This is a genomic window from Streptomyces sp. NPDC007983 (assembly GCF_042958345.1).
GTDB lineage: Bacteria > Actinomycetota > Actinomycetes > Streptomycetales > Streptomycetaceae > Streptomyces.
The window spans coordinates 1-56,605 of sequence record NZ_JBIBJI010000003.1 but is presented as its reverse complement, the minus strand read 5'-3'; the positions used below and the strand labels follow the sequence as shown (position 1 = coordinate 56,605).

Below are 56,605 nucleotides of genomic sequence, written 5' to 3'. Positions count from 1 at the left end.
TGACGTCGGCGTCCGTCGCGCGCCGGGCCGACTGCCCGCTCTCGCCGAACAGGGTGCGTACGGCGTCGACCGAGGTGAGCGCGTCGGTGCCGCGTGCGGGCTCCTCGCTGTTGACCAGACGCACGGCGAGATCTGAGTAATAAGCCAGTTCCACTTGTGGTCCTTACGGGGGCGGTCTATGGTCGGTTTCGGTCAGGTCAGGTAATGGGCGCTCTACGCGCCAGGGTATTACGGACTACGACATGGAGGAACGCGATGACGGACACCCTCGCCGCGGCGGACTGGCAGGCCTGGCAACGGAGCTGGGACCGGCAGCAGGAGTGGTACCTCCCCGATCGTGAGGAGCGGTTCCGGGCGATGCTCGACGCGGTCGAGGCGCTGGTCGGACCCGAGCCGAGAATCCTCGACCTCGCATGCGGCACGGGCAGTATCTCGGATAGGGCGCTGCGCCGCTTCCCCGGCGCCACCAGCACCGGCGTCGATCTGGACCCCGCGCTGCTGGCCATCGCGCGCGGGCACTTCGCGGGGGACGGCCGGGTCACCTTCGTCAGCGTGGACCTGCGCGACCCCGGCTGGACGGGGCGGCTGCCGCATCCCACGTACGACGCCGTGCTCACCGCCACCGCCCTGCACTGGCTGCGCTCCGATGAACTCCGCGCGCTGTACGGCCAGGTGGCGGGGGTCGTACGGGACGGCGGGGTGTTCCTGAACGCCGACCACATGCCGGACCCGGACACGCCCCGGCTCAACGACGCGGACCGCGCGTACCGCAAGGAGCGGCAGGCCCGGGCCAAGGCCGAGGGCGCCCAGGACTGGGTGGACTGGTGGGGCGCCGCCGCGGCGGACCCGGTGCTGGCGGGGCCCGTCGCCGAGCGGTTCACGATCTTCGGCGATCCGGCGGACGGCGACCACGCGGACGGTGAGGTGCAGCCCGCCGGCTGGCACGCGGACGCGCTGCGCGAGGCGGGGTTCGCCGAGGCGCGGCCCGTGTGGTGCTCGGTCTCGGACGCGATGGTGCTCGGGCTCAAGTAGGTGCTCGGGCTCATGTGACGGCGCTCGCGCAACAGCGCGAGGGCGGTACGGAGCCGCATGCTCCGTACCGCCCTCGCCTCGTTTCCCTACAGCACCTTCGACAGGAACGACTTCGTCCGCTCGTGCTGCGGATTCGTCAGCACCTCACGCGGGAGTCCGGCCTCGACGACCACCCCGTCGTCCATGAAGACGACCGAGTCCCCGACCTCCCGGGCGAAGCCCATCTCGTGCGTGACGACGATCATCGTCATGCCGTCCTCGGCGAGTCCGCGCATCACATCGAGGACGTCGCCGACCAGCTCCGGGTCGAGCGCCGAGGTCGGCTCGTCGAAGAGCATCAGCTTCGGCTCCATGGCCAGCGCCCGCGCGATCGCGACCCGCTGCTGCTGGCCGCCGGAGAGCTGCGAGGGGTAGTTGCCCGCCTTGTCGGCGAGGCCCACCCGGTCCAGCAGCTTCCGCGCGCGCTCCCGGGCGACCGCCTTGGTCTCCCCCTTGACCTGCACCGGCGCCTCGATCACGTTCTCCAGCGCGGTCATGTGCGGGAAGAGGTTGAAGCGCTGGAAGACCATGCCGATGTCGCGGCGCTTGGCGGCGACCTCGCGGTCCTTGAGCTCGTAGAGCTTGTCGCCCTTCTGCCGGTAGCCGACCAGGTCGCCGTCCACGTACAGCCGCCCGGAGTTGATCTTCTCCAGGTGGTTGATGCAGCGCAGGAAGGTGGACTTCCCGGAGCCGGACGGGCCGATCAGACAGAACACCTCGCGGGGGGCGACCTCCAGGTCGATGCCCTTGAGGACCTGGACGGCGCCGAAGGACTTGTGGACGCCCTCGGCCTTCACCATGGCGTTCATGCGCTCGCACCTCCCTGGCGGTTGGAGCCGGACAGCAGGTTGATCCGGATGCGCTGCAGTGGCGTCGCGGGCAGGCTCCGGGTGGTGCCGCGCGCGTAGTAGCGCTCCAGGTAGTACTGGCCCACGCTCAGCACCGAGGTGAGGATCAGGTACCAGGCGGCGGCGAGGAACAGCATCTCCGCGGTGGCGCCGGAGTTCTGGCCGACCTCCGAGGTGGCCTGCAGCAGGTCCCAGTACTGGACGGCGATCACCAGCGAGGTGGTCTTGAGCATGTTGATGAACTCGTTGCCGGTCGGCGGCACGATCACCCGCATGGCCTGCGGCAGGACGACCCGGCGCAGGGTCTTGGCGTGGCTCATGCCCAGCGCCTGCGCGGCCTCGGTCTGGCCCTCGTCGACGGACTGGATGCCCGCCCGGCAGATCTCCGCCATGTACGCGGCCTCGTTCAGCCCGAGGCCCAGCAGGGCGGCCAGGAACGGGGTCATGAAGTCCGACCACTCGTCCTTGTAGATCGGCATGATGTTGATGTAGTGGAAGACCAGCCCCAGGTTGAACCACACCAGCAGCTGTACATAGACCGGGGTGCCGCGGAAGAACCAGATGTAGCCCCAGGCGATGGAGGACGTCACCGGGTTCTTCGAGAGCCGCATCACGGCCAGGACGATGCCGAGGGCCACCCCGAGCACCATCGACAGGATGGTGATCCAGATGGTGTTGCGGACGCCCTTGAGGACTTCGCCGTCGAAGAAGTAATCCGGGATGGCGGCCCAGTTCACATCGCCTTCGGCGAAGGCGTAGACGAGCGTCACCAGCAGCGCGATGGCGACGACCGCGGAGACCCAGCGGCCGTAGTGCCGCACCGGGATGGCCTTGATGTCCTCCGGCGCGGGAGACGGGGTGCCGACGGGCCCCGCCTTGTCGATCTTCGTTGTCACGGATGAGTGCCTTTCAGCGCGAGCACGCGAGCGGGAGGTCGGCCGGGGTCACTTGCCGCCGTTGATGATCGCCTTGGCGACCGCGCCGTCCTTGACGCCCCACTTCGCGACGATCTTGTCGTATTCGCCGTTCGCGATGAGGAGGGCGAGCCCCTGCTGGAGGGCGTCGCGCAGCTCGGTGTTGTCCTTGGAGACGGCGATGCCGTACGGGGCGGCTTCCACCTGGTCGCCGACCAGCTGGAAGTCCTTGCCGCCGCCGGAGGTCTTCACCGCGTACGCGGCGACGGGGAAGTCGCTGGCCCCCGCCGCGGCGCCCCCGCCGCGCAGCCGGGTCTGGGCCTCGGTGTCATTGCCGTACGCCTCGACCGCGACCTTCTTCTTGCCGCTCTTCTCGCACTTCTTCGACTCCGCCTTGGCCAGGTCGTGCGAGACGGTGCCGCGCTGCACGACGATCTTCTTGCCGCAGAGGTCGTCCCAGGACTTGATGCCCTGGTCGTCGCCCTTCTTGGTGTAGATCGAGACACCGGCGGTCAGATAGTCGACGAAGTCGACGCCCTCACCGGCCTTCTTGCCGGTGTCGGGGTCGACGCCCTGCTGACGGCCCTTGTTGTCCGTCATGGCCGACATGGCGATGTCGTAGCGCTGCGAGCGCAGACCGGACAGCAGGGTGTCGAACGTGGCGTTGTTGAACTCGAACCTGACGCCGAGCACCTTGCCGAGCGCGTCCGCCAGGTCCGGGTCGAGCCCCATGACCTTGCCGTTCTTCTTGAACTCGACCGGCGGGTAGTTGATGTCGGAGCCGACCTTGACCACACCCGCGTCCTGGATCTTCTTCGGCAGCTTGCTGAAGAGCGGTCCCTCGGCGGCGTTGCCGGAGCCTCCCGTCTTCGCCTTGTCGGTCTGGTCGCCACAGCCCGTCAGCAGCAGGGCGCCCACGGCCACGACGGCGCCGACAGCGACCGTCCGGGACTTCGGGGTGACCCGGCGACGCGTGAAGCTGGCGGTCATGCTGGTTCCTCCGGCGGGGTGAAGGGATGTCCGAGGCTCGGGAACACGCGTGTGGGTGTCGCGATCTCGTGTGATTGGGGCATCTTGCCATCCGGACGGGCACGCTCGGGCGGCGATCCATGTCAAAATCGGATAACGGGCGATCCCCGTGGTGCACAGGAAACGGACACCGGGCTGTACAGCCCAGGTGCGGGGAGCGGTACGAAATTGTGATCATGCGGCGAATGACGCGTGACAGCAGCATGCATATTCGAGGCTGCTTCGACCGCTTCCGACGGTTATGAGAAGTTTCCGAACACCACCACTACGGAAGCCGTTCGTTCTGGGTGCACGCTTCCGGTAGAACAGACGGCTACACCCCTCATCCGGGGCTCAGGGCGCGAGTGCGACGCGTCCGGCGTCCGTATCTGATTCCGCGTGGCAGGCATCTGCCGCGCGGCACCGGACGCGGTGCCCGCCCGCTCCCAACCTGGGGCGGTTACCCTCGACAGAAAAACGACAAAGGGGTCAAAAAGTGGCAGCGGAGATGGTGAATCCTCGCAGCGACAACGCAAACGACAGCGGCGAAGGAGCCGACGGAGTGACCGACGGAGAGCCCTTCGATCCCGCTTTCGCGCTGCACCGGGGCGGCAAGATGGCCGTCCAGGCGACCGTGCCCGTGCGCGACCGGGACGATCTGTCCCTCGCCTACACGCCGGGCGTCGCGAAGGTCTGCAGCGCGATCGCCGAGCAGCCCGAACTCGTCCATGACTACACCTGGAAGTCCCAGGTCGTGGCCGTGGTGACGGACGGCAGCGCGGTCCTCGGGCTCGGCGACATCGGCCCGGAGGCGTCCCTGCCGGTGATGGAGGGCAAGGCGATCCTCTTCAAGCAGTTCGGCGGCGTGGACGCGGTGCCCATCGCGCTCGACTGCCGGGATGTGGACGAGATCGTCGAGACCGTCGTCCGGCTCGCGCCCTCGTTCGGCGGCGTCAATCTGGAGGACATCTCCGCGCCCCGCTGCTTCGAGATCGAGCGCAAGCTCCAGGAGCGCGTCGACATCCCGATCTTCCACGACGACCAGCACGGCACGGCGGTCGTCACCCTGGCCGCGCTGCGCAACGCGGCCAAGCTGACCGACCGCGCGCTCGGCCAGCTGCGCGCCGTCATCTCCGGCGCGGGCGCCGCCGGTGTGGCCATCGCCCGGATCCTCACCGAGGCGGGCATCGGAGACGTCGCGGTCTGTGACCGCAAGGGCGTCGTCTCCCCGGACCGTGACGACCTCACCGAGGTCAAGCGCGAGCTGGCCGGCTTCACCAACAAGGCGGGACTCACCGGTTCGCTGGAGACCGCGCTGGACGGCGCCGACGTCTTCATCGGCGTCAGCGGCGGCACGGTGCCGGAGGAGGCGGTGGCGAAGATGGCGCCCGGCGCCTTCATCTTCGCCATGGCCAACCCCAACCCGGAGATCCACCCCGAGGTCGCGCACCAGCACGCGGCCGTGGTCGCCACCGGGCGCAGCGACTTCCCGAACCAGATCAACAACGTGCTCGCCTTCCCCGGCATCTTCGCCGGTGCCCTCCAGGTCCGGGCCTCCCGGATCACCGAGGGCATGAAGCTCGCCGCCGCCGAGGCCCTGGCCTCCGTCGTGGCCGACGAGCTGAGCGCGGACAAGGTCATCCCGTCGCCGTTCGACGAGCGGGTCGCCCCGGCCGTGACCGCGGCCGTGGCCGCCGCCGCCCGCGCGGAGGGCGTGGCGCGCCGCTGAGTCCTCGCTGACCGGCGTAACGGGGCCGGGCCGTCCAGGGGGGCGGCCCGGCCCCGCTTTTTCGCGGGCGGGGCGGTGTGACTCACATCGCGGCGTGGTTCCGTCGTCTCCCGCCGCGCCTTATGGTCGGGATCATGTTCGCTGCCTACGCCGCACGTATCGACCGCGACCAGCCGCTCAGCGGCCTCGAACTGGGCGAGCGCCCCGAGCCGGAGGCGCGGCCCGGCTGGACGACCGTCAGCGTCAAGGCCGCCTCGCTCAACCACCACGACCTGTGGTCGCTGCGCGGGGTCGGACTCGGCGAGGAGGCGCTGCCGATGATCCTCGGCTGTGACGCCGCCGGGGTCGACCAGGACGGCAACGAGGTCGTCCTCCACTCGGTCATCGGCCAGAGCGGCCACGGCGTCGGACCGCATGAGCCCCGCACCATCCTCACCGAGCGCTATCAGGGCACCTTCGCGGAGAAGGTCACCGTCCCCACCTGGAACCTGCTGCCCAAGCCCAAGGAGCTGTCCTTCGAGGAGGCCGCGTGCCTCCCGACGGCCTGGCTGACCGCCTACCGCATGCTGTTCACCAACGCGGGCGTACGGCCCGGCGACAGCGTGCTGGTGCAGGGCGCGGGCGGCGGCGTGGCCACCGCCGCGATCGTGCTGGGTGCCGCCGCCGGGTTGCGGATGGTCGCCACGAGCCGGGACGAGGCCAAGCGCAAGCGCGCGGTCGAACTCGGCGCCGAGGGGGCGTACGAGCCGGGGGAGCGGCTGCCGCGGCGGGTGGACGCCGTGATCGAGACGGTCGGCGCCGCGACCTGGTCGCATTCGGTGAAGTCCCTCAAGCCCGGTGGAACGCTCGTCATCTCAGGCGCCACCAGCGGCCCCAACCCGCAGGCCACCGAGCTGAACAGGATCTTCTTCCTGGAGCTGAAGGTCGTCGGGTCGACGATGGGCGGCAAGGACGAGCTGGAGGACCTGCTGAGCTTCTGCGCGGCGCGGGGGGTGCGGCCGGTGATCGACTCGGTGCTGCCGCTGGACCGGGCGCGGGAGGGGTTCGAGAAGATGGCGGGCGGCGATCTGTTCGGCAAGGTCGTGCTGACGGTCTGACGGTCTGACGGTCGTGGTGATCATGGCGGTCTGACCGGCGGTCATATCTGGCACAGATTGCACTCCTGTTCGATCTGTCACGGTCGAGAGTGACGACTTGCCATCACTCTCGGTAAAGGGTCTGGTGCTCTCCGGAGTGGGCGCGGATAATCGTGCCGGGGGGATGCAACATGACTGCTTCAGTACCGCCGTTGCCGAAAATCGAGTTGCTGATCGACGCGCTGGAACAGCTGGTCACTCTGCCGCCGGGCCATCGCGGCCCGGCCCCGCAGATCCTGCTCACCCAGCTGACCGAGGGGCCCGAGGCCGGGCGGGTCGCCGACGGCCTGTGCGCGCGCTTCAGCGCGGGCGGCCGCGCCCGCGTTCCGTTCGCCCAGGTGGCGGGCGAGGCCGAGGCCCCGCGCCAGGAGCATGTGGGGGTCGCCTTCCAGAAGATCGAGGAGGAGCTGCTGCGCAACCGGCCCGGCGGCTTCGGCAGACTGAGACTGCCCCAGTTCCGGCTGATGCGCGGCATCGTCGAGACCGACCTCGCCGGATGCCTGCCCGGCACCCAGGCCACGGAGCTGCGCAACCGGAGCTACGAGGCGCGCTGCGCCGACTCGGTCATCCTGCGCGCCCTGCAGGCCGTGAGCGGCGGGGAGGTGCCGCCGCCGACCATCCCGGGCACCGCCTGGTACTGGCTGCGCAGGCCGCTGTTCGGCCTGTTTCCGCGCTGGTGGTACGGGCGGCGCCATGGCCGCCGGATGACCCGCAAGGGCAGCTGGTACCGCAGCTGGGCCGAACTGCCCGAGGGCGGGCCCGGCTTCTTCGCCGACGCCTGTCGGCTGACCGTGGGCGCGCCCGGCGCCGCGCGGCGCGAGCCGATCGTCGATGTGCTGCTGCGGGCGCTGCTCGCCGACCTCGAGCGGGCCTTCCGCCACCCCCGGCTCTCGCCCTGGGGGCGGCGCCGCCGCCATCGCGTCGTGCTCGTCTTCCCGCAGCCGCCGGCCATCGGCGACGACACCGGCCGCCTGCTGGAGCAGTTCCCCCAGGCGGTCGAGGAGACGGGATGCACCGGAGTGATGCTGCTGGCCGCGGTGAGCCCGGGCCGGGAGCGCACGGAGAGCTTCGCCGAGGCCGCCATCACGCTGAAGTCCTGGATCGGGACCACCGGCGCGGGCGGGGCCCGGGTGGTCCGGGTGGGCGTGGAGCCGCATGCGGACGACGAGGACGCGGCCCGCTGGCTCGGCCGCTATCCGGAGATCGCCGTCGGCAGCAGCCGTTCCGACGCGGCGCCGCGGGTGGAGGCCGCCGTCGCGGCGGTGGCGGGCGTCACCGTGCTCGGGCTGCTCGGCGGGTACGGCGTGGCCGTGGTGACGGCGAGCAGCGACACCGCCTGCCTCGGCGGCAGCGGCGCGTCGGCGGCCCCGGCCGCGTCCGGGGCCGGTGGTGACGGCGGCGGGCGGAGCCGCCCACCGGACCGGAGTCCGCGGGCCGTCTATGGCGATGCGGTGGACGCCATCACCCGGGAGAACGGGCGAGCCGACAAAGCGGCCCGGTCGGGTGACACGGTGCGGACGGTCGGCTATCTGGGGGTGCCGGTGACCGCCGACGACTGGGGCGAGGTCATGTACAGCGGCGCCATCCCCGAAGTGCGCGGCATCGCGCTGGCCCAGGAGGAGATCAACGAACAGGCCGATCAGCAGAAGAGCAGCAAGGTCTGGCTGAAGGTCCGGCTGATGGACGCGGGAGAGGGCTTCTCCCGGGCCCCCGAGGCGGCCAAGGCACTCGCGAAGGAGATCAAGGCCGCCGAGCGCGCCGGGCAGGGCGAGCAGTTCCTGGGCGTCGTCGGCCTCGGCCAGAGCCGCCCGGGCACGCTGCGCGCCCGGAACATCCTCGCCGGGGCCGGGCTGCCCATGATCGGCACAGCGGCGACCGCCGAGGAGATGCAGCGCTCGCCGATGTACCGGCAGGTCGCCCCCGACAACCGCCGGGAGGCGCGCGTCGCGGCGGACTTCGCGCGGCACGCCAATATCGTGCAGACCGCGCCCGGGACCTGCGCCCCCGCCAAGAGGGCGGTGGTGATCGGGGATCCGACCGACATCTACAGCGCGAATCTGAGCGACCGGTTCGCCGAGGAATTCCAGGACGTCCACCGCATCTGGTATCCGATCCAGCGGCCCTCCGCCGCGCCGCCCGCGGAGCGCAAGGGCCAAGGGGACGAATGGGTCTCCCACACCTCCCAGATGGCCGACAGCATCTGCCGGAGGCTCAAGGAGGAACCCCGCACGGTGGTGTACTGGGCGGCCCGCGCCCATGAATTCGAGAACTTCCTCGACGACTTCGACGGCCGTACCGGCTGCAACGGTCAATCGACCGTGCTCGGCGGCAACGACCTCGACAACGCGGTGGTCGAGCAGCAGCGCCCCAGCGAGAAGCACCCCAGGCTGCGGCTGTACTACGCGGCGCAGGGCCTGGCGAAGGACAGCTCGCCCAATGTGAAGGGCGACGACTTCCGCCGGAGGTACGCCGCCGCCTATGGGAGCGACCTGTGGAGCAATGACGCCCGGGTGCCGCTCGCCTCGGACGCGCTCGGTGTGCTGTCCGAGGGGATCAACGCGGCGTACCAGAGCGCGGGCACGGCGCCCTTCGGGCGGGGCGGGGTGCAGTCGGCGCTGGAGCAAGGGGTGGGCGGAGCGGAGGGGCTGCGAGGGGCCACCGGTTCGCTGATCTTCGGCAAGGGAGACAAGACGCCCGTCAACAAGCGGCTGCTCATCCTGCACGACACCAGGGGCACCTCGCCGGAGATCGCGCTGGAGTGCGGCATACGGGACAGCGGCGACGAGGCGAAGACCTGGGGGCCGAGCGGCGCGTTCGACTGCCCGCGCGACCAGGACGAAGACGGTGAAGGGGGCGGAGGGGGAGAGGACTGATCAGCGGGCCGCCGGTTCCTCGGCGAAGGCCCAGCCCGACCAGCGGGTGACCTCGATGGCGATCACCGGTCCGCGCGGCGGCCGGCCGGCGTACTGGGGGTACTTCTCCACCAGCCGTCGCACCGGGTCCGCCCGTTCGGCCGCCGCCTCGGCCGGAACGATCCGCGCCCGGCCGTCGGCCCGCACCCACCACAGCTGCCGCCAGTCCTCGTCGTAGTGGTCGACCAGGAGGGAGACCGCCGGGTTGGTCTGGATGTTGCGCAGCCGCTTCAGGTCCTGGTGCCGCTTGGGCTTGTGGTCCACGGCGGTGACCACGGTGTCCAAGCGGTCCGCGTCGTCCGTGCCGTCCGGGGCGGTGAGCGCGAAGGTGGCGGGCACGAGGTGCGGCCGGCCGCCCTCGTCGGTGGTGGCCAGCCGCAGCACCCGGGCGCGAGCGAAGCGCCGCCGCGCCTCGGGGGTCTCCAGTCGCATACCGGCGAGGCTACTGCGGCGCCTCGTCCCGCCGCCGGACGCGCGCCCGGGGCCTACTCCTTGCCCGGGCCGCGCAGCCGACCGGTGATCCGGGCCGCCGTCTCCGCCAGCCGGCGGCGGGCGTCGGTCAGTTGGGCATCGGTCACCCCGTGGTCCCGGGCGGCGTCGCGGATGTCGTCGCGGAAGCGGTCGAGCAGCCGGTCCAGATCGCGGGCGGGGTTGTCCGACGGGGTGAACTCCGCGGCCCAGGCAGGCTCGGCCGGTGCGCCGCCGACGTCACCGTCACCGCCGCCACCGTCGCCGCCGCCGTGCTGAGCGGCGCCGGGCGCCGGTTCCGGTGCGTCCGCGTGCGGGGCGGTGGTCTTCGTCCCCTCGCCCGGACCCGTCCACCCCGGCGGGAACACGCCCTGCCGGGAGATCCGGCTCATGCTGCGCGACACCTCGCCGAGCCCGTCCCGTACCGCCCGCTGCCAGTCGCCCGCCCGGATGTGCTCCTGCGTCTGCTCCTGGACGCGCCGGGCGACCCGCTGGACCTCTTCGAGCGCGAACTCCTGGGCGTCCTTGGCCTGCTTACGGGCGCGCTGGGCGTCCTGCCGGGCGCGGCGGCTCTCCTCCTTCGCGCGGCGGGCCTGCTCCTTCCACTCCTCCTTGGCGCGCCGCATCTCCTCCTTCGCCTGCCGCCAGCTCTCGCCGCCGTCCCAGGGGCCGTCCCAGGGACCGTGTGTGCCCGCGCCGCCTTCGGAGGTGCGGGCCTGCTGGGCGGCCTCCCGCATCTCCCGCCGCAGGTCGTCGGCGGAGCCGCGGACGTCCTCGCGGATCTCGGCGGCGAGTTCGGCCATCGATTCGCGGATCTCCAGCTCCAGGTCGGCCAGTTCGCCACTGCGGTCGGCGAGTTCGGCGCGTCCGGCGTCGGTGATGGAGTAGACCTTGCGGCCGCCTTCGGTGGTGTGGGTGACCAGGCCTTCGGCCTCCAGCTTGGCCAGGCGCGGGTAGACGGTGCCCGCGGAGGGCGCGTACAGCCCCTGGAAGCGCTCCTCCAGCAGCCGGATGACCTCGTAGCCGTGGCGCGGGGCCTCGTCGAGCAGCCTGAGCAGGTACAGGCGGAGTCGGCCGTGGGCGAATACGGGGGGCATCAGAGGACCTTTCCCTGCGGGCCGCCGGTGGTGCTGGAGCTGTCGGTGGTGGCCGGGCTTCCCGCCGTGCTGTCGGTGCCACCGCCGGGCGGCCCGTCGCGGAAGCCGTCGCCGTCCCCGTCCCCCTCGATGGGCGGGCGCCGCAACAGCGCTATCGCGCCGGAGACGGTGGTGGCCTTGAGGCTGCCCCGGCCCGCGCCCAGGTTCCCGGTGATCCGCTTGGCGCCCCACTGGCCGGTGACCCGCAGATCCTCGAAGGCGTTGGAGACGGGCCCGCTCGCGGTGTTGGCCTCGATCCTGGCGTCGGCGGGGTGCGGCAGCCGGATGGCGATCTCACCGGAGACGGTGGTGAGGCTGATGTCCGCGCGCTCCGCGCTCGGGGCGAGGTCGAGCACCATGTTGCCGCTGACGGAGTCGGCCTTGACGACCGGGCCCGAGCCCTCGATGACGGTGAGGTCGCCGGAGACGGAGTTGAAGCGCAGATCGCCGGTGACGGCCTGGGCCTCGACCCGGCCGGAGACGGTGTCCGCGCGCACCGGGCCGGTCAGCCCGACGAGGGTGGCGTCGCCCGATACGCCGCGCACATCCGTCCGGCCGCCCAGCCCGGAGGCGACGGCGGAGGCGTTGACGACCCCGATCGAGGCGGCGGCGGAGGTGGGCACGGCGAGGGTGACGTGGGCGGTGCGGTGGTAGCCCTTGCGGTCGAGCCATGTGAGCAGGCCCTTCCACGGGAGGTCGTCATACGCGACGCTCAGGGTTCCGTCCCGCAGGGTCACCTTCAGCGGTGGGCCCTCGATGTCGGAGAGTTCCAGCCGGGCGGGGCCGCCGTCGGTCCCGACCACGTTGACCGTGCCGTCCACGATGCGTACGTGGAGCGCGGAGACGGGCTCGTCGAAGGTGAGCTTCTGTGGTTCGCCGAACGACCACTCTGACCGGGCTGACATCCCTGGCCTCCCTGGCTGGATGCGGTCACGCAACATATCGCGTCTGACTACACACGATATATCGCGGATCGCTGGAGTCAAGCCCGTCCCGGGCCGGGGCGAGGCGCCTCGGCCCGGATGCCTTTACCGCGCGGAGGTATCCGGATTTCCGCTAGAGCATCGCTAGAGCGCTGGTGGAGCGTCATGGAGTACGAATGTTCGAGACTGTTACCTTCGTGCCCCCAGAATCGGGAAGAAAGAGGGCAGTGAAGGTAATGGCGTCACAACCCTTCAAATACTCGGTATCAAACGATTCTCAGGATCTGCGCTCTGTCGCCCAGTTACTCTTGCGGGCAGCCCACCATCACCCCGATTCCGGGGTACGTTACGTGACGGCCGAGGCGGGGCGCGCCGCAACACGCCAGACGTATCCGGAACTTCTGCGGTCCTCGCGTCAACTCCTCACCCCGCTCCGCGAGTACGGGCTGCGGCCGGGCGACAAGGTGGCCCTGCTGCTGGAGGATCAGCGGGAATTCCTGACGGTCTTCTGGGCCTGTCTGCTGGGCGGGTTCGTACCCTGCCCGATGGTGCCGATCCCCGGCGACCCGGCCCGCTGGGCCGCCCAGCTTTCCCACGTCGGCCGGCTTCTGGACCGTCCGCTGCTGGTCACCACCGAGGCGATGGGCGCCGAGCTGCCCGATGTGCCCGGGCTCGCCGTGGCCACGGTGGAGCGCCTGCGGGACGCGGACAGCGCGCCCGCGGCGGGCGGCGGGGCGCCGGCCGAGGCGCATATCGCCGCACCGGAGGATCTTGCCCTGCTGGTGCTGACCTCCGGTTCCACCGGGAATTCCAAAGCGGTCATGCTCACCCATGGAAACATTCTCGCGTCCATGTCCGGAAAGGCCGGAAAGCAGCAACTCACGGACGCCGATACCACCTTCAACTGGATTTCCTACGACCATGTCGCCGCGCTTCTGGAAGCGCATATGCTGCCGTTGTACGTCGGCGCCGAACAACTGCATGCGGAGGCGTCGGTCGTCCTCGAGGAGCCGCTGAATTTTCTCCGTATCATCTCCCGCCACAAGGTCACGATGACCTTCACTCCGAATTTCCTCCTCGGCCCGCTGAACGCATCGGTCCGGGAGCTGTCCGAGGAGATATCGGCGGGCGGTGAAGGGCTCGACCTCGGCTCGCTGCGGCATATCGTGAGCGGCGGCGAGGCCAATGTCGTCGCCACCGGCGAGGCGTTCCTCGCCCACTACGCCCCGTACGGACTGCGGGCCTCCGCCCTCTGGCCCGCCTTCGGGATGACCGAGACCTGCGCGGGGTCCATCTACAACCGTGCCTTTCCCGTCACCGACGTGGGCCAGGAGTTCGCCAACCTCGGCACCCCCGTCGAGGGGCTGAGCATCCGGGTCGCCGACGACGACCACCGGCCGCTGCCCCCGGGCGAGGTCGGGGAACTCCAGCTCAGCGGGCCGATGATCACCGGCGGCTACTACAACGACGAGGCCGCCACCAAGGAGGCCTTCACCCCCGACGGCTGGTTCCGCAGCGGCGACCTCGGCCGCATCGACGACGGCCGGCTGACCCTCGTCGGACGCAGCAAGGACAGCATCATCGTCAACGGCGTCAACTACTTCAGCCATGAGATGGAGGCCGCGCTGGAGCAGCTCGACGGGGTGGCGGGCGGCTACGTCGCGGCGTTCCCCACCCGCCGCCCGGGCAGCGACACCGAGCAGCTGGTGATCGCCCTCCACCCCGAACTCGCGGACGACGACGAGCCCGGACTCCACCGTCTGATCACCGCCGTGCGCTCCACCGTGGTGATCCACTGGGGCTTCCGGCCGTCGCTCATCCTGCCGTTGCCCCGGGAGGCGTTCCCCAAGACCAGCCTGGGCAAGACGCTGCGCCGGCGGATGCGGAGGCGGCTGGAGTCCGGCGGCTTCGACGAGGTCATCGAGCGGGTGGCGGAACTGACCACCCGGCGGCTGGGCGGCCACACCCCGCCGGAGGGCGAGACGGAACGGATCCTCGCCGGGATCTACGCCGAGATGTTCGACACCGCCCCGGAGCGGATCAGCGCGACGGCGAGCTTCTTCGACCTCGGCGGCACCTCACTGGACATCCTGCGGCTGCGGCACCAGGTCACCCGGCGGCTCGGGGTGGCGGATCTGCCGATCATCACCGTGCTCACCTCGCCCTCGGTGCGGCAGCTCGCCGCCCGGCTGACCGGGGGCGGCGCGCCCGCGCCCGAGGCGTACGACCCGATCGTGCCGCTGCAGACGGGCGGCGCGAAGACCCCGCTGTTCTGTGTGCACCCGGGCGTCGGTGAGGTCCTGGTCTTCGTCAACCTCGCCAAGTACTTCGTCGGCGACCGGCCGTTCTACGCGCTGCGCGCCCGCGGGTTCAACGAGGGGGAGAAGCCCTTCGAAAGCTTCCAGGAGATGGTGGACTGCTACGTGCGGGCGATCCGCGCCCGGCAGCCGCACGGCCCGTACGCGGTCGCCGGGTATTCGTACGGCGGCGCCGTGGCCTTCGAGATCGCCAAGGCGCTGGAGGCGGAGGGCGAGCGCGTCGACTTCACCGGCAGCTTCAACCTGCCGCCGCACATCAAGTACCGCATGGACGAACTCGACTTCATCGAGACCGCCGTCAATCTGGCCTTCTTCCTCGACCTGATCAACAAGAAGCAGTCCCTCGACCTCCCGGACGAGCTGCGCGCCCTGCCCCAGCGGGAACAGCTCGCACACCTGCTGGGGATCGCCCCACAGCGCCGGCTGGCCGAACTCGACCTGGACATGGACAAGTTCACCGCCTGGGCGGAGCTGGCCCACGGGCTCACCGGCCTGGGCCGCACCTACCAGCCCAGCGGCACCACCCGCTCCATGACGGTCTTCTACGCCATCCCGCTGCGCGGCACCAAGGAGGACTGGCTGAACAACGAACTCCGCAGATGGGACGAGCACACCACGGAGCCGAACCGGTATGTCGACGTCCCCGGTGAGCACTACACCCTCATGGGTCCCCAGCATGTTGCGGCCTTCCAGGCCATCCTCCGCAAGGAGCTGGACCGCGCGCTGGGCGACGGATGACCCGGACCACGGAAGAGGAGAAGAGCACGGTGGAAGGCAAGAAGATCCTGATCACCGGCGCCACCGGGCAGGTCGCCCGGCCGGTGGCGGAGGCCCTGGCGGCGGACAACGAGGTGTGGTGCCTGGGCCGGTTCGGCACCCCCGGCGTCGAGGAGGAGCTGCGCGCGCGGGGCATCACCACCTTCCGCTGGGACATGAACGACCTCGGGGAGTCGGGCTACGAGGGGCTGCCGGACGACTTCACCCATGTCTTCCACTCTGCGGTGCGGCGCGGCGAGGACGGCGACTTCAACGCCACGGCCGAGGTCAACTCCATCGCCTGCGGACGGCTGATGACCCACTGCCGTACCGCCGAGTCGTTCCTGTTCGTCTCGACCGGCGCGCTCTACAAGCGGCAGACCCTCGACCATCCGTACGCCGAGAACGACCCCGTCGACGGCGTGGCCGACTGGCTGCCCTGCTACCCCGTGGGCAAGATCGCCGCCGAGGGCGCGGTGCGGGCCTTCGCCGGGGTGCTGAACCTGCCGACCACCATCGCCCGGCTCAACATCGCGTACGGCCCCGGCGGCTACGGCGGGGTGCCGATGCTGTACTTCAATCGGATGCTCGCGGGCGAGCCCATCCCGGTGCCTGTCGAGGGCCAGAACTGGTGCTCGCTGCTTCACACCGACGACCTGGTCGCCCAGGTGCCCGCGCTGTGGGCGGCCGCGGCGTCCCCCGCCACCCTGGTCAACTGGGGCGGCGACGAACCGGTCGGGATGACCGATCTGGTGCGGTACCTGGAGGAGCTGAGCGGGATAGAGGCGCGGCTCGTACCGAGTGAGGTGACGCGGGAGACGTACCAGTTCGCCCCCACGCGCCGCCGGGAGATCACCGGCCCCTGCCGGGTGCCGTGGCGCGAGGGCGTACGCCGCACGCTGCAGGCCCTCCACCCCGAGCACATCAAGCCGATTTACGCCGCCTGAGGAGAGACGAAGACCGTGGCATCACGCAACATCGAGGCCATCCGCGCCGCCTACGCGGGGTTCCGGGACCGCGACGTCGAGGGGATCCTGTCGGCCATGCACCCGGACGTCGAGTGGGTCCACCCGGCCGGGATGGCGAAGTACGGCCTCGGCGGCACCAAGCTGGGCCACGCGGGGATCAAGGAGTTCCTGGCGCATGTGCCGAGCGTGCTGGGCGGGATGAGGCTCGCGCCGCAGGAGTTCATCGAGCAGGGCGACCGGGTCGTGGTGTTCGGCACCCGGGAGGTGACGTCGCGCGGCGGCAGAACCACCACCCTGGACTTCGTCCACTCGTGGACGATGCGGGACGGCCGGGCGACGAGGATGGAGGACATCTTCGACACCGTGGCCTTCCACGACCTGATCGAAGCCGACGTGAGCGACGCTGACGTGAGCGAAGGCCGACCTGATCGAAAGCTGACGTGACCGAAAGCTGACACCGGCCATCGGCGCAGACCCCCAGGCCGCCCGTCCCCGTTGCCGCGAGGACGGGCGACCCGCCTGTGGGGGCCAGGGGTCGGGACCGGTCAGACGGTGGTGACGACCTCGTCGTACTCCAGCCGCGGCAGACGTCCCATCCAGGAGTCCGGCCCCGGCTTGCCGATGTTGACGACGCAGACCGCCTGGTGGCGGCCGTCGCCGAAGAACTCCTTGGAGACGGCGACGGGGTCGAAGCCGGTCATGGGCCCGGCCGCGAGCCCGGCGGCGCGCACGCCCAGGATGAAGTAGCCCACCTGCAGCGCCGTGTTGAACTTCGCCGACGCCTCCCGGAAGCCCGGCTCCGCGAAGATGGCCTGCGGGTTCTCGATGAACGGGACGAGCTTCGGCAGCTCCTCGTGGAAGTCCAGGTCCGCGGCGAGGATCGCCACCAGCGGCGCCTTCGCGGTCTTCTCCTGGTTCATTCCCATCATGTGCGGCACGAGCCGGCCGCGGGCCTCCTCCGAGCGCACGATGACGATGCGCAGCGGCTGCTGGTTCATCGAGGTGGGCGCGTACTTCACCAGCTCGTAGATGGCGCGGACCTGTTCCTCGGTCACCGGCTCGTCGGTGAAGGTGTTGGCCGTACGGGCCTCCAGGAACAGCTGGTTCTGCGCCTCCGGCGCGAGGGTGAGGTGCCGCAGGGCATCGCTGTTCTCCGGTGTGCTCATCGAGCTCTCTCCTCATGACTCGTGCACGGTGCGTGGACGCGTACGCGATGGTGAATTAAATGGACTGGACGGCCTAGTCCACCATGGTGAGGGAAGGCTAGACTCACAGGTCCATCAAGGCAAGACCGGCTCGGAGCGAGGAGGTTGGACCGTTGCGGACGGACAACGGTCCGCGGCGCGGCGCCGCGGGACGGCCGGCGGGGCCGCAGCCCGCCAAGCGCCAGGCGATACTGGAGGCGGCCGTCGCCGTCTTCCTGCGCGAGGGCTACACCCGGGCCGGCGTCGACGTCATCGCGGACCGGGCGCGGGTCTCCAAGCAGACCGTCTACAACCACTTCGGCGACAAGGAACGGCTGTTCCTCGCCGCCGTCGACGGTGAACGGGAGCGGGTCGCCGCAGGCTTCGCGCCCGACTCGCTGCGCACCCCCTCCGCGGAGGACGACGAGGCGGACGTCCACGCGGCCCTCACCGCCTTCGGTCACCGCGTCCTCGACGTACTCCTCGACGAACGCGCCTCCGCGCTGCGCCGCCTGGTCATCGCCGAAGTCGCCCGCCACCCCGCGCTGCGCCCCGCCTGCGCCGAGGGCGAGCCCCAGCAACTGGTGAAGTACCTGGCCGAGATGCTCGGCCGCCGCACCGACCGGGGCGAGCTGGACGTCCCCGATCCCGCCTCCGCCGCCCAGCAGTTCGTGGCCCTCGTCGTCCAGCAGGGCCTGTACCAGTCGATGTACGGCACCCGCCCCATCGCCGCCGTCGACGCCACGGCCATCTGCGAGAAGGCCGCCGACCTGATTGTCCGCGCGTACCGCACATGACGTGCGAGGAGGTGGCACCCATGCGTGCGAACGTTCTCGGACCGCTGACCCTGCGCCACGGCGCTCTGTCCGGAGTCCCCAGCGCGATGAAACCGCGCAAAGTCCTGTCCCTGCTGCTCCTCAACGACGGCCGCATGGTGCCGGTGCAGTCGCTGATGGCCGAGCTGTGGGGGGATCAGCCGCCGCGTACCGGGCTCACCACCCTGCAGACGTACATCCTGCACCTGCGCAAACTGCTCGCCCAGGTGCTCGGCACGTCCTCCGCCACGGTCACCAGCGACGTCCTGCAGACCAGGCCCGGCGGCTACGCGTTAGTGGTGCGCCCCGGCCAGCTCGACGTCCACGACTACCGCACCCTCGTCGCCCGGGCCGAATGCGCCCTGGAGGTCGGCGACGAACGGTCCGCCGACACCGCCTTCCGGCAGGCCCTCACCCTCTGGCAGGGCCCCGCCCTGGTCGACGTCTCCCCGCACGGCCGCCCGCTGCAGGCCGAGGTCGCCCGGCTGGAACAGTCCCGGCTCACCGTCATCGAGCGCGGCATCGAGACCCGGCTGCGGCTCGGCGGCCATCTGGAAGTGCTGAGCGACCTCGCCTCGCTCGTCGTCGAACACCGCTTCCACGAGGGGCTGCACAGCCAGTACATGCTGGCCCTCCACCGCTCCGGCCAGCGCACCCGCGCCCTCGGCGTCTACCACCGGCTGCGCATGACCATGACCGAGGAACTGGGTCTGGAGCCGTCCGCCAAGCTCCAGCGCCTCCAGCAGGCCGTCCTGGTCTCCGACCCCCGCCTCGACCACGAAGCGGGCGCCCCGGGCCGCGGCCCGGTGGTCGCGTAACGGCTACGCCTTCCGGCTACGCCTCGGGCTCCCAGGGCAGCCGGGTCAGGGCCAGCTCCGCGAGCCGTTCCAGATCGGCGCGGGAGGCGCCGTACGCGGCCTGCACCGCGATCCCCTCGGTGAGGGCGAGGACGTAGCGCGCCGCGTCCCGCGGCTCGACGTTGCCGGGCAGATCGCCGGACCGGCGGGCGTCGGCGAAGCGCTCGGTCAGCATGACCTCCCCCGCCTGACGGCGGGTGCGCACCTCCGCCTTCGCCTCGCTCCCCGCGTCCCCGGTGGCCAGCGCGCCGTGGACCATCAGGCACCCGGCCGGGGTGTCGGCGCCGGTCGTGGCCTCGACCGCGCCCGTCAGCCACCGGCGCACGACCTCCCGCACGGTGCCGGCCTCCAGGGCCTTCGGGCCGTACGCGAAGACCGTGCGGGCGTAGTGGTCGACGACCTGCCCGAACAGGCCCGCCTTCGAGCCGAAGGCGCCGTAGATGCTGCCCGGCTTGAGGCCGGTGGCGGCGGACAGATCCGCCATCGTGGCGCCCTCGTACCCCTTGGCCCAGAAGACGCCGAGCGCCGCCGACAGGGCTTCCTCGGCGTCGAACTCGCGGGGTCGTCCCTTCGCCATGCCGGGGCCTCCTGGTTTTTTAGCGTGCGTTCAAGATAACAGTTGCCGCGGTGGCGGCGGGCGTGACATCTTGAACGGGCATTCAAGAAAACGAGCAGGAGGACATGATGTCGCTACAGGGCAAGGTCGCGCTCGTCACGGGCGGTTCGCGGGGAATCGGCGAGGGCATCGCGCGCCGTCTCGCCCGGGAGGGCGCCGCGGTCGCGGTCAGCTACAACGCCTCCGCGGACCGCGCGGAGGCCCTGGTGAAGGAGATCGTCGCGGACGGAGGGCAGGCGCTGGCCGTGCGGGCCGACGCCGCGGACCGCACGTCCCTCCGTACGGCCGTCACGGAGGTCGCCGACCGGCTCGGGCGCCTCGACATCCTGGTCAACAACGCGGGAGTCGCCGCCATGCGGCCGATCGAGGACCTGACCGACGCGGACTACGACCACGTCGCCGCCGTGAACCTGCGCGCCGTCTTCACCGCCACCCAGGAGGCCCTGCGCCATATCGGCGACGGCGGCCGCATCATCACGATCGGCAGCATCAACGCCGACCGCGTCCCCTTCGCCGGCGGCAGCCTCTACGCGCTGACCAAGGCGGGCGTGGCGGGCTTCACCCGCGCTCTGGCCCGCGAGGTCGGCGGCCGCGGAATCACCGTCAACACCGTCCAGCCCGGCCCCGTCGACACCGACATGAACCCGGCCGACGGCCCGTGGGCGGCGTCCGCCCTCCCCCACCTCGCGGTGGGCCGCTACGGTACGGCCGACGAGGTGGCCGGGCTCGTCGCCCATCTGGCGGGCCCCGACGCCGCGTACATCACCGGCGCCACCCTCGACGTCGACGGGGGCTACGCGGCCTGAGGCCGCCCGCACTCCTCGTCAGATGTCGTCGTCCTCGTCCTCGAGCCGGGCCAGCCAGGTCGCCAGCCGCTCCACCGGAACCTCGAAGTCCGGGTTCAGGTCGACGAACGTCCGCAGCTGCTCGGCGAGCCACTCGAACGTGACCTCCTCCTCGCCGCGTCGCTGCGCCAGCTCCTCGATGCCGCGGTCGGTGAAGTACAAGGGTCGCTCCGGGGTGGGTGTGGTGGATCTACCGGCCCAGGATATGCGTCCCGCGGCGACCGCTCAGCCGTAGCTGCCCAGTGCGTCGATCAGGCCCCGCGCCTGGGGCGCCGCGCGCCGGAGGAGGAGCGCGGCGGTGGTGTGCAACTCGTTCCAGGCGTGGGGTCGGCCCACGTCCGAGGCGTCGGCCGTGCAACCGAGCGCGGTGTGCGCGGCCGCGTCGGCGTGCCCGGCCGCGGCGAGCGCGTGTGCGAGGCACGCGCCGTACCAGGACCGATCGCGCCGGTACTGGGTGGGAAGTGCGCCGACTCCAGTGCGCAGCAGATCAACGGCGGTGTCCCAGCGGCGCAGATGCATCTCGGCCATGCCGCGCTGGAGGGTGAACCAGTTCTCACCGTAGAAGTACATCCACGGCGGCTCGTCCTCCGGTCGCTCGGCGGCGCGGGCGATGAGTTGTTGTGCCTCGTCAAGGAGGCGATGGGCCGCGTCGGCCTCGCCGCGCAGCGCGTATCCGCGAGCCTCCATCTGGGCGGCCATGCCCTGGACACCCAGTGAGGTCTTGGGGGATGCCCGGCGGGCGGCGTGCGCCAGCCGGGCGCAGCGGTCGCTGTCACCCGCCGACCAGGCCAGGTGTGCCTTCATGCTGAGCGTCGTGGCCGCCATGTCGGCATCGGCCGCTTCCATGGCCCATTCGTGAGAACGGTCGTACCAGGCCAGAGCAGCCGATGAGTTCCCCTGGTCCTGCGCCATCCAGGCGAGGAATTGCGCGTGCTCGGAGGCGAGCCGTACGACACGGGTGGCCAAACCGCTCGAGGCCGCGGGATGGAGGCCGACCACCGTACTCAACTGCTGGCGCATGATCCCGACGAGTGGGCGAGAGCCGATGTCGTCCTCGGCCTTGCGGTGCTCGGCGAGGAGCCGGTCGAGCCAGTCGAGGGTCGCGCTGTCGGCGCGGATGGTGCCACGCACGGTCTTCGTCAACCGGTCGAGCAGATCGGGATCCGGGGCGGGGGAAGGCAGTTCGAGCGAGGCGATGGGAGTCGCTTCGTCAGCCTCCGCTCGCGGCTGGTCGCTTTCCCATGGGCGGGGGCTGAGGCCCACCAGGTGTCCTGGGATGCGTAATGCGTCGGCGATCTGGGTGATTTTTTCGTACGTCGTGATCGAACCCTCGCCCCGGGCCAACTTGCCCACGCGTTCGGGCTTGATGTCGCAGGCATCCGCGATCTTCGAGAAGCTGATCCCGCCCCATTGCCGGACCAGTGTGAAGACGGCCCCGAAATCATGGCGCTCCAGAGCCCTCCGTACGTCGGATCGGTCGAGGACGTGGGGAGGAAGCGCGGCGGGTGAGAGGTAGCTGGACATGTGATTCCCAAGTTTCGGTGACGACAGGGGGATATCAACAGTCTCAAGCCGGATTGTACCCATCATGGGGATACTCCTGATGGGGAATCGGGGCCTTCCCTGCAGCGGCACGCTGGTCACACGGGGCAATCGAAGGGTAACCAACTCCATGGGCAATCACGGGAAGCCGTCGGCGCCGAACCCGCAACCTCAGCCGCCGTCGCCACGGGACAGCGATGGCCAGCATCCGGATGTGTCGAAGCCTGGAGGTGGGACGCACCGGAAATGAGCCCCGATGAGTTGCGGGCACAGGCCGCCGAGGCGCTCGACGGCCTGGAGGGGTTCGCCGAGCCGTGGATGCGGGAGGCTTTCCTCAAGGTGCCGCGTCATGCATTCGTCCCCGACATGGTGTGGATCTGGCGGGACGATGCCTATCGCCCGCTGTGTGCCGCCAATGACCGCGGAGCATGGGCCGCGTTGGTGCACGATCCGCTGGCGTCCGTCGTCACCCAGGTCGACGACGGGGCGGCCGAAACCGAAGGTGTGCTGCCCACCAGTTCCATCAGCGCGCCCGACGCCGTGTTCACCATGCTCGCCGCCGCCGACGTGCGCCCCGGCATGCGGGCGTTGGAGATCGGCACCGGCACGGGATACAACGCCGCCCTGCTGTGCGAGCGCGCCGGTGCAGCAAATGTGACGTCCGTGGAGGTCGACGCAGGGCTCGCGGAGGCGGCCACCCGGCGGCTCGCCGAGGCCGGGTACCACCCCCGCGTGGTGGTCGCGGACGGCGAGGGCGGCTGGCCGCCCGACGCCCCGTACGACCGGGTGCTGTGCACGGCTTCCCTCCATCGCGTCCCCTTCGCCTGGGTGGAGCAGACTCGCCCCGGCGGGCTCATCGTCACCCCGTGGAAGACGACGCTGCAGCCGCATGGGATGGTGCGCCTGTGCGTCTCGGATGACGGCGCTTCGGCTAGCGGCCACTTCGGGCAGCCCATGTCGTTCATGGATCTGCGTGGCCAGCGCCGGCCGGACAATCCGCTCTGCGAGGTGTACACCCCCGTCTCCTGGGAGGAGAGCCGCGACAGCCGGACCGACCTCGACCTGTCCTTCCTGGACATCGACTTCCACGCCCGTTTCGCCCTCGGGCTTCTGCTGCCCGGCGTCCACTGGGACGGCGACGGATGGCTCGCCACCGCCGACTCCTGGGCGTATGTGCGGGAGGGCGGTGTGTACCAATGGGGGCCCCGTGACCTGTTCAACGAACTGGAGCGGGCGTATCGGTGGTGGCTGGAGGCCGGTTCGCCGGAGCTGTACGACTTCGGCCTCACCGTCACCGCCGGCGGCCAGGCCGCCTGGCTCGGCGATCCCGGCGCGGTCATTCCACCGTCCGGCTGAGGAGCCAGGACACCACCGCCCGCACGGCGCCGGTGAGGGCGGCGGCGGTCAGGGTGAGGAGGGTGGTGGGGCGGCGGTTCGGCATCGTTGACCTGCTTTCGTGAGACCGGCGAGGGCGCCGGGCGGTACGTTCACGATGTGTGGGGTCCGGGGTGTTGCGGCAGGCCGCACGCGTTGCAGAGGGCCGCAACGGGGGAGGGACCCATGACGGACGAGGCGGTCGGCGGGGAGCTGGTGCCGGAGCCGCGGCGGATCGGGGATCTGAAGGCGATCCCCGAGCAGGTGAAGCCGGAGTGCCGGGAGCTGGCCCGGAGCCTGCGGGAGCTGTTCGGCGCGCTGGGGGTGTCGCTGCGGGTCTTCGCCGTACGGGTGCACTACGACGCGGGGACCGTCTCGCGCTATCTCAACGGGACCGTCGTGCCGCCCGCCGAGTTCGTGGACCAGCTGCTCACGCATGCGGCCAAGGCCACCGGGCGGGCCTCCTCGGTCGAGGTGATGGCCCATGTGCACGCCCTGCAACGGCGGGCGTTGCAGGTCACCAACAAGGTGGGCTGGGAGCTGCAGCGGCTGCGTGACCAGCTCGCCGACGCCGACCGGCAGCGGCAGCAGGCCGAGGTGCGGGCGGAGGCGCTGTCGGAGGCGTTGCTGGTACGGCAACAGCGCATCGCCGAGATGGAGGTCGACCAGCGGCAGGCGGCGCTCTCGGCCTCGCTGGAGCGCGATGAGCGGGAGGCGGAGGTCGACCGGCTGCGCGGGGAGCACGAGGGGTTACGGACCGAACGGGACCGGCTGCGCGAGGAAGTCGCCCGGTTGCGGGCCGAATTGGCGCAGGCGCGGCGCCAGGCGCTGGAGGCCGAGCGCCGGTGCGAGGCACTGGAGCATCAGCTGCAGACCGAGGAGGAGGCGGCCGCCGAGCAGGCGGGGGAACCGGCGGAGCTGCGGCTCGCGTACGACTGGGCGCGGCAGCTCGAACGCGAGCTGGCGCGGCTGCGGGCCCGGGAGAAGAGCGCCGCCGCCGACGTGGCGGACGACTCGCCTCCGGCGGCTCCCCGCTCCTTCGCCGTCGTCCACGCGGACGAGGACCGGCTCTGGGCGGACTGGATCGCGCACGTGCTGCGGTCGAACGGACAGCGGGTGGCGGCGTCGCTCTGGGGCCCCGCGTTCCTCGGAGCCCTGGAGCAGCGCTCCGCGGATGAGGTCACCCACATCCTGCTGTTCAGCGAGCACTTCTTCGCCGCCGGAGCCCGCTCGGGCAGCGGCTGGGAGAAGACCGTCGCCGCCCTGCTCCGCGCTGTCCCCCTCCCCATGGCCGTGGTCACGGGGGACTGTGCGCTGTCCTCCGGTGTGGACCAGATAGCCACCCTCGACCTGCGGCGGCTGGGCGCGGACGCGGCCGAGCGGGCCCTGCTGCGCTGGCTGGCCGTGGTGCCCCTGCCCGCCGGGCCCGGGGCCGCCGCCTACAGCCCGCGCTTCCCCGGCAGCGCGCCCGCCGTCTGGGACGGGGTGCCGCGCCGCAATCCGCGCTTCACCGGGCGCGACGCGCTGCTCGTCGCGGTGCACGACCGTCTGCAGGCCGCCCCCGCCGACACGGCGGTGGTCGCGCTCGTCGGGCTGCCGGGCATCGGCAAGACGCAGCTCGCCGCCGAGTACGCCCACCGTTACGCGGGCCGGTACGACGTGGTCTGGTGGGCCTCCGGGGAGGACCGGCCCACCCTGGAAGGGAGGCTCGCCAGGTTCGCCCCCGTCCTCGTCGGCGCCGACGGCGCCAGGGGCGGCGACCCGGTCCGGGCCGCGCTGGACGCCCTGCGCCGGGGCGTTCCGTACGAACGCTGGCTGCTGGTCCTGGACGGCGCCGAGGACCCCGAGGCCATCGCCGGCCTGCTGCCCGCCGGGCGCGGCCATGTGCTGATCACCTCGCGCAACCGGGCCTGGGCCGACCACTACGCCGAACTGCTGGACGTCCCGCCGCTGAGCCGGGAGGAGAGCGTCGCGTTCGTCCGCCGCCGGGCGCCCCGCATCGGGGCCGAGGACGCGGACCGGCTCGCGGCGGCCGTCGAGGACCTGCCGCTGCCGCTGGACCAGACGGCGGGCTGGCTGGACGGCTCGACGACACCGGTCGCGGAGTACGTGCGCATGGTGAGCGACGGCGAGCCGAGCCCGGGGCGGCCCGCGGCGGACTACCCGATGCCGTATCACGCGGCCTTCAAGGCCCTGATCACCCAGCTGCGGGAGACCACCAAGGCCGCCGCCGAACTGCTCAGCCTGTGCGCCCTCTTCGACCCCGGACCGGTCCCGCTCACCCTGCTGCGCGCCGTCCCGGCCGACCAGCTCTCCCCGGCGGTGGCGGCGCTGCTGGACAACCCGAGCCAGCTGGATCTGGCCATGGGCAAGCTGGTGCAGCGGTCGGCGGTACGGGTGGCGGACGACGCCGTGTGGATGAGCCGCTTCGTACGGGACGCGGTGCGGCGGCGGGCGCCGCAGGAGCGGCAGGCCAAGCAGGCCCGGTTGGTGCGTACGGCACTCGCCCTGGCGGACCCGGGCCGCCCCGAGGACCCCGCCACCTGGCCGCGGTACGCCGAACTCCTCCCGCACCTGGAGTCCTCGGGCGCCCTGGAGTCCTCGGACGCCACGTCACGCCGGCTCGTGCTCGGCTTCCTGCGGTATCTGACGCTCAGCGGCGACTACGCGAGGGGCATGCGCGTCGCCGAACGGGCGGCGGGCGACGATCACGACCTGACGGCGCGCCGGGCCACACTGTCACGGGTGACCGGGGACTTCGCTCGCGCCGAGGCCCTGGACCGGTCGGTGCTGGTGGACCTCGTCGAGTCGGACGCTCCGGGCGTGCTCGTCGCGATGGCCAGGCTCGCTGATGACCTGCGGGGCCTGGCCCGCTACGACGACGCTTACCAACTGGACTGCCAGCAACGCGACCTGTGCGCTGTGCGCTTCCCGGACAAGGGCCCGGAGACGCGCAACGCCCAGCGGAGCCTGTCCCACTCGCTGCGGATGCTCGGCCGCTACGCCGAGGCGGCGGAGATGTCCGGCAGGACCCTGGCGAGCGCCCGGGAGGCGCTGGGCCCGTTGGCGCTGTCGACCTTGTCGTCCGAGACCGACTACGCCTACGACCTGCGGCTGTCCGGGCGCTACGAGGACGCTCTGAGCCTGCAGGCGGCCAGCGCCGAGCGGCATCGCGAGGTCCTGGGCGACGACCACCCATGGACGCTGGTGGCCGCGTACCACCATGGGCTGTGCGCATGCTGGAGCGGTGACCCGGCGACCGGTCTGGGCATGATCTACGACGTGTGCCAGGGCGTGGAGCGCGTGATCGGCGCGGACACCCCGCCGTCCCTGATGATCGCCTCGGGGGGCCTTGCCCGCGCCCTGCGGTCCGATATCCCGGACCAGGCGGTGGAGATCAGCGAGCGCCTGGTGGCGCGTTACGAGGCGTGGCTGGGGGACCGGCACCCCTACACCATCGGGGCCCGGGCGAACCACGCGCTCGTCCTGGTGGGGGCGGACGAGAGAGCACGGGAACTGGAGAAGGCCCTGACGGACATGACCGCCGCGCTCGGCCCTCGCCACCCCTGGACGCTGGGCATCGCGCTCAACGCGACGGCGGTACAGGACCGCCGGGACGCCTGTGCGCTGAGCCGGGAGACCGCGCACCGGGCCGCCAGGGTGCTGGGGGCGCGGCATCCGCTCACGCTGCTGGCCCAGGTCGCGCTGGCCGCGGACCTGCGGGCGATCCGGGGCGGACGGGACGAGGCGGATGTGATCGAGGAGGTCGCCTTGCGCGCGCTGGACACCGTCCTGGGGCCGGAGCACCCCGAGACCGTGGCGGCCCGTGACCGCATCCGGCCCGTCTGGGACTTCGAGCCGCTGCCGATCTGAGTACCTGTACGCCGGAGGGCCCGGCTCCCGAGTGAAGCGGGAGCCGGGCCCTCCGTACCCGGTACGGGACCGTCAGAGGTCGAAGGCCTCGCTCACCAGCGCCTGCTGCTCCGTCTGGTGCCGCTTGTTCGACCCCACCGCGGGCGAGGACGAGTGCGGGCGCGACACGCGGACCAGCCGCTCGGCGGCGGGGACGTCCGCGCCGACCGACAGCTCCAGGTGGTCGATCAGGTTGAGGGCCATGAACGGCCAGCCGCCCTGGTTGGCCGGTTCCTCCTGCGCCCAGACGAACTTCTCGACGCCCGAGAACTTGGCGATCTCGGCCTGCACCTCGGCGCCCGGCAGCGGGTACAGCCGCTCCAGCCGGATGATGGCCGTGTCCGTCGCACCGCGCTTCTGACGCTCCGCGTCCAGGTCGTAGTAGACCTTGCCGGAGCAGAAGATCACCTTGCGGACCGCGGCCGGGTCCACCGTCTCGTCGCCGATGACGGGACGGAAGGCGCCGGTGGTGAACTCCTCGGTCTTCGAGGCCGCGGCCTTCAGGCGCAGCATCGACTTCGGGGTGAAGACGACCAGCGGCCTGTGGTGCGGGTTGTGGACCTGCCAGCGCAGCAGGTGGAAGTAGTTCGACGGCAGCGTCGGCATGGCGACCGTCATGTTGTTCTGCGCGCACAGCTGGAGGAAGCGCTCGATGCGGGCGGACGAGTGGTCCGGCCCCTGGCCCTCGTAGCCGTGCGGCAGCAGCAGAGTGACGCCGGAGGTCTGGTTCCACTTCTGCTCGGCGGACGAGATGAACTCGTCGACGATGGTCTGCGCGCCGTTGACGAAGTCGCCGAACTGCGCCTCCCACATGACCAGCGACTCCGGGCGGGCCAGCGAGTAGCCGTACTCGAAGCCCATCGCCGCGTACTCGCTGAGCAGCGAGTCGTAGACGTTGTAGCGGGCCTGGTCGTCGGAGAGGTAGAGCAGCGGGGTGAAGTCGTCACCGGTCTCGCGGTCGACGAGCACCGCGTGGCGCTGGCCGAAGGTGCCGCGGCGGGAGTCCTGTCCGGCGAGCCGGACCGGGGTGCCCTCCATGAGCAGCGAGCCGATGGCGAGGGTCTCGCCCATGCCCCAGTCGATCGTGTCGTCCTCGATCATCGCCGCGCGCCGCTGCAGCTGCGGGAGCAGCCGCGGGTGGACGGTGATCCGGTCGGGGACGTTGACCTGGGACTCGGCGATCCGCTTGACGACCTCCTGGGAGACCGCCGTGTTCACCGCGACCGGGAACTCCGGCTGCGGCTCGGGGACCTCGGGCTGGGCCGGGGTCGAGACGGCGTCGCGGACCTCGGTGAAGACCTTCTCCAGCTGGCCCTGGAAGTCCTGCAGCGCCTGCTCGGCCTCTTCCAGGGTGATGTCGCCGCGCCCGATCAGCGACTCGGTGTAGAGCTTGCGCACCGAGCGCTTCTTGTCGATCAGGTCGTACATCAGCGGCTGGGTGAAACCGGGGTTGTCGGTCTCGTTGTGGCCGCGGCGGCGGTAGCAGATGAGGTCGATGACCACGTCCTTGTTGAACGCCTGGCGGAACTCGAAGGCCAGCCGGGCGACGCGGACGACGGCCTCGGGGTCGTCGCCGTTGACGTGGAAGATCGGCGCCTCGATCATGCGCGCCACGTCGGTGGCGTACATCGAGGAGCGGGACGCGGCCGGGGCGGCGGTGAAGCCGACCTGGTTGTTGATGACGATGTGCACGGTGCCGCCGGTGCGGTAGCCGCGCAGCTGCGACATGTTCAGCGTCTCGGCGACCACGCCCTGGCCTGCGAAGGCGGCGTCGCCGTGGAGGGCGACGGGCAGGACGGTGAAGTCCGTGCCGGCCTTGCCGATGATGTCCTGCTTGGCGCGGGCGACGCCCTCCAGGACCGGGTCCACCGCCTCCAGGTGGGAGGGGTTGGCGGTCAGCGAGACCTGGATCTGCTCACCGTCGAGGCCGGTGAAGGTGCCCTCGGCGCCCAGGTGGTACTTGACGTCGCCGGAGCCGTGCATCGACTTCGGGTCGAGGTTGCCCTCGAACTCGCGGAAGATCTGCGCGTACGACTTGCCGACGATGTTGGCGAGGACGTTGAGCCGGCCGCGGTGGGCCATGCCGATGACGACCTCGTCCAGGCGCGACTCGGCGGCCGCGTCCAGCACCGCGTCCAGCAGCGGGATGACGGACTCGCCGCCCTCCAGGGAGAACCGCTTCTGGCCGACGTACTTCGTCTGCAGGAAGGTCTCGAACGCCTCGGCCGCGTTGAGCCGGCGCAGGATGCGCAGCTGCTCCTCGCGCTCCGGCTTGTCGTGGCTGCGCTCGACGCGGTCCTGGATCCACTTGCGCTGCTTCGGGTCCTGGATGTGCATGAACTCGATGCCGGTGGTGCGGCAGTACGAGTCGCGCAGCACGCCCAGGATGTCGCGCAGCTTCATCATGGACTTGCCCGCGAAGCCGCCGACCGCGAACTCGCGCTCCAGGTCCCACAGGGTGAGCCCGTGCTCGATGATGTCGAGGTCGGGGTGCTTGCGCTGGCGGTACTCCAGCGGGTCGGTGTCGGCCATGACGTGGCCGCGGACCCGGTAGGCGTGGATCAGGTCGAAGACCCGGGCCGCCTTGGTGACGTCGTCGTCGTGGCTGACGTCGATGTCCTTGAGCCAGCGGACCGGCTCGTACGGAATGCGCAGCGCCTTGAAGATCTCGTCGTAGAAGTCGTTCTCGCCGAGCAGCAGCTGGTTCATGATCCGCAGGAACTCGCCGGAGGCGGCGCCCTGGATCACCCGGTGGTCATAGGTGCTGGTCAGCGTCATGACCTTGGAGACGCCCAGCTTGTTCAGGGTGTCCTGGGAGGTGCCCTGGAACTCGGCCGGGTACTCCATCGCGCCGACGCCCACGATCAGGCCCTGGCCGGGCATCAGCCGCGGCACGGAGTGCACGGTGCCGATGCCGCCCGGGTTGGTGAGGGAGGCGGTGACGCCGGTGAAGTCCTCCATCGTCAGCTTGTTCGCGCGGGCGCGGCGGACGATGTCCTCGTAGGCCTGCCAGAACTCGAAGAAGTTCAGCGTCTCGGCCTTCTTGATCGCCGCGACGACGAGCTGGCGGTCGCCGTTGGGCTTGACCAGGTCGATGGCGAGGCCGAGGTTGATGTGCTCCGGCTTGACCAGGGTCGGCTTGCCGTCCTTCTCGGTGAACGAGTAGTTCATCGAGGGCATCGCCTTCAGCGCCTGCACCATGGCGTAGCCGATGAGGTGCGTGAAGGACACCTTGCCGCCGCGGGCGCGCTTGAGGTGGTTGTTGATCACGATGCGCTGGTCGAACAGCAGCTTCACCGGGACCGCGCGGACCGAGGTGGCCGTCGGCAGCTCCAGCGACGCGTTCATGTTCTTCGCGACGGCGGCGGAGGGGCCGCGCAGCGTGACCAGCTCGGGACCGACGGCCGGCTCGGCCTTCGCCGGCTTGGCGGAGACCGTGGGCTCGGCGGGGGTCGGCTTGGCCGGCGCGGGCTTGGCCGGGGCCGGGGCCTTCGCGGCCGGAGCCTTCGCCGCGGGGGCCGCGGCGGGCTTCGCGGGGGCCGGAGCGGCGGCGGCCGGCTTGGCGTCCGCGGGCTTGGCGTCCGCGGGCTTCGCGGGCGCGGCCGGGGCCTTCGCGGGCGCCGGGGCAGCGGCGGGAGCCGGGGCAGCGCCTCCGGTCACTCCCTGTGGTGGCGTGGCCACCGCGGAACCGGTGTCCTGGCCCGGCTTGTAGTCGGCGAAGAAGTCCCACCAGGCTCGGTCGACCGAGTTCGGGTCCTGGAGGTACTGCTGGTAGATCTCGTCGACGAGCCACTCATTGGGGCCGAAGGCAGCGGCAGGGCTAGTTCCCTGCCCGTCCTGCTCGTCGGTCGAGACGCTCGAGGTGTTGGGGGACTGTGGCGACACGGCGGTAACCGCCCTCTTCCGCTTCACAAGGTGGTGGACAGCGGGAATAAAGGCTACGCCCCTTGACCCCATACGTGCAGGCCGCACTGGTCATCGTCGTCTAAGTCACACTCATCGGCGGGTTTCAGCGCATGGCGTGGCGGGAAACACACGTGGTTCCGCTGTGACCGTCCGGGATGTGAGAACGCAAAAGTGCACCCACACCGCTCAGATGTGCGCTTCCGCCTTCGACTTTACGTCAATTTTGATCTCTGGACGTCCCCCGGAAGGGTGACTTTGATCCGGCAGCCCCGAGAGGATTCGGCCACCCCGATGCGGCCGCCGTGCAGATCGACCGCCCAGCGCGCGATGGCCAGACCCAGACCGGTCCCCCCGTCGCTGCCCTGACCGGGCCGCGGCCGGGCGCCGGGCGCCGGGCCCGCCGTACCTGCCGGGTTCGGCGAGAGGCTGCCCCGGTTGAAGCGTTCGAACACCCGGTGCCGCTCCGCCTCCGGAATGCCCGGGCCCTCGTCCTGCACCTCCAGCACCAGGCTCCCCGGCCCCTCACCGCGCCGCGCCCGCACGCTGACCCGGCCGTGCGCCGGGCTGTGCTTCATCGCGTTGTCGATCAGGTTGGCCATGACCTGGTGCAGCCGCTCGGCGTCCGCGTACGCCGACAGCTCCGGCGGCGAGACGTCGAGGTCGAGATGGACGTCCTTACGGGTGTGCTTGCCCGAGCCCGCGTCCGCCCCCTTGGCCATGCTGGCCTCCTTGAGGATCCCGGCCAGATACGGCCAGACCTCGAAGGTGCGCGCGTGCAGCGGCACCACCCCGTTGTCCAGCCGCGACAGATCCAGCAGCTGCTCGACCAGCCGGCCAAGACGCTCGGTCTGGCGCAGCGCGACCCGCATCGTCTCCGGGTCCGCCTCCGAGACGCCGTCCACGACGTTCTCCAGCACCGCCCGCAGCGCCGCGATCGGCGTGCGCAGCTCGTGCGAGACGTTGGCGACCAGCTCCTTGCGGTGGGTGTCCACCGCCTCCAGATCGGCCGCCATCCGGTTGAACGAACTGGCCAGGTCGCCGAATTCGTCCCGGCGCACGGCCGCCCGCACCCGCTGGGTGTAGTCGCCGTGCGCCATCGCCTTGGTGACCAGGGTCATCTCGTCCAGCGGGGCGGTCAGTCCGTGCGCCACGAACTGGGTGATCAGCAGCGAGGCGATGATCGAGAAGACCGTGATCACGCGCAGCTCGGTGTCCGAGTGCATCGCCGCGAACACCAGCAGGGTCGTGATGATGACCGACCCGATGACCAGCGCACCCAGCGCCGCCTTGACCGAGCGGTACGGGTCGAACGGCCGCAGCGCCTCCCACACCTGGGTCCAGGTGGCGCGGATCCGCTCGCTCCGGGGGAGGCTCCGGACCCGCCGGAGGTGCCGGTCCAGATCCCAAGGGGTCCCGGGAGGCTTCCTCATGCCGCGGGCGTCTCCAGGGCGTAGCCGACGCCGTGCACCGTACGGATCCGCTCCGCGCCGATCTTCCGGCGCAGCGCCTTGATGTGGCTGTCCACGGTCCGGGTGCCGGAGGCGTCCGCCCAGTCCCACACCTCGGCCAGCAGCTGTTCCCGCGAGAGCACCGCGCGCGGGGTGTTCGCCAGACAGACCAGCAGGTCGAACTCGGTCGGCGTCAGGTGCACGTCCGAGCCGCGCACCCGCACCCGCCGCTGGGCGTGGTCGATCTCCAGCTCACCCAGCCGCAGGATCCCGCTGCGCGGGGTGTTCGCGGCCAGCGCCGCCCGCTCGACCCGGCGCAGCAGCACATGCACCCGGGCCGCCACCTCGCGCATCGAGAACGGCTTGGTCATGTAGTCGTCGGCGCCGACCCCGAGCCCGACCAGCATGTCGGTCTCGTCGTCCCGCGCGGTCAGCATCAGGACCGGCACCGGCCGCCGCGCCTGCACCCGGCGGCAGACCTCCAGGCCGTCGAAGCCCGGCAGCATCACGTCGAGGACCAGCAGATCGGGCTGCCACGCCTCGGCCGTGTCCACGGCCGCCGGGCCGTCCGAGGCCGTCTGCACCTGGAATCCCTCGGCGCGCAGCCGGGCCGCGATGGCGTCCACTATGGTCGGGTCGTCCTCGACGACGAGGATCCGGCGTTGTGCGCCCGGGGTGGTCGTGGCGCCCCCGTTGTGGCCGTTGTGCATCTGCTCCATACGCCCGCCCCTGCGTCGTTCCCGTGAATCCGCGGCCGCCTACCATCACACGTGTGGAGAAACCCACGGCTCCGCGCCTGGCCATTGCCCGGCCACTTTTCGTAGGCAAGCAAGCGTAAGGGCAGCCTACGCGGCTCGGCTACGCGCCTCGAATTCCGAGATGCACCACGTCGGGAACACCCCGGGCAACGGTGATCTCTTCCGTACGCACCTCTGTGAACCCGGCATTCCGGAGAGCCCGCTCGAATGCGGACGACGGCTGGGCCGACCACACGGCCAGTACTCCGCCGGGGGTGAGCCGGGCCGCGCAGGCGGCGAGCCCGGCGGGGGAGTACAGCCCGTCGTTGTCCTCGGTGACGGTCCAGTCGGGGCCGTTGTCGATGTCCAGACACAGCGCGTCGTAGCGCTCCGCGCCCTCCGTACCGGCCCGTAGACGGTCGACCAGATCGGCGTGGACGATCTCCGTCCGCGGATCGGCCAGGGCCTCGCCGGACACCGCGGCCAGCGGCCCGTCCCGATGCCAGTCGATCACCGCCGCCTCCCGCTCGACCACCGCGATCCGCCCCCACCGGGGCTCGGACACCGCCTCGACCAGCGAAAACCCGACGCCGAGCCCGCCGATGAGCAGTGCGGGGGAGCGGCGCCCTGCCGGCAGCGCGTCGAGCGCGGCGCGGATCAGCAGGCGCTCGGAGCGGCCGTCGGAGGTGTCCATGAGGAAGCACCCATTGGCGATGATCTCGAAGACGGCCCCGTCCCCTCGGCCGCCCTCACCGACCGTGCCGCCGCCGGCCGCGTCGTCCCCTCCCCGCCGCCGCAACACGACCTCGCCATGGGGGCCCTCCCGGCGGTCGACGGTGACCGGCCGGGCGTCGGCGATGTCGTAGGGCGACTGCATGGGGTGGATCCTCCCGGGCTTCCTCGCGTGAGCTGACGGGCCCATCCTCGCGCCGCGGCGGGCCGCCGGTCCAACGGATAGATGTGGCGGCCTTCACATCGCGGGACCGGTGAGATGACTCACGGACCGATGATTGTTGAGACGTCTGCGCGGACATACGCCGCACACGGCCGGGAGCGGCCGGTGGCGAGGAAGGAGCCCGTGGTGACGACATCGGTGGAACGGACCGGGGCGCCCGCAGACGTGACGTCCCCCCTCCCCGGCCCGGGCCGCCCGGCGACCCGCCCAGCCGGGCCGGGGCCGGTCGCGGGGGCGACCCGCCCAACCCGGCCGGGGCCGGTCGCCCCCGATGCCGCCACCCCCCGAATACCGGCCCCCGAGCCCCGCCGCGCCCCCTGGTGGCGGCCCCGGCTCCGGGACCTCCTGCCCACCCCCACCGGGACCCCGTTCACCCTCTGCTACTCCCTGATCCTCCTCGGCACCGGCCTCTACGCCCACCTCGGCGACCCCCGCACCGTCCACGACCTGCTCACCGGCTCCAGCACCGACGTCTCCAACCTCTCCCAGCGGCCCCTGCTGACCCTGCTGGCCAGCGCGCTGTGGGTGGTGGGCGGCATCACCTCGCCGTATCTCGTCGCCCTCCTCCTCGTGCTCTCCGCGCTCGAACACCGCGTCGGCGCCCTGCGCACCGCCGGCGTCTTCGTGCTCGGCCACGTCCTCGCGACGCTGCTCACCGAGATCCCGGTCGCCGCGTCCGTCGCCATCGGCCACCTCCCCGACAGCTCGCTGCGCCGCCTCGACTACGGCGTCAGCTACGGCCTGATCGCCTGCGCCGGCGCCCTCGCCGGCCTGCTCCCGCCCCGGCCGCGCTGGGCCCTGATCGGCGGCATCGGCGCGGCACTGGTCGCCGGAAGCCTGCTGTACTTCGACCCCCTCACCGACTGGGGCCACGCCCTGGCCCTGCTGACCGGCACCGCCTGCGGGCCGTACGTCCGCCACGTGGCTCAGCGGCGCGGAGCCGGGCCCTCCGGGCGGGCGCCCCGAACCGCGTAGACGACCGTGCCCATGGCGAACATCACGCCCGCCGTCCACCACGCCGCCCGTTCCGGGCCCGGCTGCACCGACCAGGCCCAGACCGCCCGCCGGCCGCCCGGGTCGCGTCCCGCCGTCAGATAGACCGCGCTGGTGTGCGCCAGCACCGGCAGCCAGCTCAGCCGCGCGCCGATCAGGGCCGCGGCGAGGGCCGTCACCCCCGTCGCGGCCACGGTGTTGCGGACCATCGCGGGCGCCCCGAACTGCTCCGGGCGGCCCCGCACCCCCGCCGCGAGCAGCGCCGCGGCCAGCGCCGTGAGCAGCAGCAGATGGCAGAGGCGGCGGGGCCACCAGGGGCGTACGGCGGTGCGGTCCAGCTCCTCGGAGTGGGTGTACAGGCTCGCCCCGATCGCCGCCGAGGCGAACAGCGGCGCGAGGACGACGACCGGCAGCCGTGCCCCCGCGCCGAACGCGGGTTGAGCCATCAGCCAGTCGGCGCACCAGGCGGTCGCCGCGGCGGCCGTGACCAGGGAGGCGGCGGTCAGCGGCAGGGTCCGCGACCGTGCGTAGAGCAGCACGCTCATGGGGCCGTCACCCGCTTCAGGTGACAGGAGCGGGCGGCGGCGAGGTAGTTGCCGAGCCAGCGGGTGCGTTCGGGCTCGGGCATGGTTCGCAGCCTGGTGAGGGTGTGGGCGTAGAGCGGTGGGGGCGGCGGCCCCGGGAGCGGGTCGTCCCACACCGGCATCGGCGCCAGCCAGTCGGTGACGGCCGTGCTGATGTCGTCGGCCCGGGTGTGGGCGCCGGGGGCCGGACAGGAGTTGGGAGCCGCCGTGTCCACGGCCGCGTTGTGCGCGAACAGCTCCGGCTCCGTGATCCGGTTGAGCCGGAAGTAGACGTCCCAGCCGGACACCTGCGCGTCGGTCCCGCGGGCGGCCGAGGTGTCTCTCTCCACGACGCGGGCGGGGGCGTTCGGTACGCCCCGCAGCTTCGCCGACAGGCCCGCCAGCGCCGCCGACGCGCCGGGCAGCATCCGGGTGTGCACCCGCGACGCGCACACCTGGGGCGTGCCGTCGTCGCACACGAGCGCCGAGGCGGCCGGGTCGGGCCGCCAGGGGCCGTCGGTGCCCAGCTGCGTCAGCAGCAGCGCCGCGGCGGTGGCGGCAGCCGCGAGCGGTACGAGTGCGGTGACGCGGCGGCGGGCGGCGTACGCCAGCAGGGCCGCCCCCGCCAGCCCGGCCGTCCAGATCATGGAGACCGGGGCGCACCACCACAGCGGGCGGTCCCCGAAGAAGGATTCTTCCAGGACGGGGGACAGCCAGGTGATAGCCGATTCGGAGTACCCGGGCAGTCCCAGGGTGAGATACGTGCCCACGGCCACCAGAGGCGGGGCGAGCCGCCACGGGATGACGCGGCCCGCGAGGAAGCCGAGCACCCCGAGGGCCCCGAGCGTTGTGGCGTCCGCCGCGATCAGGGACGGCCAGGGATGGCCGTAGCTCGCGTACCGCCAGGTCGCGACCAGGCAGACGGCCGTGGTGAGCAGATACCCGGCGACCGGCCACAGGATGGTCGGTGCTGCGGCGACCAGGGCCCGGCGCAGGGGCGTACGGGGCATGGTGGCGAGCAGGTCCGTAGTGCCCCGCCGCCGCTCCCGCCCGCCCTGCCAGCACGCGGCGGCGGCCGTCAGCGGGCCGCCGACCAGCAGCCCGGCCGTCCGCAGGTGGTCGGCGGTGGACATCCAGGTGGTGAGCCAGAGCTCCGCCTTGTCGGCCATGGCGAGCAGCAGCGTGACCAGCACGGTCGCGCCCACCACGGGCCCGAACCAGCGGGTGAGTTCGGCCCGCAGCGGACTGCGGAAGTGCCGTCGCCGCGTCGCCGGAACGGCCGGTGCGAAGGGAGGGCCCTCGCGCTGTGCGCCCCCCGGCGAGCGCCGTGGGACGTCCGGCGCGGGCCGGTCCGGGGCATCGGTGGCCCGTTCCGGCGCGTCCGTCCCGGCCCGGGCATCCGCCGCCCCCCGTACGGCGGATGCCCGCGCGTCCCCCTCCCGGACGGCCCGTGCCGCGCCGTCCGGTCGCTCGTGCCCCGTCACCGGGCCACCCCCGCCCCGTCCCCGGCGCGGTGACGCCGCAGGACCGTGGCGTAGCCGCGTTCGATGGGGTTGTCGCCGACGTCCGCCGCCTCCGCCGCCTCGCCCAGCTCCGCCAGCGCGGAGGGGGTGCCCCGGTAGGCCACCCGGCCGGACTCCATCAGCGTCACCTCCGTGCACGCGGCGGCGACGTCCTCCACCAGATGGGTGGAGACGATCACCGTGGAGGTGGTGCCCAGCTCCCGCAGCAGGGCCCGGAAGTCCACCCGCTGCTCGGGGTCGAGACCGGCCGTGGGCTCGTCGAGCAGCAGCATGTCCGGTTCGTTGACGATGGCCTGGGCGATGCCGACGCGCCGGACCATGCCGCCGGACAGGCGGCGCACCTTGGTGTCGATGCGGTCGGCGAGCCCGACGCGGGCGACGGCCCGCTCCACGGCGGCCGCGGCGGCCGCACCGGACATCTCCTTCAGCCAGGCCACGTACCCGACGAACTCGCGCACGGTGAAGCCCGGGTAGTGGCCGAACTCCTGCGGCAGATAGCCGAGCCGGCGCCGCACGGCGGTGCGGCCCGCGTGTGCGGAGGCATCGTGGCCGAGCAGTTCCACCCGGCCCGCGGTGGGTGCGGCGACCGTCGCCAGGACGCGGATCAGGGAGGTCTTGCCCGCGCCGTTGGGGCCGAGCAGGCCGTGCACTCCGGTGCCGAAGTCGAGGTCGACGGCGTCGAGGGCGGTGGTCCGGCGGTGCCGGACCGTCAGCCCGCCGACGGACACGGTGGTCGTCATATGCGCTCCAGACGGTCGTAGGAGGTGCGGCGCAGCACCAGCAGCCCGGCGCACGCGGCCGCGGCGGCGGCCCAGCAGCCCTGTGCGGCGGGGCCGGACAGCACGGTGGCGAGGGAGTCGGCCAGGGCGCCGGTGGGCAGGGACCCCGGCGGGCCGCCGGGCGCCGCGGCCGCCGGTGCGCCGACGGTGAGCAGCCAGCCCGCGGAGACCGCCCCGGTGGCGGCGCGGCAGCCGACGTACGAGCCCAGGGCGAGCGCGGCGAGCGTGAGCGCGAGCCCCGGCAGCAGCCAGGCCGCGGCCCCGGGACCCCCGGCGCCGTCGGGCAGCAGCACTCCGGCGAGGGTGAGCAGCGGTACGGACACCGCCAGCACCGCCGCCGTACGGGTCAGCAGCAGCCGCAGCCCGCCGGACGGCGTGGAGACGACGATTTCGTGCATCGGGTCGGCGTGCCGCCCGTACGACACGGCGACGCCCAGGGACGGCAGGACGGGTGCGAGCAGCAGCAGGAGCGGCCGTACCCCGCCGGCCCCGGTGGCCCGGGCGGCACACACCGCCCCGACGGCCATGACCAGCAGCGAGATCAGCCAGGGCCCCCGCAGAGCGGGTCCAGCGGCCCAGGCGAGCCGACCGTGGAGGGCGGCCCGGTCGCCTCCGGCGAGGCGGGCCCGCCGCGTCGGCCGGAGGGGCCGTGGGGGCGGCGTGTGGGCGGGAGCGACCCCGTCCGGTGTCGTCGCGGTGGCCAGCAGGGCGGTCCGTACCGCCGCCAGGGCGGGTGCCGCCGTGCCCGCGCGCGCCGCGGCCGAGACGCGGGCGGCACAGGGCGTGCACGCCTCCAGGTGCTTGTCGACCGACCAGGCGTCGAGTTCCGGCAGCGAGCCGTCGGCGTACGACGCGGCCTGGGCGGGGGTCACATGCCAGGCATGGGTCATGGGGTGCCTCCCAGCGGGTGCGGCGTGGGCAGCGGGGACAGCTGGGCGAGCACGGAGCGCAGTTCGCGGCGGGCGCGCCGGGCACGGGACTTGACGGTGCCCTCGGGGATGCCGAGGAGCTGCGCGGCCTCGCGCGTGGTGAGCCCGTCCACCACCGTGGCGCGCAGGACGGCGCGCAGTTCGGGGGAGAGCCGGTCCAGGGCGGCGCCGACGGTGCCGTACTCCAGCGCGTCGAGCACCCGGTCCTCCGCCGAGGGCGTGGTCGCACGCGCCGCGGCGGGGTCGTGATGAGCGTGCGCGGACTGCGCCTCGGCGGTGCGGGCGGCGGTGCGCCGGGCGTCGACGAGACGCCGGACCGCGATGGTCCACAACCAGCCGCCCGCCTCGCCGCCGCTGTGGGAGGCGGCGGACCGCCAGACGGTGACGAAGGTGTCCTGGAGGACTTCCTGCACGGTCTCGGGGTCGGCGCAGCGCCGGGTGAGCCGGGCGTGCAGCCAGCCGCCGTGCCGGTCGTACAGCGTGGCGAGCGCGTCGGCGTCGCCCCGCGCGACCGCGCGCAGGAGTGCCGCGTCGCTCGGGTGGGCCCCCAGGGGGCGTAACGGTCTCACGCTCCCTCTATCGCTCGGGAGCGCTTCGGCGGTTCACGGCAGGCGGGCCCGGTGATCGCTCACAGCGAACACCGGGTCGGGAACACCTGGGGGGCTCACAGGCATTGAGTCTGCATAGCTCAACTTGCCTGCCGAAGGGGAGATCATGGCTTCGCTGTCCACACCGCTCACCCTGCCCGTGCTGCCTCTCGATGACGAGGTCGTGCTGCCCGGAATGGTGGTGCCGCTGGACCTTTCCGATACCGATGTACGGGCCGCGGTGGAGGCCGCGCAGGCCGCCGCTCGGTCCGATGGCGGGAAACCACGGGTGCTGCTGGTGCCGCGTGTCGACGGGACGTACGCGGGCATCGGCACGCTCGGCACCGTCGAGCAGGTGGGCCGGCTGTCCGATGGTGATCCCGGGGCGCTCATCCGTGGGGTGCGGCGCGTGCGGGTCGGGGCCGGGACGACCGGGCCCGGGGCCGCGCTGTGGATCGAGGGCACCACGGTCGAGGAGATCGTGCCCGATCCGCTGCCCGGTGCCGTCACCGAGCTGATGAAGGAGTACAAGGCGCTGGCCACCAGCTGGCTGCGCAAGCGCGGCGCCTGGCAGGTCGTGGACCGGGTGCAGCAGATCGACGATGTCTCGCAGCTCGCCGACAACTCCGGTTACTCGCCCTTCCTCAGCGTCGCCCAGCGGGTGGAGCTGCTGGAGACCACCGACCCGGTGGCCCGGCTGAAGCTGGCCGTCACCTGGCTGAGCGACCACCTCGCCGAGCAGGACGTGGCGGAGTCGATCGCCAAGGACGTCCAGGAGGGCGTGGACAAGCAGCAGCGGGAGTTCCTGCTGCGGCGGCAGCTGGAGGCCGTGCGCAAGGAGCTGGCCGGGCTGAACGGCGATCCCGAGGACGAGTCCGACGACTACCGGGCCCGGGTCGAGGCCGCCGAGCTGCCCGAGAAGGTGCGCGAGGCGGCGCTGAAGGAGGTCGACAAGCTGGAGCGGGCCAGCGACCAGAGCCCCGAGGGCAGCTGGATCCGCACCTGGCTGGACACCGTCCTGGAGCTGCCGTGGAACGAGCGCACCGAGGACGCGTACGACATCCAGGGCGCCAAGGCGGTGCTCGACGCCGACCACGCGGGCCTGGAGGACGTGAAGGAGCGGATCACCGAGTACCTGGCGGTGCGCAAGCGCCGCACCGACCGCGGCCTCGGGATCGTGGGCGGCCGGCGCGGCGGGGCCGTGCTGGCGCTCGTCGGCCCGCCCGGCGTCGGGAAGACCAGCCTGGGCGAGAGCGTGGCCCGCGCGATGGGGCGGAAGTTCGTCCGGGTCGCGCTGGGCGGCGTCCGCGACGAGGCGGAGATCCGCGGCCACCGGCGTACGTACGTGGGCGCGCTGCCCGGCCGGGTCGTACGGGCCATCAAGGAGGCGGGCTCGATGAACCCGGTGGTCCTCCTGGACGAGGTCGACAAGGTCGGCTCCGACTACCGCGGCGACCCGGCGGCGGCCCTGCTGGAGGTCCTGGACCCGGCGCAGAACCACACCTTCCGGGACCACTACCTGGAGGTCGAACTCGACCTGTCCGACGTCGTCTTCCTGGCCACGGCCAACGTCCTGGAGGCCATCCCGGAGGCGCTGCTGGACCGCATGGAGCTGGTGCGCCTGGACGGCTACACCGAGGACGAGAAGGTCACCATCGCCCGCGACCACCTGCTGCCCCGGCAGCTGGAGCGCTCCGGTCTGGAGCCGGGCGAGGTCGAGGTGGCGGACGAGGCGCTGCGCAAGCTCGCCGGGGAGTACACCCGGGAGGCGGGCGTACGGACCCTGGAGCGCTCCATCGCGCGGCTGCTGCGCAAGGTCGCGGCCCAGCACGAGCTGGGGACGCGGGAACTGCCCTTCACCGTCGGCGTGGAGGAGCTGCGTCCGCTGATCGGGCGCCCGCACCACACCCCGGAGTCCGCGCAGGACCCGGCCGAGCGCCGCACCGCCGTACCGGGCGTGGCGACCGGGCTCGCGGTGACGGGCGCGGGCGGCGACGTGCTGTACGTGGAGGCGTCGCTCGCGGACGCCGAGACGGGCGGCGCGGGGCTGACCCTCACCGGCCAGCTGGGCGACGTCATGAAGGAGTCCGCCCAGATCGCCCTGTCCTTCCTGCGCTCCCACGGCGCGGAGCTGGAGCTGCCCGTCGGTGACCTGAAGGAACGCGGCATCCACCTCCACGTACCGGCCGGTGCGGTGCCCAAGGACGGACCGAGCGCGGGCATCACCATGACCACCGCCCTGGCCTCGCTGCTGTCGGGCCGCCAGGTGCGGCCGGACGTGGCGATGACGGGCGAGGTCTCGCTGACCGGGCGGGTGCTGCCGATCGGCGGCGTCAAGCAGAAGCTGCTGGCGGCGCACCGGGCCGGGGTGATCACCGTGATCATCCCCAAGCGGAACGAGCCGGATCTGGACGACGTGCCGGCCGAGGTCCTGGAGAAGCTCGACGTCCACCCCGTCTCGGACGTCCGCCAGGTCCTGGAGCTCGCCCTCCAGCCCGCCTCGGCGAGCGCCCCGGAGGTCCCGGTGGCGGCGTGACGGACGCCGCAGGTGACCGTGGCCCGGAACCCCGTGTCGAACGGGGTTCCGGGCCACGCGTGACCTGTCGGCCGTGCGTATCGTTGGACTAACCGGCCGCATACGTGAGGTGTGCGGCGGGGAGGAGCGGCACGGTGACCGTCATGGAGATTGACCAGATCGACACTGACAGGATCGAGATGGCCGACAGCAGCGACGAGCGGACCTTGGACATGATGTTCGAGTGGCTCGAGCAGATGCCCGTCCCCGAGTGAATCAAGGTCGAGATTGTCGAGGGACACATCTTCATGTCGCCGCAGCGGGACACTCGCTGGGACATCATCCTGGACATCATCGAGCAGCTGCGGACGGAATACCCGCGCAGGCGGATCAAGTCGGACGTCCGTATCGATTACCCCGGCCACCTGAACGGCTTCGCGACCGATGTGACCCTGATCGCGAAGGGTGCGGCCATGGACTCCAAGGGCCTGTGGCGCTGCCAGGACGTCGAGTTCGTCGCCGAGGTGATCTCGAAAGGCACGGCCGCGAACGACTACGGACCGAAGAAGCTGGCCTACGCGGCGGCCTAGGTGCCCGTCTACCTGATCGTCGACGCGTACGCCGGCAGGTGTCACGTCTTCACCGAGCCCAAGGACGGCGACTACCTCACCGAGTTGTCCGCGTCCTTCGGCAGGGAACTCGATCTGACCGACACCGTCGTGGGGCTGACGCTCAAGACCGACGAGTTCCCTCGCGACTGATACGGCGCCCGCTGCCTGGTTCCGGCAGGGCCAGGCACGCCGCCCCGCGCTCCGGCAGGCTGGCCGCATGAAGATCATCGTGATCGGAGCGACAGGAATCATCGGCCGCGCCGTGGCGGACGCCCTCGAAGCGCGGCATGAGGTCGTACGGGCCTCCCGCACCGGCCCCGTGGCAGTGGACATGGCCGACCCTGCCACTGTCGACCGGCTTTTCTCCACCGTCCAGGACGTCGATGCCGTCGTTTGCTGCGCCGCCTCCGGCGCCCTGACCCCGCTCGGCGGGGACGCGTCCGACGAGGAGTTCGCCACCGGCCTCGACGCCAAGCTCCTCGGCCAGGTCGCCCTCGTACGCCGCGCGTTGCGCCATCTGCGCGACGGCGGGTCCGTCACCGTCACCAGCGGTGTGTTCGACAAGCCCACCCCCGGCGGCGCCTTCGGCGCGCTGGTGAACGCTGGGCTGGACGCCTTCGTCGCGGCTGCCGCGATCGAGATGGAGCGCGGGCTGCGGGTGAACGCGATCCGCCCGGGGTGGGTGCGGGAGACCTTGGAGAAGCTGGGCATGGACCCCGCCGAGGGTACCCCCGCGGAGACCGTCGCCTCGGCCTATGTGCGGGTCATCGAGGGGGCGGAGCAGGGGCGGGTGATCGTGCCCGGGCAGGGCTGAGCCGCGGTCGGGACGCGCATCGTCAACAGGTAGACAGATCTGTCTGGTAGCTTTGATGGCGCACAGACAGACCTGTCTGTTCGGTTGTTGTCGTCGCGTTCGCCACAGCGGAGGAAAGCCGTGCGCACTCTCGTCGTCCTCGCCCACCCCGACCTCGACGCCTCCCGCGTCAACGCCGCCCTCGCCGAGGCCGCCCGGCCGGTGGAGGGCGTCACGCTGCACGACCTGTACGCCACCTACCCGGATCTGCGCATCGACGTCGAGCGGGAGCAGCGGCTGCTGCTGGAGCACGACCGGATCGTGCTGCAGTTCCCCTTCTACTGGTACTCGGCGCCGCCGCTGCTGAAGAAGTGGCTGGACGAGGTGTTCCTGCGCGGCTTCGCGTACGGCTCGAACGGCACCTCGCTGCGGGGCAAGGCGCTGCTCATCGCCACCACGGCGGGTGCGTCGGAGGAGATGTACCGGCGCGACGGGTTCAAGCGGTTCACGGTCGCCGAACTGCTGAACACCTTCGACGCGACCGCGAACATCACGGGCATGGCTTACGAGGAGCCGTTCGTCGTCCACGGCACGCACGGGCTGGACGACGCGGCGCTCGCCGCGCACCAGGAGCGCTACCGCGCGCTGCTGGCGTCCGGGGTGCCGCGGGAGCGTGACCTCGCCGTCGCGTAACAGGCGTAGGACAAGGGCCCGGCCGCTCGTATGCGGCCGGGCCCTTCTCCCGCATCCGGGGTGCTACACCCGCGCCGGGCACGCCTCCGCGACCAGCGCCCGCGCCGTCTCCCGCGCCGCCTCCGCGAACTCCGGCCGGGGCTCCAGCGCCGCCGCGGCCATCGCCCCGTCGACGACGAGCGAGATCTGGAGGGCGAGCCGCGCGGGGTCGGCGGCCCCGGCCGCCCGGGCCAGCTCGGTCAGCCAGGCCCGTACGGCGCGCTTGTGCTCGACGGTCGCGGCGTGCGTGTCGGTCCCCGGCTCCGACTCGCTCCCGGTCCTGACGAACGCGCAGCCGCGGAAGCCGTCCCGTACGGTCGCCGCGACCAGCGCGTCGAAGAGGCCGGTGAGCTGGTCGCGCGGATCGGGTCCGGCCGCCTCGGCGGCCTCGGCCAGGGCCCCGCGCCAGTGGGCGTCCGTCGCGCGCAGATAGGCCTGGACGAGTTCGTCCTTGCAGCGGAAGTGGGAGTACAGCGTCGCCTTGGCCACGCCCGACTCGGCGATGATCCGGTCCACTCCGACACCCCGTGCGCCGTGGGCGTCGAACAGCTCGGTCGCGGTGGACAGGATCCGGTCGCGGGCGGAGGGCCGGGTGCCGCTCATGGTGACGCTCCTCGGATGGGCCGGGGCGGCCGGAGGATACGGCCGATGCCCTCCAGCGTACAGACGGACCTGTCCGTGCACTGGAGGGCGAGGAGCACCGGGTGTGTGGGGGCGTCTCAGCCGTTGGCGAGCGCCTTCAGCCGGTCCAGCGCGCCGTTGAACAGGTTGTGGTCGCCGACCGTCGGGCCGGAGGAGGTGTACTGCCAGATGGTGTGGAAGCCCCAGCCCGCCGGCAGCTCACCGACGGAGGAGCCGTAGCGCGGGATCCACAGCGGGTTGACGGCGCCGAAGGCGCTGGAGTTGCCGGTGCAGCTCTTCCACCAGCTGGTGGAGGTGTAGATGACCGGGTCGCGACCGGTGCGCGCCTTGTAGGTGCTGGTGAAGTCCTTGATCCAGCTGACCATCGCGCTCGCGCTCTTGCCGTAGCAGGTGGCGCCGTAGGGGTTGTACTCCATGTCCAGCGCGCCCGGCAGCGTCTTGCCGTCCTTGGACCAGCCGCCGCCGTGGTCGACGAAGTAGTCGGCCTGGGCGGCGCCGGAGGAGTTGTCCGGCAGGGCGAAGTGGTACGCGCCGCGGATCATGCCGACGTCGTACGAGCCGTTGTACTGCTGGGCGAAGTACGGGTTGGTATAGCTGGTGCCCTCGGTCGCCTTGACGTAGGCGAACTTGACCCCGCTGCTCCAGAGGGTCGACCAGGCGACATTGCCCTGGTGGCTGCTGACGTCCACGCCTTCTACGGTGGCGAGCAGGTCGGACGGCGGTTCGCCGGTCGTGGAGCCGCCCTCGTGCTTGAGGATCTGCGAGCCCGCCCAGTCGTCCTCGGGGTGGGGGATGGCCTTCGTACCGCCGTCCACGGCGGCCGGGTCGTCGTCGGCGAACGCGGGACCGGACAGGGCGAAGGTCGCGGTGAGGAGAGTGGTGAGGAGGGCGGCGAGCAGGCCGATCAGCGCACTGGGGGTGCGCCGGGTGGGGCCGGGTCTGTGTACAGGCATGGCGTGCCTCCGAAGCCTCGGTGGGGGGAACGGGGAAGACATGCGGTCGGGCATGCGGTGGAGCATGCGATGGGGCATGTGATTGGAATGGCCATGTCATCAATGACGCTACGGGCGTAGATAGCGACGGGGAAGGGCTGGAGCGGGCTGCCGTTGGTCTAATCCTGCGAAATACTGATGGAGCTGCGGTAACAGCCGTGCGTGCAAGAAACTTTCACGATGTGAAAACCCGGAGAGGGCTCTGACGTGCACAACAACGGGGCAACGCCCCCCGAGGAGGGTGAGGGCGGCACCGTGGGCGGAATTGGTGTGGACCATGCGTTCCTGGCGCTGGAGCGGGAATTGGCGGTCTTCCTCCGCCGCGCCCGCGCCTCCTCGGGCGAATTGGCCCGCGAGGTCCACCCCGACCTGGAATCCGCCGCGTACGGGCTGCTGATGCGCCTGGAGGACGCGGGGGAGCAGCGTGCGACGGACCTCGCGGCCTACATCGGTGTGGGCAAGGCGACGATGAGCCGTCAGCTGCGCGCCCTGGAAGGGCTCGGGCTGGTGACCCGGGCGCCCGACCCGGCGGACGGCCGGGCCTTCCTGGTGCAGCTGACGGACGAGGGCCGGGCCCGCTTCCGGCGGGTCCGGATCGCGCGGCGCGCGCGGTACGCCCGTCGGCTCGCCGCCTGGGAGCGCAGCGAGGTCGCCGAACTCGCGCGGCTGCTGCACCGGCTGAACAGTACGCAGGAAGCCGACGAGCCCGGGCAGACGACCCGCGTGGAGCGGGACCTGTAGGGCGCTCATGTACGTCAGGATCGGCGAACCGCGCCGATCCGGCGACGTGGACGTGGCGACTGCGGTACCCGGCCCCCGGATGAGCCGGTGTCAGCCCTGCGGTTCGACGGCGTCGGCTACGGCTCGACGAGGACGGCCGCCGCGTCGTCGTGGGCCTTGCCCCGAGGGAAGGCCGTCCGGTCCGGGTCGGCGCGCTCCGCCGCCCGCACCCGGTCGATCAGCGCCTGCGGCCCCTCCTTGCGCAGCAGCCCGAGGCAGGCGGCCCAGTCGCCCTCGCGGAACACCTCGACCCAGCGCGACGCCCCGTCGGTGAGCGCCGCCAGCGCCCGTACCTCCGTACGGGGCAGGCTGCCGGTGACCGCCTTGGCGGCGACGGCCGGGTCGGCCGCGGCGGTGAAGAAGCCGCCCTCGAGGTTGCGCAGCGGGGCGACCCGCCGCCCCTCGGCGCGCAGCCGGTCGATGCGGTCGTCGAGCACGGCCGTCACCCCGCCCCCGGTCCGCTCGATGAGCAGGGCGGAGTCGGAGAGCACCAGGTACTCGACCCGGTCCGCGTCCCAGCGCGCCACGACCACGGTCGCCTGCGGGGTGAGGGGGTGAGAAAGGTCACAAGTTGAACGATGTGCCTCGGCGGTACGCGCGATCGCGTACGCGAGGCAGCCGGCCAGAGTCGTGTCCCACCGCGAACCGGCCAGTTCGAGCAGCGCACCACCGAGCCGGGCGGTGTACCAGGGCACGCCGTGGGCGCATCCGGCGTCGCCCTCGGGCGGAGTCACCCCGTCCAGCACCACGAGCGCGCCGCCGTGCCCGGACGCGGGCAGGGCCACGGAGGCGTAGTCCTCGTTGGGGCGCCGCGGATCGCCGGGGGCGGTCGCGAGTTCGATGCGCATGCGGTCAGTCTGCCGGACGGCCGCCGGTCGCTCCCGCTCCGGGGCGCGGTCGGGGAGGCGGTCGGAAGGACGGCCGGAAAGGCGCGCGGACAGGTCCGCGGGAAGGTGGGCAGGGGGATGCGCATCCTGCCAGGACGGGCAAGCGTTTTCCACCCCGGGAAATTCGGCCGCCGGGTATGGTCCGTGACGAAAGTTGGTGCTCAACTACGCAATGCGGTTCACTCGTTCGGGTGGGCCGGGTGGGTGATGCGCACCCGCCCCGGAGCCGTCCCTGGAAGGGTCGGATTCCCTACCAGAGGTGGGGAAACGCAGGAGTTGATGTGTCGTCACCTCTGGCACCACAGCGGTCTGGAACCACAGCGGTCGGGCGAGAAAAGATGGTGAGCACCGGTGCGGAAGAAGCGGCTTCGGGGCACCAAGCGCGAGCACATCAGCGAGCCCCGCGATCAGCGTGAGCAGGGGCACGCCCAGCGGGCCGGCGGGCTCCCCCCGACGGCAGAGCCCCCTCCGGTGGCAGAGTCCTCGTCGGCGGACGGATCCCCTCCGGCAGCCGGGTCCCCTTCGGCAGCCGGGGCCTCCTTAGCCGCGGGCTCCCCGCCCAGAGCCGCGGCCCCACAGCCGCCCCGGGGACGCCCCGCGCGCGTCCGCAACCGGCTGACCGCGTCCGTCGCCCTCGTCTCCATCGCCGTCCTCGCCGCCGGTGCCCCCGCCGTCCTCAGCGCCCTCGACGACGCCACCGAGGCCCAGAAGCTGGTCGACCTCGCCGAGGCCAACCGGGGCACGGTGGCCCTCGCGCACTCCCTCGCCGACGAACGCGACGCCATGACCGCCTTCGTCGCCGCTGGCCGCACCACCACCGCCGGCGGCGGCGTCTCCGAGGACCAGCGCGCCCGCGTCGACCGGCAGGTCGCCGAGGTGCGCGGAGAGGTTCCGGCCGCGCTCGCCGCGCGCTTGAGCACCCTCCCCGAGATCCGTCAGCAGGCTCTGACGGGCAAGGGCTCGTCCCTCGACGTCTTCGACGCGTACACCGAGGCCGTCCAGGCGCTGAACCGGGTCGCCGACACCCTCGCCCGCAAGCTCCCGGCCGACGCCGACACCGGACCCGCCCCCGCGCTGGCCCCGCTCGGCCGCGCCGTGGAGGAGGCGTCCGCCACCCGAGGGCTGCTGCTCGCCGCGCTCGCCGACCGCGGCGGCCGGGCCCCGCTGACCGCGGCCGCCCAGCGCACCCGGGTGCGCGAGCAGTCCGCGCTCGCCGACTTCCACCAGCTCGCCCCGGCCTCCGCGCGCGACGCCTACGACCGCACCGTCAACGGCACCGAGGTCACCACCGCCGAGCGCTACCTCGACCGGCTCACCGATCAGCCCCACCTCTCCGGCCAGGAGCTGTTCATCGACAAGAGCCGCCTCGAAGCAGCCCTGACCGCCCGCATCGACCGGATGCGCGGGGCCGAGTCCGCGCTCGCCTCCACCGAGATCACCCGGCTCGGGCAGCTGCGCGACGACGACGTCACCGCCCTCGAGGTGAGCATCGCCCTGGCCGGTGCCTGTCTGCTGCTCGCCCTCGGCACCAGCATCCACAGCGCCCGCTCGATGACCCGCCCGCTGGCCGCGCTGCGGCTCGGCGCCCGCCGGGTCGCAGCCGACCCGGCCGCCGAGGAGCCGATCGCCTACAAGGGCCGCAACGACGAGTTCGCCGACGCCGTACGGGCCGTCAACGAACTCCACCAGGCCGCGCTGCGCCACCACGAGCGGCTGACCCGGCTCGACGGCGACCGCACCCGGCTGGTCGGCGAGCGGCAGCGGCTGGCGGACGAGGCGGCCGAGCTGCGCGCCGAACGGGACGCGGTCGCCACCCGGCTGGAGGGGCTGCGCGCCCGGGTCCACAGCAGCTTCGTCAACCTGGCGCTGCGCAGCCTCGGGCTGATCGAACGCCAACTGGCGATCATCGAGTCCATGGAGGAGCGGGAGCAGGACCCCGACCGCCTCGAAACGCTCTTCCAGCTCGACCACCTCGCCACCGGCATGCGCCGCTACGGCGAGAACCTGCTGATCGTCGCGGGTTCCGAGCACCAGGCGAACCACCCGGGCCCGGTGCCGCTGCTGGACGTGCTGCGCGCCTCGATCAGCGAGGTCGAGCGGTACGACCGGGTGCACATCCAGTCGCTGCCGCCGCACGCACAGGTCGCCGGGTTCGCCGCGGACAGCGTCAGCCATCTGATCGCCGAACTGCTGGAGAACGCCACGACGTTCTCGCCGCCGGACGCGGCGGTGCAGGTGTCCGGCTGGCTGCTGGAGAGCGGCGAGGTCATGCTCTCCGTCCAGGACGAGGGCATCGGCATGACGCCCGAGCGGCTCACGGAGCTGAACGAACGGCTCGCCGACCCGGTCCCCGAGTACTGCCAGGGCCCGCAGCCGGACGATCCGCTGGGACTCGGCCTGTACGTGGTGACCCGGCTCGCCGCACGGCACGGCGTACGGGTGTCGCTGCGCGAGCAGCAGCCGGGCGGGGTGGCCGCCATCGTCGTCCTGCCCACCAAGATCCTCCCGGCGGGCCCGCCCGGCGCCGGACTCCCGCCCGCCCCGCCCGCCGCCGCGGGCGGCGCGCTCGGCGGCACCGGCCTGCCCGCCTTCCCGGGCGCCGCGGCCGAGGCCAACGGCAACACCCTCCCGGCCCACGGCCGTCCGTCCGTCCCCGCAGCGGCCGCCGAGCCGGAGGGCGCGCCCGCATCGGCCGTACCGGGCCAGCGCGGTGCGGCGGCCGCCGCCGCGGCGGATGTCGGCGACGCGGACCGTACGGACCGTACGGAGCGAGAGCCCGAGCCGGCCCCCGGCGAGCCGACCGCCACGGGCGTGGACGCGGGTCCCGAGGCGGTGTCGTGGGCGGCCCCCGGCGAGGCCTGGGCGGGCGCCGAGGACGAGGACCTGTACCTCATGGAGCCCACGCCGCCGCGCGGGCATCCGGCCCCCGGCGCGGGGGAGGAGCTGCCGGTCCTGCCGAAGCGCACCCCGAAGGCGTCCAGCGCCGACGAACCCACCGACTCCGCCGGGCCGGTCGTCGAGCGCACGATGGAGCTGACCGTGCCGGGCGGCGAGCAGCCGTTCGACAGCCGCGCCGTACGGCCCGCGGGCGCGGACGCCTGGGGTCCGGCCGGTCCCGCCGGGCCGTCGGAGCGGCGGGAGGAACCGGAGCCACCGGAGCCGCGGGATCAGCCCCGCGACCCGTACGCCATCGGCCCCGACCAGCACTCCCACGCCCCGGAGGCGACTGGCCAACTGCCCCGTACGGGCAAGGGACTTCCCAAGCGGACACCGCGGAACGTGGCCCGCCGCGACCTCGACCCGCAGGAGCGCACGGGGTCGGTGAACGCGGAGGAATTGCGGCGTAGGCTGGGCGGGTTTCAGCGCGGTGCGCGGGACGGCCGCCGGGACGCGGAGGCCGAGATCGCCACACGTGGCACGGCCGGACAGCGCGGCACGGACGGGCAGAGGGGAACGGACGGGCAGCGGGGCACGGCGCAAACGGGGGCGCAGGACGGGGGCGGCACGGTTGAGGAGGCACGCGGGTGAATGCGCCCAGTAGTACCTACGGGTTGAGTTCCCAGGCCCGTAATCTGCACTGGCTGCTGTCGAGCCTGGTCGAGGAGGTGCCCGGCGTCCGCTCGGTGGCGGTCGTCTCGTCCGACGGGCTGATGCTGCTGTCCTCCGACGCGCGGCACACCGCCGCCCCCGCGGGCCCGGCGTCCCAGGACGGCCCGAAGGGCTCCACCGCGGACCTCGCGACGATCGTGTCGGGGCTGGGCAGCCTGACGCTCGGCGCGGCGAAGCTGATGGACGGCGGCGGCGTCAAGCAGACGGTGGTGGCGATGGACGAGGGCAGTCTCTTCGTCATGTCGATCAGCGACGGTTCGCTGCTGGGGGTGCACGCCACGCCGGACTGCGACATGTCCGTCGTCGCGTACCACATGGCGCTGTTCGTGGGCCGGGCCGGGCATGTGCTCACCCCCGAACTGCGTTCGGAACTACGGAGGTCGCTGGAGTCGGCGCAGTGACGGCAGGGTCCGGCCGGGCCGCCCGCAGACCGGCCCGGGTGCGTCCGTACTCGCTCACCGGCGGCCGCACCCGCTCGGGACACGTGCTGCTGGTGGAGACGTTCGTGGCGTCGCTGGAGCCCGCGGACGGGCCGGTCGGTCCGGTCGAGCTGGTGCCGGACGGCACTCCGGGGGCGCGGATGCTGCCGGAGATACGGGCCATCATCGAACTGTGCCGCAGGATGCGTTCGGTCGCGGAGGTCTCCGCGATGCTCAAGATTCCGCTGGGCGTGGTGCGCGTCCTGCTCAGCGACCTCGCCGACCAGGGAAAGATCCGTGTGTACGGCACCGGGCGGGGCCCCGGACAGCCGGATCGCGCGTTGCTCGAAAGGGTGCTCGTTGGACTTCGCAGACTCTGAGACGATGACGGTGACGCCGCCGCATGTGTCGGAGATACCCGGCGCCGGTATACCCGGCGCCGAAGAACGGCTCCAAAGCTGGCAGACGGACCGCTCACGGGCGCCGATCGCCACCAAGATAGTGATAGCGGGGGGTTTCGGCGTCGGGAAGACGACGTTCGTGGGCTCGGTCTCGGAGATCACTCCGCTGCAGACCGAGGCCCTGATGACGCAGGCCAGCGAGGACGTGGACGACCTCGGCGCGACGCCCGAGAAGCTGACCACGACCGTCGCGATGGACTTCGGGCGGATCACGCTCGAATCCGATCTGGTGCTCTATCTCTTCGGCACCCCGGGCCAGCAGCGGTTCTGGTTCATGTGGGACGACCTGATGCGCGGGGCGATCGGGGCGGTCGTGATGGCCGACACCCGGCGGCTGGAGGACAGCTTCCCGGCGCTGGACTACTTCGAAAGCCTCGGCCTGCCGTATGTGGTGGCGGTCAACCACTTCGAGGGGACCCCGCTCTACGGCCCGGAGGACGTCCGGGACGCCCTCTCCGTATCGCCGAAGGTACCGGTGGTGACGATGGACGCCCGGCAGCGGGTCACGGTGGTGGACGCGCTGCTCGCGCTGGTGGGTCACGCCGTTGACGTTTCACCCCAGTGAACTAACCTCGGCTCCGCTCGCGGAATGGAATGCCCCGTTCCTCTTCCTGTCCTGAGCCTGAGAGAGAGTCACGTCATGCGGAAGATACTCATCGTCGGAGCCGGCCAGTCCGGCCTCCAACTCGCCCTCGGTCTCCAGGCCGAGGGCTACGAGGTCACGTTGATGGCCAACCGCACGGCTGACGAGATCCGCTCCGGGCGCGTCATGTCCACGCAATGCATGTTCCGCACCGCGCTGCAGCACGAGCGGGACCTGAAGCTCAACTTCTGGGAGGACCAGGCGCCGCGCATCGAGGGCCTCGGCGTGTCCGTCGCCGGACCGCCGACGCCCGAGGGGCCCCACTCCCGCGCCGTCGACTGGGTCGGGCGGCTCGGCGGGTACGCCCAGTCCGTCGACCAGCGGATCAAGATGGCGGGCTGGATGGAGCTGTTCGAACAGCGCGGCGGCCAACTGGTCATCCACGGTGTGGCCGTATCCGACCTGGACTTCTTCACCCAGAGCCACGATCTGGTGCTGGTGGCCGCGGGCAAGGGCGAACTGGTCTCGCTCTTCGGCCGCGACGCCGCCCGCTCCCCGTACGACACCCCGCAGCGCGCGCTGGCCGTCAGCTACGTGCACGGTCTCGGCCCGCGCCCCGAGCACCCGGACCTCGACGCGGTGCGCTGCAATCTGGTCCCCGGCGTCGGCGAGCTGTTCGTCATGCCGACCCTCACCATCAGCGGACGCGCCGACATCCTCTTCTGGGAAGCCGTCCCGGGCGGCCCGGCCGATGCCTTCCACGGCGTCACCGACCCGTCCGACCACCTGGCCACCACGCTGGAGCTGATGGAGCGGTTCACCCCCTGGGAGTACGCGCGGGCCACCAAGGTCGAGCTGACCGACGCGGGCGGCACGCTCGCCGGACGGTACGCCCCGACCGTACGCAACCCGATCGGCGAGCTGCCCGGCGGCGGCCTGGTGCTCGGCGTCGCCGATGTCGTGGTCGCCAACGACCCGATCACCGGCCAGGGCTCCAACTCGGCCGCCAAGTGCGCCGCCTCCTACCTGGACAGCATCGTCGCCCACGGCGACCGGCCGTTCGACGCGGCATGGATGCGGGAGACCTTCGACCGCTACTGGGCGACCGCCCGGCACGTCACCAAGTGGACCAACACGATGCTGGCCCCGCCGCCCGGGCACATCGTGGAACTGCTCGGCGCGGGGGGCGACCTGCCGCCGGTGGCCGACCGGATCGCCAACGGCTTCGACGACCCGGCCGACTTCGAAAACTTCTTCTACGAACCGGAGAAGACGGCGGCCTATCTCGCCTCCCTGCACCCAGTGGACGAGGCGGACGCCGAGGCCTCCTGACCCCGGGCGGCTAGCCTCGGGCCGGCCCCGGACGGACCACACCCTGTACCGGATTGGACGCCAGCGGGGAGAGCCGCACCGTGGTGCCGGGCCGGGGCGCCTGCACCACCTGGCCGCCTCCCGCGTAGATCGCCACATGGCTCGCGCCCTTGTTGTAGATCACCAGGTCGCCGGGGCGGATCTGGCTGAGCGAAATCCTCGGCAGCCGCCGCCACTGCTCCTGGCTGGTGCGCGGAATGGTGCGGCCCGCGTGCGCCCATGCCTGGGAGGTCAGTCCCGAGCAGTCGAAGGAGTTCGGCCCCTCGGCGCCCCACACATACGGCTTGCCGATCTGGTTGAGCGCCCACCGCAGCGCCCGCTGCCCGGCCGACGCCGAGGCCATCGGAAGCCGCCCGGGGGTCTTCGGCACCACGGGGGTGGTGGCCGTGCCGCCGCCCGTGCCGCCCGTGCCGCCCGTGCCCCCGGCCGGGCCGCCCGGGGGCTGAGCGGTGTCCGCGCCCTGACCGCCGGCGTCCTGACCGCCGCCCGTGCCCGTGCCCGTGCCCTGGTCCTGGCTTTGACCCTGGCCCTGGCCCTGGTCCTGGCCGGGGTCCGGGAGGGGCGGCGGGGCCGCGGCGCCCTGGGCCCGGCGGGTGGCCCCGCCCAGCGCCCCGGAGGCGAGCAGCTTGCGCTGCCGCTTCTCGGTCTCCTCGCGCTCCTTCTCCGCCACCTGGGTGATCTGGCGGGCGGTCAGCGAGGCGAGCATCTTCTCAATCTTCGTCAGCCGCTTCTTGACCTTGTCGCGCTGTTTCTTCTTCTTCGCACTCAGCGACAGCTGCTTGTCCAGGGCGGCCCGGGCCCGGGTGGCGAGGGCGTCGGCGTGCCGCTCGCCCTTGGTCAGCCGCTCCACCACGGCGGCCTCCCGGCCCGCCGCCCGGTCCAGCTCGCGCGCCTGGTCGACGGCGTCCTCCGGATGCGGGGTGAGCAGCGTCAGCAGGAAGGTGTACGCGGAGAGCTGGGTGTGGCCCTGGTACTGCTGACGGGCCAGCCGCCCCGCATCCTCCCGGCTGGCGGCCAGGTCGGTGCGGCTGCGGGCGAGGTCGTCGGTCAGCTCCCGGGTCTTCGCCCGCTGTCTGCGCAGCTTCTCCTCGGTCGCGTTGTACGCCTCGGTCGCCTCCTCCGCCTTCCGGTACAGCGTCTTGAGCTGCGTGAGCAGCCCGGCGACGGACCGGTCGGCGGGCCGCGCGGAAGGCTGGGCGGGGGCGGCCGTGGCCGCCGGGACGGGCGGGACGAGCGCGGCGGCGGCGGTGATCGCTGCCGCGCAGACCGAGCCTACGATCCGTCCTGACACGGGCTCACACCTCCGGCTGCGGGAACGGGGTCCGACGACCACCTCAGCAGGAACGCGGCGTGACAGTCGTATCTTCTGGGGAATGATGGGCAAGTCGGCCCAATACGGTCACCCGTGTGGAGGGCGATCGCGGGCGGTGGAGCGCCCTTCGGGCGCATCGTTCAGCGGCTTCGGGCGCGCCACTCCGCGGTTTTCGGGCGCGCCGCTCAGCGCCCTTCGGCCCCGCCGCCTCAGCGGCCCTCGGCCACGCCGCTCAGCCCGGCTTGGACCACGGCCACTTCGGTCCGCTGCCCGGCCTGCCCTCCGGGTCGTACTCGTAGGCCCAGCCCCGGATCAGCCCCAGCCGCCGGGAGGTGCCCGCCGGGACGCGGCGGTAGACGTACACGGTCGGCGGCCCGCCGTCCTCGTCCGGGACCGGCACCTCGTACGTCTTCGGCGGCTGCCCCGTGGCGCCGACCAGCACCGGCAGCACCCGGCCGTCCAGCGGCCCGCCGACGAACGGCGTCTCCTCGCTCCTCACCGCACCACCCTCACCGCGTCCGGGGCTTCACAGCAGATGCCGCGCCTCGTCGAACACCGGCGCCACGCGCCGCACCAGCGCGCCCACCGGTCCGTGCGCGGGCTCCGCGGCGAGCGCCGCCCGTATCACCCGGGCCGCTTGCGGATCGGTCGCCGCGGTGGCGGTCAGCAGCGCCACGAAGTGGTCCACCAGCCAGTCCCGCAGTTCCCGGGCCGACGGCTGCTTGTTCTCGTCCAGCCAGATCAGCGAGGCCGCCTCGACCGCCGTGATCCAGGTGCGCACCATCATCCGCAGCCGGGCGCCGGGTTTCTCGGCGGGCTCCTCGGCCGTCAGGTGCAGCAGGATCTCCTCGGCCGCCGCCCGCCGCACCTCGTCCACGATGGCGCTCGTCCGCGAGGTCTCGGCCACGCTGCCACCGTGCAGCAGGGCGCTGAACCCCGCGTCGTGCTCGTCCACGAAGCTGAGATAGCGGTCCAGCACGTTGCCCAGGCGGCCGCTGAGCGGGCCGGTCCGCGGCTCCTCGAAGCACCCCTCCAGCTCGTCGGCGGCGCTGCGCAGCGCCGCCTCGTACAACTGCTGCTTGCCGCCGGGGAAGTAGCGGTAGACGAGCGGGCGGGAGGCCCCGGCGGCCGAGGCGACATCGTCCA

Annotated in this window: 48 protein-coding genes and 1 pseudogene (1 of these 49 cut by a window edge); 23 read left to right on the top strand and 26 right to left on the bottom strand. The window is 72.1% G+C overall.

The annotated features are described in order from the left end of the window. Positions 1–154: the start of a CGNR zinc finger domain-containing protein gene (locus tag ACFZCY_RS09180; RefSeq protein ID WP_391170561.1), read on the bottom strand. Its footprint begins 524 nt before the window's first position; only the first 154 of its 678 coding nucleotides appear in the window; its start codon is at positions 152–154; its stop codon lies beyond the left edge, outside the window. 101 nt (positions 155–255) lie between these two features. On the opposite strand from ACFZCY_RS09180, the gene ACFZCY_RS09175 reads away from it, so the two are divergent. Beyond that, a complete protein-coding gene (locus tag ACFZCY_RS09175; RefSeq protein WP_391170559.1) occupies positions 256–1,032 on the top strand; it encodes a methyltransferase domain-containing protein in 777 nt (258 codons plus the stop codon). Between the two features lie 86 nt (positions 1,033–1,118). Here the strand turns inward: ACFZCY_RS09175 and ACFZCY_RS09170 are convergent, their stop codons facing one another. The 3 genes from ACFZCY_RS09170 to ACFZCY_RS09160 are packed head-to-tail and all read right to left on the bottom strand — an operon-like array spanning position 1,119 to position 3,823. After that, the gene (locus tag ACFZCY_RS09170) at positions 1,119–1,880 is read right to left on the bottom strand and encodes an ATP-binding cassette domain-containing protein (RefSeq protein ID WP_391170557.1); all 762 of its coding nucleotides are present in this window, start codon (positions 1,878–1,880) and stop codon (positions 1,119–1,121) included. Then, a complete protein-coding gene (locus ACFZCY_RS09165; protein ID WP_391170554.1) occupies positions 1,877–2,815 on the bottom strand; it encodes an ABC transporter permease subunit in 939 nt (312 codons plus the stop codon). Before ACFZCY_RS09165 ends, ACFZCY_RS09170 begins: the two co-directional genes overlap by 4 nt. A 48-nt stretch (positions 2,816–2,863) precedes the next feature. Continuing rightward, positions 2,864–3,823, bottom strand: a complete 960-nt coding sequence (locus tag ACFZCY_RS09160; RefSeq protein ID WP_391170552.1) for a transporter substrate-binding domain-containing protein — start codon at positions 3,821–3,823, stop codon at positions 2,864–2,866. A 514-nt stretch (positions 3,824–4,337) separates the two neighbouring features. Between ACFZCY_RS09160 and ACFZCY_RS09155 the strand changes: the two genes are divergently transcribed. The 3 genes from ACFZCY_RS09155 (at position 4,338) to ACFZCY_RS09145 (ending at position 9,579) form a co-directional block, all read left to right on the top strand. After that, entirely contained in the window at positions 4,338–5,570 is a 1,233-nt protein-coding gene (locus ACFZCY_RS09155; protein ID WP_391170550.1) for a malic enzyme-like NAD(P)-binding protein, read from the top strand. Between the two features lie 134 nt (positions 5,571–5,704). After that, on the top strand, positions 5,705–6,667 hold the full coding sequence (locus ACFZCY_RS09150; protein ID WP_391170548.1) for a zinc-binding dehydrogenase: 963 nt from the start codon (positions 5,705–5,707) through the stop codon (positions 6,665–6,667). A gap of 170 nt (positions 6,668–6,837) precedes the next feature. Next, entirely contained in the window at positions 6,838–9,579 is a 2,742-nt protein-coding gene (locus tag ACFZCY_RS09145; protein WP_391170546.1) for a hypothetical protein, read from the top strand. Here the strand turns inward: ACFZCY_RS09145 and ACFZCY_RS09140 are convergent, their stop codons facing one another. Genes ACFZCY_RS09140 through ACFZCY_RS09130 form a run of 3 tightly spaced genes read right to left on the bottom strand, consistent with a single transcriptional unit; the run spans position 9,580 to position 12,127 of the window. Then, the gene (locus ACFZCY_RS09140; protein WP_391170544.1) at positions 9,580–10,050 is read right to left on the bottom strand and encodes a TIGR03668 family PPOX class F420-dependent oxidoreductase; all 471 of its coding nucleotides are present in this window, start codon (positions 10,048–10,050) and stop codon (positions 9,580–9,582) included. It abuts the gene before it with no gap. Positions 10,051–10,103: 53 nt separating this feature from the next. Continuing rightward, positions 10,104–11,183 (bottom strand): helix-turn-helix transcriptional regulator, encoded by a 1,080-nt coding sequence (locus tag ACFZCY_RS09135; RefSeq protein WP_391170542.1) that lies wholly within the window; start codon positions 11,181–11,183, stop codon positions 10,104–10,106. After that, positions 11,183–12,127, bottom strand: coding sequence for a DUF4097 family beta strand repeat-containing protein (locus ACFZCY_RS09130; RefSeq protein WP_391170540.1), 945 nt, complete (start codon positions 12,125–12,127; stop codon positions 11,183–11,185). The genes ACFZCY_RS09135 and ACFZCY_RS09130 overlap by 1 nt, the downstream gene beginning before the upstream one ends. A 254-nt stretch (positions 12,128–12,381) precedes the next feature. On the opposite strand from ACFZCY_RS09130, the gene ACFZCY_RS09125 reads away from it, so the two are divergent. Genes ACFZCY_RS09125 through ACFZCY_RS09115 form a run of 3 tightly spaced genes read left to right on the top strand, consistent with a single transcriptional unit; the run spans position 12,382 to position 16,631 of the window. Then, positions 12,382–15,201 (top strand): AMP-binding protein, encoded by a 2,820-nt coding sequence (locus ACFZCY_RS09125; protein WP_391170538.1) that lies wholly within the window; start codon positions 12,382–12,384, stop codon positions 15,199–15,201. Continuing rightward, entirely contained in the window at positions 15,198–16,166 is a 969-nt protein-coding gene (locus ACFZCY_RS09120) for an NAD-dependent epimerase/dehydratase family protein (RefSeq protein ID WP_391170536.1), read from the top strand. The genes ACFZCY_RS09125 and ACFZCY_RS09120 overlap by 4 nt, the downstream gene beginning before the upstream one ends. Positions 16,167–16,181: 15 nt before the next feature. Then, positions 16,182–16,631, top strand: a complete 450-nt coding sequence (locus ACFZCY_RS09115) for a nuclear transport factor 2 family protein (RefSeq protein WP_391170534.1) — start codon at positions 16,182–16,184, stop codon at positions 16,629–16,631. A 101-nt stretch (positions 16,632–16,732) separates the two neighbouring features. Here the strand turns inward: ACFZCY_RS09115 and ACFZCY_RS09110 are convergent, their stop codons facing one another. Then, positions 16,733–17,353 carry a malonic semialdehyde reductase gene (locus tag ACFZCY_RS09110; RefSeq protein WP_391170532.1) on the bottom strand — a complete coding sequence of 207 codons (621 nt, stop codon included), beginning with the start codon at positions 17,351–17,353 and terminating at the stop codon, positions 16,733–16,735. A 152-nt stretch (positions 17,354–17,505) separates the two neighbouring features. On the opposite strand from ACFZCY_RS09110, the gene ACFZCY_RS09105 reads away from it, so the two are divergent. Both ACFZCY_RS09105 and ACFZCY_RS09100 read left to right on the top strand, forming a co-directional pair. Beyond that, positions 17,506–18,168, top strand: a complete 663-nt coding sequence (locus tag ACFZCY_RS09105; RefSeq protein ID WP_391170530.1) for a TetR/AcrR family transcriptional regulator C-terminal domain-containing protein — start codon at positions 17,506–17,508, stop codon at positions 18,166–18,168. A 20-nt stretch (positions 18,169–18,188) separates the two neighbouring features. Continuing rightward, positions 18,189–19,004, top strand: a complete 816-nt coding sequence (locus tag ACFZCY_RS09100; RefSeq protein WP_391170528.1) for a BTAD domain-containing putative transcriptional regulator — start codon at positions 18,189–18,191, stop codon at positions 19,002–19,004. A gap of 16 nt (positions 19,005–19,020) precedes the next feature. Here ACFZCY_RS09100 and ACFZCY_RS09095 read toward each other — a convergent pair whose 3' ends face one another. Continuing rightward, entirely contained in the window at positions 19,021–19,620 is a 600-nt protein-coding gene (locus ACFZCY_RS09095) for a TetR family transcriptional regulator (RefSeq protein WP_391170526.1), read from the bottom strand. A 107-nt stretch (positions 19,621–19,727) separates the two neighbouring features. Between ACFZCY_RS09095 and ACFZCY_RS09090 the strand changes: the two genes are divergently transcribed. Continuing rightward, positions 19,728–20,465: an SDR family oxidoreductase gene (locus tag ACFZCY_RS09090; protein WP_391172083.1), complete on the top strand. Its 738-nt coding sequence runs from the start codon at positions 19,728–19,730 to the stop codon at positions 20,463–20,465. An 18-nt stretch (positions 20,466–20,483) separates the two neighbouring features. On the opposite strand, the gene ACFZCY_RS09085 is transcribed toward ACFZCY_RS09090, so the two are convergent. Both ACFZCY_RS09085 and ACFZCY_RS09080 read right to left on the bottom strand, forming a co-directional pair. Next, on the bottom strand, positions 20,484–20,666 hold the full coding sequence (locus tag ACFZCY_RS09085; RefSeq protein ID WP_361476147.1) for a DUF6104 family protein: 183 nt from the start codon (positions 20,664–20,666) through the stop codon (positions 20,484–20,486). A 63-nt stretch (positions 20,667–20,729) separates the two neighbouring features. Beyond that, the gene (locus tag ACFZCY_RS09080; protein WP_391170524.1) at positions 20,730–22,028 is read right to left on the bottom strand and encodes an XRE family transcriptional regulator; all 1,299 of its coding nucleotides are present in this window, start codon (positions 22,026–22,028) and stop codon (positions 20,730–20,732) included. A 264-nt stretch (positions 22,029–22,292) separates the two neighbouring features. Between ACFZCY_RS09080 and ACFZCY_RS09075 the strand changes: the two genes are divergently transcribed. Together ACFZCY_RS09075 and fxsT are read left to right on the top strand one after the other, a co-directional pair. Then, the gene (locus ACFZCY_RS09075; protein ID WP_391170522.1) at positions 22,293–23,402 is read left to right on the top strand and encodes a methyltransferase domain-containing protein; all 1,110 of its coding nucleotides are present in this window, start codon (positions 22,293–22,295) and stop codon (positions 23,400–23,402) included. A gap of 204 nt (positions 23,403–23,606) precedes the next feature. Next, the gene (gene fxsT, locus ACFZCY_RS09070; RefSeq protein ID WP_391170520.1) at positions 23,607–27,293 is read left to right on the top strand and encodes an FxSxx-COOH system tetratricopeptide repeat protein; all 3,687 of its coding nucleotides are present in this window, start codon (positions 23,607–23,609) and stop codon (positions 27,291–27,293) included. 72 nt (positions 27,294–27,365) lie between these two features. Here the strand turns inward: fxsT and ACFZCY_RS09065 are convergent, their stop codons facing one another. From ACFZCY_RS09065 to ACFZCY_RS09050, 4 genes are all read right to left on the bottom strand, one after another. Then, positions 27,366–31,217 carry a multifunctional oxoglutarate decarboxylase/oxoglutarate dehydrogenase thiamine pyrophosphate-binding subunit/dihydrolipoyllysine-residue succinyltransferase subunit gene (locus ACFZCY_RS09065; protein WP_391170518.1) on the bottom strand — a complete coding sequence of 1,284 codons (3,852 nt, stop codon included), beginning with the start codon at positions 31,215–31,217 and terminating at the stop codon, positions 27,366–27,368. A 233-nt stretch (positions 31,218–31,450) separates the two neighbouring features. Beyond that, a complete protein-coding gene (locus ACFZCY_RS09060) occupies positions 31,451–32,668 on the bottom strand; it encodes an ATP-binding protein (RefSeq protein WP_391170516.1) in 1,218 nt (405 codons plus the stop codon). Further along, positions 32,665–33,405, bottom strand: a complete 741-nt coding sequence (locus tag ACFZCY_RS09055; protein WP_055547848.1) for a response regulator transcription factor — start codon at positions 33,403–33,405, stop codon at positions 32,665–32,667. Before ACFZCY_RS09055 ends, ACFZCY_RS09060 begins: the two co-directional genes overlap by 4 nt. 139 nt (positions 33,406–33,544) lie before the next feature. Then, entirely contained in the window at positions 33,545–34,300 is a 756-nt protein-coding gene (locus ACFZCY_RS09050; RefSeq protein WP_391170513.1) for a spermidine synthase, read from the bottom strand. Positions 34,301–34,504: 204 nt separating this feature from the next. Between ACFZCY_RS09050 and ACFZCY_RS09045 the strand changes: the two genes are divergently transcribed. Then, the gene (locus tag ACFZCY_RS09045; RefSeq protein WP_391170511.1) at positions 34,505–35,353 is read left to right on the top strand and encodes a rhomboid-like protein; all 849 of its coding nucleotides are present in this window, start codon (positions 34,505–34,507) and stop codon (positions 35,351–35,353) included. Here ACFZCY_RS09045 and ACFZCY_RS09040 read toward each other — a convergent pair. Genes ACFZCY_RS09040 through ACFZCY_RS09020 form a run of 5 tightly spaced genes read right to left on the bottom strand, consistent with a single transcriptional unit; the run spans position 35,305 to position 39,734 of the window. Continuing rightward, positions 35,305–35,916, bottom strand: coding sequence for a hypothetical protein (locus ACFZCY_RS09040; protein ID WP_391170509.1), 612 nt, complete (start codon positions 35,914–35,916; stop codon positions 35,305–35,307). The genes ACFZCY_RS09045 and ACFZCY_RS09040 overlap by 49 nt on opposite strands. Continuing rightward, complete coding sequence (locus tag ACFZCY_RS09035; RefSeq protein ID WP_391170507.1) at positions 35,913–37,418, bottom strand: hypothetical protein; 1,506 nt, start codon at positions 37,416–37,418, stop codon at positions 35,913–35,915. Before ACFZCY_RS09035 ends, ACFZCY_RS09040 begins: the two co-directional genes overlap by 4 nt. Beyond that, entirely contained in the window at positions 37,415–38,197 is a 783-nt protein-coding gene (locus ACFZCY_RS09030) for an ATP-binding cassette domain-containing protein (RefSeq protein ID WP_391170505.1), read from the bottom strand. Before ACFZCY_RS09030 ends, ACFZCY_RS09035 begins: the two co-directional genes overlap by 4 nt. After that, complete coding sequence (locus tag ACFZCY_RS09025) at positions 38,194–39,126, bottom strand: zf-HC2 domain-containing protein (RefSeq protein WP_391170503.1); 933 nt, start codon at positions 39,124–39,126, stop codon at positions 38,194–38,196. Before ACFZCY_RS09025 ends, ACFZCY_RS09030 begins: the two co-directional genes overlap by 4 nt. Next, a complete protein-coding gene (locus ACFZCY_RS09020; protein ID WP_391170501.1) occupies positions 39,123–39,734 on the bottom strand; it encodes a sigma-70 family RNA polymerase sigma factor in 612 nt (203 codons plus the stop codon). Before ACFZCY_RS09020 ends, ACFZCY_RS09025 begins: the two co-directional genes overlap by 4 nt. A gap of 145 nt (positions 39,735–39,879) precedes the next feature. Here ACFZCY_RS09020 and lon point away from each other — a divergent pair, with 145 nt between their 5' ends. The 4 genes and pseudogenes from lon (at position 39,880) to ACFZCY_RS09000 (ending at position 44,364) form a co-directional block, all read left to right on the top strand. After that, on the top strand, positions 39,880–42,288 hold the full coding sequence (gene lon, locus ACFZCY_RS09015; protein WP_391170499.1) for an endopeptidase La: 2,409 nt from the start codon (positions 39,880–39,882) through the stop codon (positions 42,286–42,288). Positions 42,289–42,431: 143 nt separating this feature from the next. Then, a pseudogene (locus ACFZCY_RS09010) lies at positions 42,432–43,028 on the top strand (Uma2 family endonuclease). A 67-nt stretch (positions 43,029–43,095) separates the two neighbouring features. Then, positions 43,096–43,692, top strand: coding sequence for a short chain dehydrogenase (locus ACFZCY_RS09005; RefSeq protein ID WP_391170497.1), 597 nt, complete (start codon positions 43,096–43,098; stop codon positions 43,690–43,692). Between the two features lie 120 nt (positions 43,693–43,812). Continuing rightward, entirely contained in the window at positions 43,813–44,364 is a 552-nt protein-coding gene (locus ACFZCY_RS09000) for an NAD(P)H-dependent oxidoreductase (protein WP_391170495.1), read from the top strand. Positions 44,365–44,427: 63 nt separating this feature from the next. Here the strand turns inward: ACFZCY_RS09000 and ACFZCY_RS08995 are convergent, their stop codons facing one another. Together ACFZCY_RS08995 and ACFZCY_RS08990 are read right to left on the bottom strand one after the other, a co-directional pair. Continuing rightward, on the bottom strand, positions 44,428–45,006 hold the full coding sequence (locus tag ACFZCY_RS08995; RefSeq protein ID WP_391170493.1) for a TetR family transcriptional regulator: 579 nt from the start codon (positions 45,004–45,006) through the stop codon (positions 44,428–44,430). 116 nt (positions 45,007–45,122) lie between these two features. Then, positions 45,123–45,998 carry a GH25 family lysozyme gene (locus ACFZCY_RS08990; protein ID WP_391170491.1) on the bottom strand — a complete coding sequence of 292 codons (876 nt, stop codon included), beginning with the start codon at positions 45,996–45,998 and terminating at the stop codon, positions 45,123–45,125. Positions 45,999–46,244: 246 nt separating this feature from the next. Here ACFZCY_RS08990 and ACFZCY_RS08985 point away from each other — a divergent pair, with 246 nt between their 5' ends. Beyond that, positions 46,245–46,778 (top strand): MarR family transcriptional regulator, encoded by a 534-nt coding sequence (locus ACFZCY_RS08985; protein WP_391170489.1) that lies wholly within the window; start codon positions 46,245–46,247, stop codon positions 46,776–46,778. A gap of 116 nt (positions 46,779–46,894) precedes the next feature. On the opposite strand, the gene ACFZCY_RS08980 is transcribed toward ACFZCY_RS08985, so the two are convergent. Then, a complete protein-coding gene (locus tag ACFZCY_RS08980; protein WP_391170486.1) occupies positions 46,895–47,665 on the bottom strand; it encodes a hypothetical protein in 771 nt (256 codons plus the stop codon). A gap of 390 nt (positions 47,666–48,055) precedes the next feature. Between ACFZCY_RS08980 and ACFZCY_RS08975 the strand changes: the two genes are divergently transcribed. The 5 genes from ACFZCY_RS08975 to ACFZCY_RS08955 all read left to right on the top strand — a co-directional run bounded on the left by ACFZCY_RS08975 (position 48,056) and on the right by ACFZCY_RS08955 (position 54,108). Next, entirely contained in the window at positions 48,056–51,232 is a 3,177-nt protein-coding gene (locus tag ACFZCY_RS08975) for a nitrate- and nitrite sensing domain-containing protein (protein ID WP_391170484.1), read from the top strand. Continuing rightward, positions 51,229–51,714, top strand: a complete 486-nt coding sequence (locus tag ACFZCY_RS08970; RefSeq protein WP_391170482.1) for a roadblock/LC7 domain-containing protein — start codon at positions 51,229–51,231, stop codon at positions 51,712–51,714. The genes ACFZCY_RS08975 and ACFZCY_RS08970 overlap by 4 nt, the downstream gene beginning before the upstream one ends. Continuing rightward, the gene (locus ACFZCY_RS08965; RefSeq protein WP_391170480.1) at positions 51,711–52,112 is read left to right on the top strand and encodes a DUF742 domain-containing protein; all 402 of its coding nucleotides are present in this window, start codon (positions 51,711–51,713) and stop codon (positions 52,110–52,112) included. The genes ACFZCY_RS08970 and ACFZCY_RS08965 overlap by 4 nt, the downstream gene beginning before the upstream one ends. Before the next feature lie 4 nt (positions 52,113–52,116). Then, positions 52,117–52,758, top strand: coding sequence for an ATP/GTP-binding protein (locus ACFZCY_RS08960; protein WP_391170478.1), 642 nt, complete (start codon positions 52,117–52,119; stop codon positions 52,756–52,758). A 75-nt stretch (positions 52,759–52,833) separates the two neighbouring features. Then, positions 52,834–54,108: a styrene monooxygenase/indole monooxygenase family protein gene (locus tag ACFZCY_RS08955; protein WP_391170476.1), complete on the top strand. Its 1,275-nt coding sequence runs from the start codon at positions 52,834–52,836 to the stop codon at positions 54,106–54,108. 10 nt (positions 54,109–54,118) lie between these two features. On the opposite strand, the gene ACFZCY_RS08950 is transcribed toward ACFZCY_RS08955, so the two are convergent. The 3 genes from ACFZCY_RS08950 to ACFZCY_RS08940 form a co-directional block, all read right to left on the bottom strand. Further along, a complete protein-coding gene (locus ACFZCY_RS08950) occupies positions 54,119–55,438 on the bottom strand; it encodes an NlpC/P60 family protein (protein WP_391170474.1) in 1,320 nt (439 codons plus the stop codon). A 253-nt stretch (positions 55,439–55,691) separates the two neighbouring features. Beyond that, entirely contained in the window at positions 55,692–55,958 is a 267-nt protein-coding gene (locus tag ACFZCY_RS08945) for a hypothetical protein (protein WP_391170472.1), read from the bottom strand. Between the two features lie 27 nt (positions 55,959–55,985). Beyond that, positions 55,986–56,605: TetR family transcriptional regulator (locus tag ACFZCY_RS08940; RefSeq protein ID WP_391170470.1), on the bottom strand; the 620-nt coding region annotated here is incomplete at its 5' end.

Coding starts and splice junctions, on each gene's coding strand:
- ACFZCY_RS09175 (WP_391170559.1), top strand. CDS start 256: ATGACGGACACCCTCGCCGCGGCGGACTGGCAGGCCTGGCAACGGAGC.
- ACFZCY_RS09170 (WP_391170557.1), bottom strand. CDS start 1,880: ATGAACGCCATGGTGAAGGCCGAGGGCGTCCACAAGTCCTTCGGCGCC.
- ACFZCY_RS09160 (WP_391170552.1), bottom strand. CDS start 3,823: ATGACCGCCAGCTTCACGCGTCGCCGGGTCACCCCGAAGTCCCGGACG.
- ACFZCY_RS09150 (WP_391170548.1), top strand. CDS start 5,705: ATGTTCGCTGCCTACGCCGCACGTATCGACCGCGACCAGCCGCTCAGC.
- ACFZCY_RS09145 (WP_391170546.1), top strand. CDS start 6,838: ATGACTGCTTCAGTACCGCCGTTGCCGAAAATCGAGTTGCTGATCGAC.
- ACFZCY_RS09140 (WP_391170544.1), bottom strand. CDS start 10,050: ATGCGACTGGAGACCCCCGAGGCGCGGCGGCGCTTCGCTCGCGCCCGG.
- ACFZCY_RS09135 (WP_391170542.1), bottom strand. CDS start 11,183: ATGCCCCCCGTATTCGCCCACGGCCGACTCCGCCTGTACCTGCTCAGG.
- ACFZCY_RS09130 (WP_391170540.1), bottom strand. CDS start 12,127: ATGTCAGCCCGGTCAGAGTGGTCGTTCGGCGAACCACAGAAGCTCACC.
- ACFZCY_RS09125 (WP_391170538.1), top strand. CDS start 12,382: ATGGCGTCACAACCCTTCAAATACTCGGTATCAAACGATTCTCAGGAT.
- ACFZCY_RS09120 (WP_391170536.1), top strand. CDS start 15,198: ATGACCCGGACCACGGAAGAGGAGAAGAGCACGGTGGAAGGCAAGAAG.
- ACFZCY_RS09110 (WP_391170532.1), bottom strand. CDS start 17,353: ATGAGCACACCGGAGAACAGCGATGCCCTGCGGCACCTCACCCTCGCG.
- ACFZCY_RS09100 (WP_391170528.1), top strand. CDS start 18,189: ATGCGTGCGAACGTTCTCGGACCGCTGACCCTGCGCCACGGCGCTCTG.
- ACFZCY_RS09095 (WP_391170526.1), bottom strand. CDS start 19,620: ATGGCGAAGGGACGACCCCGCGAGTTCGACGCCGAGGAAGCCCTGTCG.
- ACFZCY_RS09090 (WP_391172083.1), top strand. CDS start 19,728: ATGTCGCTACAGGGCAAGGTCGCGCTCGTCACGGGCGGTTCGCGGGGA.
- ACFZCY_RS09080 (WP_391170524.1), bottom strand. CDS start 22,028: ATGTCCAGCTACCTCTCACCCGCCGCGCTTCCTCCCCACGTCCTCGAC.
- ACFZCY_RS09075 (WP_391170522.1), top strand. CDS start 22,293: ATGAGCCCCGATGAGTTGCGGGCACAGGCCGCCGAGGCGCTCGACGGC.
- fxsT (WP_391170520.1), top strand. CDS start 23,607: ATGACGGACGAGGCGGTCGGCGGGGAGCTGGTGCCGGAGCCGCGGCGG.
- ACFZCY_RS09060 (WP_391170516.1), bottom strand. CDS start 32,668: ATGAGGAAGCCTCCCGGGACCCCTTGGGATCTGGACCGGCACCTCCGG.
- ACFZCY_RS09055 (WP_055547848.1), bottom strand. CDS start 33,405: ATGGAGCAGATGCACAACGGCCACAACGGGGGCGCCACGACCACCCCG.
- ACFZCY_RS09050 (WP_391170513.1), bottom strand. CDS start 34,300: ATGCAGTCGCCCTACGACATCGCCGACGCCCGGCCGGTCACCGTCGAC.
- ACFZCY_RS09040 (WP_391170509.1), bottom strand. CDS start 35,916: ATGAGCGTGCTGCTCTACGCACGGTCGCGGACCCTGCCGCTGACCGCC.
- ACFZCY_RS09030 (WP_391170505.1), bottom strand. CDS start 38,197: ATGACGACCACCGTGTCCGTCGGCGGGCTGACGGTCCGGCACCGCCGG.
- ACFZCY_RS09025 (WP_391170503.1), bottom strand. CDS start 39,126: ATGACCCATGCCTGGCATGTGACCCCCGCCCAGGCCGCGTCGTACGCC.
- lon (WP_391170499.1), top strand. CDS start 39,880: ATGGCTTCGCTGTCCACACCGCTCACCCTGCCCGTGCTGCCTCTCGAT.
- ACFZCY_RS09005 (WP_391170497.1), top strand. CDS start 43,096: ATGAAGATCATCGTGATCGGAGCGACAGGAATCATCGGCCGCGCCGTG.
- ACFZCY_RS08995 (WP_391170493.1), bottom strand. CDS start 45,006: ATGAGCGGCACCCGGCCCTCCGCCCGCGACCGGATCCTGTCCACCGCG.
- ACFZCY_RS08990 (WP_391170491.1), bottom strand. CDS start 45,998: ATGCCTGTACACAGACCCGGCCCCACCCGGCGCACCCCCAGTGCGCTG.
- ACFZCY_RS08980 (WP_391170486.1), bottom strand. CDS start 47,665: ATGCGCATCGAACTCGCGACCGCCCCCGGCGATCCGCGGCGCCCCAAC.
- ACFZCY_RS08960 (WP_391170478.1), top strand. CDS start 52,117: ATGACGGTGACGCCGCCGCATGTGTCGGAGATACCCGGCGCCGGTATA.
- ACFZCY_RS08955 (WP_391170476.1), top strand. CDS start 52,834: ATGCGGAAGATACTCATCGTCGGAGCCGGCCAGTCCGGCCTCCAACTC.